Below are 55505 nucleotides of genomic sequence, written 5' to 3'. Positions count from 1 at the left end.
CGGCGCGACCCCCGGCGCGTGGGTGGCCCGGATGCGGCTCCAGCGCGCCCAGGAGCTGCTGGAGACCACGAGCATGTCGGTCGACGCGATCGCGGCCGAGGTCGGCTGGGGCACCGCGGCCGTGCTGCGGCACCACTTCGGCAAGCTCGGGACGACCCCGCTGGCCTACCGCCGCACCTTCGCCGGGCCGCCGGTGCGGGAGTCGGCATGAGGGACCTCCTCGCCGCGGCCTGGACGGCGCTCGGCGGCGGGCCGGTGCCCGCGGTGACGGTCCGGGGCAGCACCGGTCTGGCCGGGCCCCTGGCGGCGGAGGAGGCGGCGCTGGCGGCGGTGGCCGCGCAGCTGATCGCCGCCCGCGAGCTGGCCGGGGTCCCCGGCCCGGTCGAGCTCGACGCCCGGCACGTGGGGCTGGCCGTGCGCAGCGAGCGCTTCGTGCGCCGCGGCGACCGGCCGGTCGGGCCGGGGTTCGCGCCGATGTCCCGGTTCTGGCGCACCGCCGACGGCTGGGTGCGGCTGCACGCCAACTACCCGCACCACCGGGCCGCCGTCCTCGCCGTGCTCGGCGAGCGGGACCCGGACGCCGTCGCCGCCGGCATGGCCGCCGTCGAGCTGGAGGAGGCGGTGGTCGCCGCCGGCGGTGCCGCGGCCGCCGTCCGTACCGAGGCCGAGTGGACGGCGTCGCCGCCGGGCCGGGCGCTGGCCGGGCGCCCGCTGCTCTCCCTGGCCCGGGTCGGCGAGGCACCCGCTCGCGACGTCCGGCGGCCGCGGGTGCTGGCGCTGACCCGGGTGATCGCGGGGCCCGTGGCGGCCCGCACCCTGGCTGCGCACGGCGCCGACGTCCTCCGGCTCGAGAGCCCCCGGCTGCCCGAGGACCCCGGCACGCTCGCCGACACCGGCTCCGGCCAGCGGACGGCCGTGGTCGACCTCGCCGCCCGGCACGGCCGGGCGACCGCCGAGGAGCTGCTGGCCGGAGCGGACGTCGTCCTCCTCGGGTACCGGCCCGGCGCCCTGGAGGCCCTCGGGCTGGACCCGGCCGAGCTGGCGCGGGGGTATCCGCACCTGGTGGTGGTGCGGCTGTCGGCCTGGGGCACCGGCGGGCCGTGGGGACGGCGGCGCGGCTTCGACTCGCTCGTGCAGGCGGCCACCGGCATCGCGGCGGCGTGCGGCTCCCCCGACGCCCCGGGGGTCCTCCCGGCGCAGGTCCTCGACCACGCCACCGGGCACCTCGCGGCCGCCGCCGCGCTGCGGGCGCTGGCCCGTCGCCGCGACATGGGCGGCGTGTGGCACGCCGAGCTGGCCCTGGCGCGGACGGCGTCCTGGTTGCTGGCGGCCGGCCGGTGTCCCGGGCGCGGCGGTGACGAGCCCGATCCGGCGCCGTACCTGGTCGAGCTGCCCGCGGACGGCGGCCCGCTCACGGTCGTCGGACCGCCCGGCTGCCCGCCGTGGCGGCACGGCGCCGTGGGGTCCGAGCCGGCCTGGCTCAGCTGAGGCGGTCGGCTGCGATCCGCTCGCCGACGACCTCCAGCAGGTCCGCCGCGCGCCGCATGCTCGCCACCGGGTCCGGCTCGAGGTCGCGCAGCTCGTACACCGCGGCCAGCCCGGCCGCTGCGGGGTCGGCGAGGTCCGAGCGGCCGGCGACCGCGACCACCTCGGCGCCCGCGGCACGGGCGTCCGCGGCGACCCCGATCGGGCCCTTGCCGCGCAGGCTCTGCGCGTCGAGCCGGCCCTCCCCGACCACCACCAGGTCGGCGCCCCGGACCGCGTCCGCGAAGCCGGTCATCTCCAGCAGGTACCCGATGCCCTGCACGATCCGCGCGTCCAGCAGCGCCGCGGCGGCGAACCCGAGGCCGCCCGCCGCGCCGGCGCCGGGCACGTCCCGCAGGTCGCGCCCCGTGGCCGCCGCGACGGCGTCGGCCCACCGGGTCAGGGCACGGTCGAGGAGCGCCACGGTCTCCGGGCCCGCGCCCTTCTGCGGCCCGTAGACCGCGGCGGCCCCGGCCGGTCCGGTGAGCGGGTTGTCCACGTCGCAGGCCACGAGCAGCTCGGTGTCGTGCAGCCTCGGGTCGAGGCCCCCGAGGTCGAGCCGGTCGAGGTCCAGCAGCGCCGCGCCGCCAGGGGCGACCGCCGCTCCGCCGGCGTCCAGCAGCCGGGCCCCCAGCGCCGCCACTGCGCCCGCGCCGCCGTCGGTCGTCGCGCTGCCGCCGACGCCGAGCACGATCCGGCGCGCACCGGCGTCGAGCGCGGTGGCCAGCAGCGCCCCGACGCCGGCCGTCGAGGCGGCGCGGGCGGTGCCGTCGTCCGGGGGGCCGGGGAGCAGGCCGAGCCCCGCGGCCGTCGCCATCTCCACGACCGCGGTGTCCCCGCGGAGGGCGAACCGCGCCTCGACCGTCGTCCCCAGCGGTCCGGCCACCCGGGCGTCGACCGGCGCGAAGCCGTGCCGCAGGACCAGGTCCACGGTGCCCTCGCCGCCGTCGGCGATCGCGTGCTCGACGACCTCGGCGCCCGGCGCGCCGCGGCGCAGCCCCCGGGCGAGCGCCGCCGCGGCCGCGGCCGAGCCGAGCGATCCCTTGAACGAGTCCGGCGCGACGACCACCCGCGGCAGCGACATGCCCACAGCCTGCCCTGCCGCCCGACGGGCAGGATGACCGCGTGGACCTGGGACTGCGCGGACGGCGGGCGATCGTGACCGGAGCGAGCCGCGGCATCGGGCTGGCGGTGGCCGAGGCGCTGGCCGCGGAGGGCGCGTCGGTCGCCCTGGTGGCGCGCGAGGCGGCGGGCCTGGCGGCGGCCGCCGACCGGGTCGCCGTCCACGGGGGCCCGGTACTGCCGCTGTCGGCCGACACCACCGACGACGACGCCGTCCGGGCGATGGTCGACCGCGTGGTCACCGAGTGGGGCGGGGTCGACGTCCTCGTCAACTGCGCGGCCCGGCCCGCCTCCGCGAGGCCGACCGCGCCGCTGGCGGAGCTGACCGACGACGCCGTCCGCGTCGAGCTGGAGACCAAGGTGCTCGGCTACCTGCGCTGCGCGCGGGCGGTGGTGCCGCACATGACCGCGGCCGGGTGGGGCCGGATCGTGAACGTCAGCGGCCTCAACGCGCGGCGCACCGGCTCGCTGGTCGGCTCGGTCCGCAACGTGGCCGTGGCCGCGATGACGGCGAACCTCGCCGACGAGCTCGGCCCGGCCGGGATCACCGTCACCTGCGTGCACCCGGGGACGACGGTCACCGAGCGCACCGCCTCGGTCGTCGCGGACCGGGCGGCACGCGAGGGCGTCGACGAGGCGGAGGCCGCCCGGCGGATGGCCGCCGGCACCAGCATCGGCCGGCTGGTCACCGCCACCGAGGTGGCCGACGTCGTGGCCTTCCTCGCCTCACCGCGCAGCGCCGGCATCACCGGCGAGTCCATCGCCGTCGGCGGCGGCAGCCGCGGCGTCATCCACTACTAGCCGACCCGGGGTAGAGGAACAGCTCGGCGTCGTCGGCGGCGGCGACCAGCGCCCGGGCGGCGTCGAGGTCGCCGTCCCCGAACGCGTCCGGGGGCACGCAGCCGGAGTACCGCAGCGCGCCCCGGGCGCCGGGCCGGGCGGCCGCCAGCGCCTGGGCCGGCAGCACGCCGAGCGAGAAGCCGGCGTGGACGCAGGCCGTCGGGAGCTCCTCGACCGCTCGCCGCCCCCGCTCGACGAGCGTGTCGAACCCGATCTCCGCGGCGTGCGCGGCGCCGGCCGCCAGGTCGGCGAACTGCCGGCCCGCGAACAGGTCCGGCGTGTGCACGCTGTGGCCTGCGCCCCGGACGGTCTCGGCGAACCCGAGCAGGCCGGGCGTGCGGCCGTGCACGGAGTGGAAGACGACGACCTCGGCCACGCGGCACCCCCTCGCTGTCGTCTCCAGCATGCCGGTCCGGTTGAATCCTCACCTACCCGATCGAGGAGATGCCGATGCCGTCGCCGGGCACGCCGCTGCGGAAGCTGGGCTTCCTGACCATCGGGTCGTTCGACCCCGCCGACCCCGCCGCCGGGCACGAGACGACGCTGCGCGTGGTCGAGCTCGGCGAGCAGCTGGGCCTCGACAGCGCCTGGTTCCGGCACCGCCACCTGCAGTACGGCATCTCCTCACCGGTCGCGGTCATGGCGGCGGCCACCCAGCGGACCCGCCGGATCGAGCTGGGCACCGCGGTGACGCCGCTGGGCTGGGAGAACCCGCTGCGCCTGGCCGAGGACTGGGCGACGGTCGACGTCCTCTCCGGCGGGCGGCTCAACCCCGGCGTGAGCGTCGGCCCGCCCATGCACTGGGACGACGTCAAGGCCGCGCTCTACCCGGACACCGCCGACGTCGAGGACCTCTCCTACGAGCGGGTGCTCCGACTGCTGCGGTTCGTCGCCGGGGAGCCGGCCAGCAGCTTCTCCGGCAAGGAGGGTGTGGTCGAGGAGTTCTCCGACCGGGTGCAGCCGCACTCGCCCGGGCTGCGGGCCCGCATGTGGTACGGCGGCGCGGGGCTGCGCTCGGCGGTCTGGGCGGGCGAGAACGGGATGAACCTGCTGACCAGCAGCGTGGTGCGGTCGGAGGACGTCGAGGGCGTCGACCCCGCCGACTTCGCGGGCCTCCAGGCGGCGCACCTCCGGGCCTTCCGCGCCGCGCACCCGGCGGGGCGGGCCTCGCAGGGCCTCGTCGTGATCCCGACCGACAGCGCGACGGCGGAGCAGCGGGCGCGCTACGAGGCCTACGTCGAGGCCCGCACGCCCCGGACGACCGCCCCGCAGGGCCCGGGCCGGATGCTGTTCGCCCGCGACCTCATCGGGCCGGCGGAGTCGGTCGCCGAGCAGCTCTACGCCCACGCCGGCTTCCGCGAGGTGGACGAGGTGGTGTTCGCGCTGCCGTTCAGCTTCGCCGACGCCGACTACGTGCAGATCCTCACCGACATCGCGCAGCGGCTCGGTCCCGCGCTCGGCTGGCACCCGGCCGCCTGACCCGCGGGCCGGGCGTCACCCGATCGGGCAGCGGACCGGGCCGACGCGGCTGCAGCGGTACGTCCACCACCTCGACCACGTCGCCGGCGAGGCGTCCCCCGAGCCGGGCCAGGACCGCGAGGAGGCGCGCCTCGAGCTGACCATCACCGTGCGGTCGGACGACCTGCGCTGGGTGGGACCCCTACGACGTGCGCCGGTCCCCGGCGGTCCGAGCTCGCTCGCGCCGCTTCCGCCGCTCGTTGTCCAGCCCGAGCACCAGGCCGACCGCCAGCCGGCCGGCCGCGGACACGGCCCAGCCCCACAGGGGCGACCGGCGCGGCAGCAGGACGAGACCGGGCACCAGGGCCGTGGCGGCCGGCACCGCGGCGACGACGTAGGTCTCGGCGTCCACGCGCAACCGCGTCCAGCGGGACCGGCTCCGTGGCTCGCGCCGCACCGGACCGGGGTCCGGGTCGCGGTCGGGTCGGTTCGCCATCTCCAGCGCTGCGGCGACGGCGAGCAACGCCGTGACGGGCGGCCCCACGGAGACCCCGCGCCGACCCAGCGCCGTGCGAGCGACCGGGACGAGCCACTCGGCGGGCGTGGTGAGGGAGAAGACGACGACCACGACGAGCGCGCGGCCGAGCAGCTCCTGGACACGTGGCGGCGCCTCCCGCATGCGCTCCGCGAAGGTGGCCACCCGGGCAGAGTGCCCGATCCGGCTGAGCACCGCGCGGATCTCCGTCGACGCGGTCACCCGGACGGCGGATCATGCCCCCCGACGCGACGGGAGGACGACGATGACGGCACCACCGGAGGCACTCGTCCTCCGCCCGGGTCTCGCGGTCCGCTCCGTGGCCGGGCCGATGGCGGAAAGCGTCGTCCCACCCGACGCCGAGCACCGCGTCTACGTCAACGTCGGCCGGCCCTACCGGCTGGTCGAGACCCTCGGCGACGCCGAGCACCACACGCCCGGTCTCCCCGGGGACGTCGCCGTCGTCCCCGCCGGCATGCCGTTCGCCGTCCGCAGCCGCGACGGCGGCCTGCAGCCGGTGTCCTCGCTGGTGGTCGCCGTCGCCCCGGACCTGGTGGAGGAGGTCACCGCCGGCCGGCGCATCGAGCTGCTGCCGGCCGTCGGCGCCCGCTCCCCCACGGTCTCCCCGCTCGGCGGACTGCTGCACGCCGGCCTCGCCGACCGCAGCGACCTGGGCCGGCTCGCGCTCGAGGCACTGGCGACCGCCCTGGTCTCGGCGCTGGCGCGGGACCACACCTCCGCGTCGCCCACCATCCGGCCGCCGGCCGCTCTGTCCCGCGGTCAGCTGGCCCGCGTCACCCGACACGTCGAGGACCACCTCGACCTCCCGATGACCGTGGCCGAGCTCGCCGCGCTGGCGCACGTGAGCGAGTTCCACTTCAGCCGCCTGTTCCGCGCGGCCACCGGCGCCAGCCCGCACCAGTACGTGCTCGGCCGCCGGGTGGCCCGCGCCCGTGAGCTGTTGACCGGGACCGACCTGCCGGTGTCGGCGGTCGCCGCCCGCTGCGGCTTCGCCGACGCCAGCCACCTGACCCGCCACGTCCGCCGTGCGCTCGGCGCGACCCCCGCCGCCCTCCGCGGACGCTGACCGCAGGGACGTCCTCCCCGACCGCAGGAACGTCCACGCGGGCGCACCGCCGCCCGCGCGAGCCTGGTCTCCCCGATCCGACGAGGAGGAGCAGCGATGGAGCAGGCGCAGCAGGACCTGGCGGTGGTGCGGGAGGTGTACGACGCGTTCGCGCGCGCCGACGTGCCCCGGATCATGGCGCTGTTCGACGCGACCGGGACGGTCGTCCAGTCCCCGGTGCTGCCGTGGGGCGGCATCCACACGGGCCACGAGGGGTTGGGCACCTTCCTCGGCACGCTGACCAGCCACCTGGACTCGCACCCGGTGACCGAGCGGCTGTTCGCCGACGCCGCCGGCCACGTGGTCCAGGTCGGCCGCACCCGCGGCGTGGTGCGCGCGACCGGAGCACCGTTCGACCTCCCCGAGGTGCACGTCTTCACGCTCGCCGACGGCCGGGTCACCCGGTTCGAGGCCTATCTGGACACGGCCGCGCTGCTGACGGCCCTGGCGGCGCCGGCCGGGGTGGCACGGTGAGCGCGATCGAGCTGACCGCGGCCGTGGAGGTCGACCGGCCCGCCGACGAGGTGTGGCGGCTCGTCGCCGACTACGCCCGCGACCCCGAGTGGCGGACCGGCGTCGTGACCATGGCGCCCAGCACCGCGGGGCCGGTCGTCGAGGGCACCACCACCGCCGAGGAGCTGCACATGGCGGGCCGGACGTGGCGAAACACCGGGGTCGTCACCTCGGTGGAGCCCGGCCGCCGGTTCTCCTGGCGGACGACGAGCGGGGTGGAGGCCTCCGGCAGCCGCGACGTCGTCCCGCTGAGCGGCGGACGGAGCCGGCTCGAGCTCCGGTTGCGGGTGTCCCCCACGGGCGCCCAGCGACTGCTCCGGCCACTGCTCACGCGCATGCTGCGCCGCGGCCTCGCCGCCGACGCGGATCGCCTGCGGCAGGTCTCCGAGCGCGAGCCGGTCAGGGGCTGATGCGCGCGGGCGGATCGGGTGACCGGGTCGGCGTCGGACTTCGGGGAGTCGCCCGGCACCACCGGCAGGGCCTCCAGGCGGGGGGTCGGCGAGGACCCTCGGGCTCTGCCCACGATGGTGGGCAGAGCCCGAGCGGCCGGGGAGCCACGGTCAGAGGCTGACCGCGACCGTCGCCGCGAGCTCCCGGACCGCCTCGAGGTCGGCCGGTCCGGGAGCCCCGGTCAGGCTCAGCGGAGCGGCGACCTGTTTCCAGCGCAGGGCCCCGGTCACCGTGGCGATGCTCTTCAGCGCACCGGCGGTGTCGTCGTTGCCGTGCACGTACACGCCGAACGGCAGGCCCACGGTCGCGTCGAGGCACGGGTAGTAGACGGTGTCGAAGAAGTGCTTGAGCGCTCCCGACATGTAGCCGATGTTGGCCGGCGTCCCGAGCAGGACGCCGTCCGCCGCGAGCAGGTCGGCCGCGCCGGCGGACAGCGCCGGGCGCACGGTCGGCTCGACCTCCTCCACCATCGCGACGCCCTCCCGGACCGCCTCCAGCACGGCCTGGAGCGCCGGTGACGGGGTGTGGTGGACGACGAGGAGGCGCGGCACGCGACCATCCTCCTCACACATCGCCCGCCTGCTCCGTCAGGGAGACGAGAGGCCCTGAGGAGGAGGAACCCCATGACCGCACCGCACGCCCCCGACGTCCACCGCGTCGTCGTCGTCGGCGCCGGCTACGCCGGCCTGATCGCCACCAACCGCCTGCTCGGCTCGCTCACGGCCGACGAGCGCCCGCGCGTCTCCGTCACCGTGGTGAACGCCCGGCCCGACCTCGTCGAGCGGGTGCGGCTGCACCAGCTGGCGGCCGGCTCGCGCGCGAGCGTCACGCGCCCCCTGGCCGAGCTGCTGCACCCCGACGCCGTCCTGGTGGTCGGCAGCGCCGAGCGCATCGATCCCGCCGCCGGCATCGTGCGCGTCGCCACGGCCGCCGGCGTCCGCGAACTGGCGGCCGACACCGTCGTGTACGCGGTCGGCAGCACCGCCGCGATCCCGTTCCCCGGCGCGCGCGAGCACGGGTTCGCCCTGGCCGACCTGGAGGGCGCCCGCGCCGCCGCCGAGGCGATCGCCGCGACCGGCGATGGCGTCCGGGTGACCGTCGTCGGCGGCGGGTTCACCGGCGTCGAGGCCGCCGCCGAGGTCGCCGAGCAGCACCCCGACGCGCGGGTGACCCTGCTCTGCGCCGGGCCGCTCGTCCCGGCCTTGCGGCCCGCGGCCCGCCGGTCGCTGCTCCGCTCGCTGCGCCGCCTGCGCGTCGACGTCCGCGAGCAGACCCCGGTCGCGGCGCTGGAGGAGGGCAAGGCGGTGCTCGCCGACGGCTCGGTCGAGGCCTTCGACGTCTGCCTGCTGGCCACCTCGTTCGCCGTCCCCCCGCTGGCGCGCGACAGCGGGCTGCCCGTCGACGAGGCCGGCCGGCTGCGCGTCGACGCGTCCCTCACCTGCACCGGCGACCTCCGCGTGATCGGCGCCGGGGACGCCGTCGTGGTGGACGACCCCGCCGGGGCGCACCTGCGGATGAGCTGCGCGGCCGCGCTGCCGCTCGGTGCGACCGCCGCCGCCACGGTGCTCGCCCGGCTGCGCGGCCGGGCCGCGGCGCCGGTGTCGATCGGCTTCGCCGCGCAGTGCCTGAGCCTCGGCCGCCGCCGGGCCTACCTGCAGGTCGTGCGGGCCGACGACCGCCCGCGGCGGCTGCACCTCGGGGGCCGCCCCGCCGCCCTCGTCAAGGAGCAGATCCTCCGGCTGGTGGTCAGCGGGCCCGCGGCCGAGCGGACGCGACCCGGCGCCTACCGGTGGCCGCGCGGACCGCGCACCGGGACGGCGGCGTGACCGCCGCGCCGGAGGTCACCGCCGCCGACCAGGACCGGCTCCGGGGCATCGCCTACCGGATGCTCGGCTCCACGCACGACGCGGAGGACGTCGTCGCCGAGGCCGTGCTGCGCTGGCACCGGCTCCCGGAGGCCGAGCGCGCGGCGGTCCGCGAGCCCCTCGCCTGGCTGACGACGGTGGTCAGCCGGCTCTGCCTGGACCAGTTGCGCTCGGCCCGGGCCCGCCGGGAGCAGACCGCCGGTGTCTGGCTGCCCGAGCCCCGGCTGTCCGATCCCCTGGCACCCGCCGGCCCGCCCGACCCGGCCGACGTCGTCACCCTCGACGACACGGTCAGCTTCGCCTTCCTCGTCGCGCTGGAGCGGCTGTCCCCGGCGGAGCGGGTCAGCTTCCTGCTGCACGACGTCTTCGGCGTGTCCTTCGCCGAGATCGCCGAGGTCGTCGGCCGGACGCCGGCGGCCTGCCGCCAGCTGGCGACGTCGGCCCGGCGGCACGTGCGGGAGGAGCGGCGCTACGACGTGGCGGACGCCGAGCGGGACCGGGTGGTCCGCGCCTTCCTCGACGCCTGCCGCGGCGGCGACCTCGACCGCCTGGTGGGTCTGCTCGACCCGGACGTCACCTCCGTCGCCGACGGCGGCGTGCACGTGCGGGTCGCCCGCCGGCCGGTGGTCGGTGCCGCGACCGTGGCCCGCTACCTGCTCGGCGTCATGACCACCCAGCGCCGGCTCCTCGGCGTCGACCCGGAGGCCACCGTCGAGCCGGTGAACGGGCGCAGCGGCATCGTCATCCGCCTCGGCGACACGGTGCTGAGCACGATCGACCTCGCCGTCCGGGACGGGCTGGTGACGCGGCTCTACCTGCAGGTCGACCCGGAGAAGCTGGCGCCCTAGGCCGGCGACCCGAACCGGCCGGCCTCGGCGACGAGCTCGTCGAGCACCCGCCGCACCACCACGCGCTCGGCGACGTCGGCCCGCAGCAGCGCCTCCACCCGCCGGCCGGCCCGCACTCCCCGCACCGGGAGCAGTCGCACCCCGGGATGCGTGCCGCCGGTGTGGCGGGGCAGCAGCGAGACGCCGTGGCCGGCCGCGACCAGTGCCTCCACCACGGAGAAGTCGTTGATCCGCTGGGTGATCCGCGGCGGGGACCCCGAGGCCGCGGCGACGGCGTCCAGCACCGCGGCGACCGGGAACCCCTGGCGGACGGCGATCCACTCCTCGCCGACCAGGTCCTCCGGCCGGACGGCGTCCCGGTCGGCCAGCTGGTGGTCGGCGGCGACCGCGAGGTCCAGCGGCTCGCGCAGCAGCGGGACGACGCGCAGCCGTGATCCCTCCCCCGGCCACCCCGCGCCGCCGTCGGGCCGGTGGGCGACGACCACGTCCACCCGGTCGGTCAGCCCGGCGAACTCGGACTGGGCGACGTCCTCGTCCGAGCACTCCAGGGTGATGCCGCCGAGCGCGGCGACCCGCGTGAGCAGGCCCGGGAGCAGCAGCTGCGCGCCGCTCTGGAACGCAGACACCGACACGGTGCCCTCCGGCCGGTCGAGGAACACCGCGCACGCCGCCCGCGCCCGCTCCACCGCCACCGCGACGTCGACCGCCGCATCGGCCAGCGCCTCCCCCGCGGCGGTCAGCCGCAGCCCGCGGCCGATCCGCTCGGTGAGCGGCACCCCGGCGTCGCGGCTCAGCGCGGCCAGCTGCTGCGACACCGCCGAGGGCGTCAGGTGCAGCACGGTCGCCGCGGCGCTGACCCCGCCCTGGGTGCGCACCGCACGCAGCGTCTCGAGCGCCCGGAGATCCATGAAGCGACGCTACAACGACATGTCACCTCAATTCGCTGGTGCTGCACGGACAGGGCTCGCACGCTCGACCCGTGCCGATCCGCGACCGTCTCCTCGCGCTGCTCGTGGCCGTCGTCTGGGGGCTGAACTTCCCGGCGATCCACCTGTCGCTGGAGCACTTCCCGCCCTTCTTCCTCGTCGCCCTACGGTTCGCCGTCATCGCCGTCCCGACCGTGCTGCTCGTGCCCCGTCCCGAGGTGCCGCTGCGCTGGCTGATCGGCTACGGCGTCGGCTTCGGCGTGCTGCAGTTCGTCTTCCTCTACGCCGCCATGGACGTCGGCATGCCGACCGGCCTCGCCTCGCTCGTGCTGCAGTCCTCGGCGCCGTTCACCGTCGTCCTCGCCGGGCTCCTGCTGCACGAGCGGCTGAGCGCCCGCCGGCTCGCCGGCATCGCCGTCGCGGTGGCCGGCCTGGGCGGCATCGCCGTCCACCGCGCAGGGCTGGACGGCGGGGCGACGCTGCTGCCGGTCCTCCTCACGCTCTGCGGCGGCCTCGGCTGGGCGCTGGGCAACCTGTGCAACCGGCAGGCCCGCCCGGCCCGGCCGTTCCGGCTGATGCTCTGGATGACGACCGTCCCGCCGCTGCCGATGCTCGCGGTCGCGCTGCTCGTCGAGGGTCCGGGCCGTGTCGGGGACTCGCTGACCGGGCTGGGTTCCCGCGAGGGCCTGCTCGCCCTCGCCGGCCTGGCGTTCACCGTCGTCGTCGCCACCATCGGCGGCTCCGGCATCTGGACGGCGCTGATGAGCCGGCACCCCTCGGGCGTGGTCGCGCCCTTCTCGATGCTGGTGCCGGTGGTCGGGACGAGCTCGGCGTGGCTGCTGTTCGGCGAGGCGACCCCGCCGATCGAGCTGGCCTGCGGCGTGCTCGTCGTCGCCGGGGTGCTGGTCGGCTCGCAGCCCCCGAGGCCCGCCGCCCCGCCTCCCCGGAACCCGGAGGACGCGCCCGCCGCGCGCACGGCAGGATCACCGGTGTGACGCACTCGCCGACCGACTCCGACACCGGCCAGACGCAGCGCCCGACGCCGCCCGCGGCGATCTCCTTCGCGCGGGGCGCCCCCTCCACCGACATCGTGGACGTCGAGGGCCTCAAGCAGGCCGCCGTCGCCGCCTTCGACAACGACCCCGCGGGCGTCACCGGCTACGGCACGGCGATCGGCTACGTGCCGCTGCGCCGCTGGATCGCCCAGAAGCACCAGGTGCCCGAGGACCACGTGCTGGTCACCAACGGCTCGATGCAGGCCGATGCGTTCCTCTTCGACGAGTACGTGAAGCCGGGCACCGCCGTGATCACCGAGCGGCCCACCTACGACCGCACCCTGCTCGGCCTGCGCCAGCGGGGCGGCGAGGTGCACCTGGTGACGCTGCAGGAGGACGGCATCGACGTCGACGAGGTCGAGGCCCTCCTGGCCGGCGGCCTGCGCCCGGCGCTCGCGCACGTCATCCCGAACTTCCAGAACCCGGCCGGGTACACGCTGTCGCTGGCCAAGCGGGAGCGGCTGCTGGCCCTGGCCCACGAGTACGACTTCCTGCTGTTCGAGGACGACCCGTACGTCGACGTCCGCTTCACCGGCGAGCCGCTGCCGCGGATGCTCGAGCTCGACGGCGGCGCCGACAGCCGGCGGGTCGTCTACGCCTGCTCGTTCTCCAAGACCGTCTGCCCGGGCATCCGCGTCGGGTACCTGGTCGGCCCGCCCGAGGTCATCGACCGCATCCGCGTGCGGGCGACCAACACCTACATCGCGCCGAACATGGTCGCCCAGGGCACCGTCTACCAGTACGTGACCGGCGACCGGTTCCCCGCGGCGCTGGAGCGCGTGAAGACGGCGCTGGCCGAGCGGGTCGGCGTCCTCGACGAGGCGCTGCGCCGGCACCTGCCGCAGGCGACGTTCCGCCGTCCCGAGGGCGGCTACTTCCTGTGGGTCAGCCTGCCGGAGGACGAGGGCCACGACGTCGCGGCGATCGTGCGCGAGGCCACGGCCCGCGGGGTGACGATCGTGCCGGGCACGGACTTCCTCCTCGAGGGCGGCGAGAACGCCTTCCGGCTCGCCTACTCGGGCGTGACCGCCGACGTGGTCGACGAGGGCGTGCGCCGGCTCGCCGAGGCGATCGCCGCCGCGAGGGGCTAGCCCCGCAGAGCCGCGTACCAGCGGGCGAGGTCGGGCAGCTGGTGGTGGGCGTTGAGCCCGCTCGGGTTCGGCACCACCCAGGTGTCGGCCCCGCCGAGCGGCTGGGGCTGGCGGCCGAGCGACGCCCTCGGGCGGCCGGTCGCCAGCCGCCAGGCGGTGACACCGAGGACGGCGAGGACCCGCGGCCGGTACTCGCCCACCAGGTCGGCGAGCGCACCCAGCCCCGCCCGCAGCTCCTCGGTCGACAGCTCGGCCGCGGTGCGAGTCGGGCGGTCCACGATGTTGGTCGACCCCAGCCCGTAGCGGAGCAGCTCGCCGTCCTCGTCCGGGCTGAGCCGGCGCGGGGTCAGCCCCGCGAGGTGGATCGCCGGCCAGAACCGGTTCCCGGGCCGGGCGAAGTGGTGACCCACCTCGGCCGAGCGCAGCGACGGGTTGATCCCGCAGAACAGCACGTCGAGGCCCGGTGCCACCACGTCGGGCAGCGGCTTGTGGTGCGGCACGGCCCGAGTCTGCCCGGCGGGCTAGCGTCGGCCGGGTGAGCGAGCGCTGGTTCGAGGACTACCCGGTCGGGACGACGGGCGAGTACGGCCCTCTCACGGTCGCCGAGGACGACGTCGTCGACTTCGGTCGACGGTTCGACCCGCAGCCCTTCCACGTCGACGCCGAGGCCGCGGCGGCGAGCCCGTTCGGCGGCCTGATCGCCAGCGGCTGGCACACCTGCGCGCTGATGATGCGCCTGCTCGCCACCGAGTACCTGTCGCCGGTCTCCAGCCTGGGCTCGCCCGGGGTGGACGAGCTGCGCTGGCTGGCGCCGGTGCGCCCCGGCGACGAGCTGACGCTGCGCACCACCGTCACCGAGGCCCGTGTCTCCCGCAGCAAGCCCAACCGGGGGCTGCTGCGCACCCGCATCCAGCTGGTCGACGGCGCCGGGACGGTGGTGCTGTCCATGGTCGCGATGAACCTCGTCCGGACCCGCCCGACCGGCTGAGGACGGGCCCGCCGTCGACGGGGTTGCACCGACCTGGCACCGTCGTTCCCGGGTGCACCCGGCCGCGGGCCGGGGTAGGACACCCGTGAGGTCAGTCGGAGAGCAGGAGCGCAGGGATGCCGCAGGGCACGGTCACGTGGTTCAACGCCGAGAAGGGCTTCGGGTTCATCGCGCCCGAGGACGGTGGGGACGACGTGTTCGTCCACTTCTCGGCCATCGAGGCGTCGGGCGGCTTCCGCAGCCTCGACGAGGGCGAGCGGGTGGAGTACGAGGCCAGCCAGGGCCAGCGCGGCCCGCAGGCCGACCGGGTCCGCTCGCTCGGCGGCGGGGGCGGTGGCGGCGGCCGCCAGGAGCGCGGCGGCGAGCGCCGTGACCGCAACGACCGCGGCGGGCGCGACGAGCGTGGTCCCGGCCGGAGCGCCGGCGGCCGGTCGCAGGGCACCGTGGCCCGGTTCAACGCCGAGAAGGGCTTCGGGTTCATCGAGCCCGACGACGGCGGCGACGACGTCTTCGTGCACTACTCGGCGATCGACGAGGCCGGCTACCGCGAGCTGCAGGAGGGCCAGCGCGTCGAGTTCGACGCCGTCCGGGGCCAGCGCGGCATGCAGGCCGAGGGCGTGCGCGTCGTCGGCGGCGGAGGTGGCGGGTCCCGCGGCGGACGCCCCGAGCGGGGCGGCCAGCAGGGCGGCGGCCGCGGCGGCTACGGCGGGGGCGGCCGGGTGCAGGGCACCGTGGCGCGCTTCGACGCCGACAAGGGCTTCGGCTTCATCGCCCCCGACGACGGCGGCGACGACGTCTTCGTGCACTTCTCCGCCATCGACTCCGGCGGCTTCCGCTCCCTCGAGGAGGGCCAGCGGGTCGAGTACGAGCCGGTCCGCGGCCAGCGAGGCATGCAGGCCGACGCCGTCCAGGTGGTCGGCGGCGGGGGCGGCGGCCGGGGCGGGCGTCCCGAGCGGGGCGGCCCCGCACGCGGCGGTCGCGACGAGCGGCCCGCGCGGCGCAGCGGCGGCGGGGGCGGCAACCGCGGCCAGGGCACGGTGAACTGGTTCAACGCCGAGAAGGGCTTCGGGTTCATCACCCCCGACGACGGCGGCGACGACGTGTTCGTGCACTTCTCCGCGATCCCCGACCGCGGCGGCTACCGCGAGCTGCAGGAGGGCCAGCGCGTCGAGTTCGAGGCCAGTCGCGGCCAGCGGGGGATGCAGGCCGACTCGGTCGACCCGCTCTGAGCCCGCGATGACCACGGAGCAGGCGACGGGCTGCCCGGTCCACGGCGGGCGTGACGACCGCAAGTCCGCGTCCCTGGCCGCGGCCAACGTCCGGCCGCAGCCGGGGGCGACGGTCGTCCGCTCGTTCGAGCAGGCCCGCGCGGTGCTGCGCAGCTCCGCGATGCGCCAGGCCGGTGCGGGCTTCGACGAGGCCCGCAACGACCTCACGCAGAGCTCGGTGTTCTTCCTCGAGGGCGAGACGCACCGCCGCCGGCGCACCGCGATCGCCCGCTACTTCACGCCGAAGGTGATCGCGACCCGGCACCGCGCCGTCATGGAGCGGACCGCCGACGAGCTCATGGCGGAGCTGCGGGCGGCCGGGGGCGGGGCGCTGGACGCGGTGAGCTTCCGGATGACCGTGGCCGTCGCGGCCGAGATCGTCGGCCTGACCGACAGCGACCAGCAGGGCATGGCGAAGCGGATCAAGCGGAGCCTGCTCGGTACCCGGCTGGGCGAGTACACCGGCCTGCGGCGGACCCTCGTGCAGGGCGTCGTCGCGGCGCACGCGGTGAACTTCCTCGTCCGCGACGTCCTGCCCGCCGTCCGTGCCCGGCGCACGGAGCGCCGCGAGGACGTCATCTCGCACCTGCTGGACGAGGAGTACTCGATCCAGCAGATCCTCGTGGAGTGCATGACCTACGCCGTGGCCGGCATGGTCACCACCCGCGAGTTCATCGTGATGGCGGCGTGGCACCTGTTCGACGACGACGCGCTGCGCGCCCGGTTCGTCGCCGGGGACGAGGCGGACCAGCTGGCGGTCCTCGAGGAGATCCTCCGCATCGAGCCGGTCGCCGCGATGCTGCACCGCAAGGCCACCGAGGACGTCGAGCTCCCCCTCGGCGCGGCGTCGAAGGGCGAGGTGCTGGCGCTGAGCATCCGCGACGCCAACGTCGACGAGGCCACCGTCGGCGACTGCCCCTTCGCCCTCGACCCCGACCGCGCGGAGCGGGTCCGGATGGTGGGCGCCTACATGAGCTTCGGCGACGGCAGCCACCGCTGCCCGGGGGCTCAGGTGGCCATGCACGAGAGCCGGGTCTTCCTCGACCGGCTCTTCGCGCTGCCCGGCCTCCGCCTGGTCCAGCCGCCGACGATGACCTGGAACGACGGCATCGAGAGCTACGAGCTGCGCGAGGCCCTCGTGAGCTGCGACCCCTGAGCACGTCAGCGCCCGGCGGGCTCCTCGTCACCCTGCACCTGTGGGGCGTCTCCGGCGCGGGCGTCCCCCGGGCGCTGGCGCACATGGCCGCCGACCGGCCGCGGATCCGCCGCGCCCCCGGCCTGCGGTTCGCCAAGCTCCTGGGTACCGGCAGCGGGCGCAGCTTCACGGTGCGCGACGCCGACCCGCGGCGCTGGGGCCTGCTCGCGGTGTGGGACGACGAGGCGGCGGCGGCCTCCGTCCCCGTGGTCGACGGCTGGCGGCGGTTCGCCGACGAGGAGTGGTCGGCCCGGCTGCGGCCGCTCACCGCCCGCGGTCTGTGGTCCCGCCGCGAGCCGTTCGGCCGGCCGACGCCCACCCGGTGGGACGGGCCCGTCGCCGCGGTCACCCGGGCCCGGCTGGTGACCCGCAAGGCGGTGCGCTTCTGGTCCGCGGTGCCCCCGGTCTCGGCCGACCTGCACCGCTCCCCCGGTCTTCGGATGGCGCTGGGCATCGGCGAGGCCCCGCTCGGGCTCCAGGGGACCTTCAGCGTCTGGGAGTCCGGCGCGGCGCTCAACGCCTTCGCCTACGACCGGGCGCCGCACGCCGCCGTCGTCACCCGGACCGCGACGGAGGGCTGGTACGCCGAGGAGCTGTTCGCCCGCCTCGCAGTCCTCTCCACCGCCGGCACGGTCGACGGCGTCGACCCCCTCATCCGCTGAAGGTGAGCACCTCGGCGACGGGACGGCGGTTGGTCGACGGCGTGCGGTCGCTGCTCGGGTAGCCCAGCCGCAGCAGCATCTGCGGGTGCCCGATCAGGGACAGCCGGCCGCGCAGCTGCGCGCGGGTGGCCGGCCAGTCCAGCGCCTGGGTGAGCGGCGAGGCGGCGAGCCCCGCGACGGTGGCCCGCAGCAGCACCTGGCCCAGCGCCCGCCCGGCGGTGAGCCAGGCCATGGTGTCGTCGTTGTCGGTGCCCATCAGCACGACGGCCGGCCGCTCGACCTCCGGCGGCGGCGCGTCGGGGTCGGCCGGGTTGTGGAACGGGGACCGGCCGGCCGGCCGGGAGCCGACGACGAAGTCGCGGACCAGCCAGTTCGAGGGACGGGCCGCCGGGTCGTCCTCGGGGACGGCGGCCACCGGGATCCCGTCGACCGCGGCCGGGTCGGTGCGCAGCCACTGCTGGAGCTCGGCCACGTAGTCCGGCTCGCCCTGCTCCATCTCCTCGGCCCGGGAGACGAGGAAGGCGGTCGCGACCTCCTCGTCGGTCCCGCTGACCGGCTTCAGCCACACGGAGAAGGTGGCCGCCGCACGCTGCAGGTCGTCGAGCACCTCGGCCGGCACCGCCTCCGGCCGGAACGGCGCCCGCTCGGTGTGCCGGCTGGCGATCGCCGCGCCCAGGGCCCGGTCCTCGTCGGTGGGGTCGGCGGACCCGGTGACGGTCATCGTGGCCAGGAGGTCGCCGTCGGCCGGGTCGGGCAGCAGCTCGACCGCCACCTCGGCGCCGGCGGCGCGCAGCGCGACGAGCGCGAACTCCACCGCGACGCCGCAGCTGATCACCCGCTGGCGACCGCTGCGGTCGAGGGCGTGCAGCGCCCGCGAGGGGTCGGTGCGGACGTCGAGGCGGTCCCCGGCCACGGTGAACGACCACGGCTGCGTGTTGTGGATCGACGGCGCGCGCGTCGCGGCCTCCACCACACGGCTCCACTGCTCCCGGTCCACCGGCCACCTCCTGTCCGGCCCCGAGCGGGGCACGCTGCTGCCGTGTCCTGCCTACCCCATGCCGGCAGTCCCGACAGCACGCGGGCTCAGGGGCCGAAGAACAGCCGGACCGTCGTGCCCGACGGGCCGGTGACGAGGGCGGCGTCGTCGGCCAGCCTCCAGGCCAGCCACATCCCGTGCGGCCCGTCGCCCGGGCCGGGCGGGACGTAGCCGAGCGTCTCGTCGGCGAGGCCGGGGCCGGAGTCGGCCACCTCCACGACGAAGGTGTCGCCGTCGGTCCAGGTCGCCAGCTCGGCGAACGCGGCCACCGCGAGCGCGTTCTGCACGACCTCGTGACCGGCGAGGACGACGTCGCCGACCCGTGCCCGCCGGTCGTCGGGCACCGCCGCGCAGATGGTGCGGCGGGCCTCCCACGGGCTGGTCACCAGGTGCACCGCGGCGTCCGCCGGGCGGGGCCCCCACGCCGGCTGGGCCGACCGGAGGAAGGCCACCGGGTCCTCGTAGCCGGCCTGCTCGACCGGGGCCCCGGCCCCCCAGGTCAGCGGGTGGGTCCGGGCCACGGCGTCCAGGACCGGCTCCGGGAGCCGGCGCCGGTCGTGCAGGCAGAGGCTGTAGTACGGCATGTCGTCGTAGCAGCGGTTGGCCACCGCCTCGAAGCGGCTCCACTCCCGACCCTGGTCCTCGGCGAGCCACACCGGCTCGGCCGCCAGCCGCCAGCTCGCCGCCGACGCGCGCAGCGCCCGGAGGTCGGTGTCGTAGGCCTCCAGCGTGCCGTGCCCGCCCCGCCACCAGGTCTCCGCGGCGGCGAAGACGTCGAGCCGGCCGAGGTCGGCGCCCAGGTGGGCGGCCAGCAGGCTGCGCACCCGCTCACCGGCCACGACCAGCACCGGCTCACCGCGGGAGAACCCCTCCAGGACGAAGGGGACGACCCGGTGGACCAGCTCGTGGTCGGTGCCGAACACGAAGCCCTCGTGCGCGAGCCGGGTGCCGTCCCAGGCGCCGGTCGGCCGGACCCTGCTCACGCCGGCTCGGCGTTCAGTCCGAACAGGGCCAGGCACCGGGCCGGCGACCGCTGCGCCCCGACCAGCCGCACGACCACCCCGCGCCCGGCCAGCTCCGCCACCGTGCGGGCCAGGGCCCGGGCACCGGCGACGTCGAGGAAGGTCAGGTCGGTCAGGTCGAGGTCCAGGACGCCCGGACGGGAACCGGCCACGTCGAGCAGCGCCCGGGCCACGTGCGCGGCCTCGGTGAGGTCCACCTCGCCCCGGAGGGCCAGTGAGCGACCGCGGCCGGAGAGGTGGGCGAGCGGCGGACGCCTCCCGTGGTGCTGGTCCGGGTGCAGGACGACGACCGGACCGAGGACGTCGACGCCGAGCGAGGCGTCGTACAGGCACAGCGCCGTCATGGGCACCTCGCCCATGAGGACGTCGGCCGCCTGCTCGTAGGCGTACAGGTGGTGCAGGTCCTGGCGCGCCAGCGGGCTCACGTCCGCGGCGACCCGCAGACCGGTGCGCCCGCGGTCCACGGCCGCCCGGGTGAGCTCGCGGTAGTGCTCCACCTGCTCGGCCGGCGAGAACGCGGTGTCGGTGGCGTAGCCCTCCGCCGTCGTCCGCACCTCGAGCTGGCCGCTCTCCAGCAGCCGGTCCCGGTCGGGCAGCCCGGCGAGCGCCTCGACCAGCACCGCCCGGGACTCCCCGACCAGCAGCAGCTGCTCGCCGCGACGTCGTCCCTCGTCGAGGTAGGGCAGCACCGCGGCCGCGAGCTCGGCGGGGTCGGCGTACGTCCAGCAGGCGTGGTCCCCCGGCCGCAGGCCGGTCGGGGAGCCGAGGTGCCGGGGCGCGCTCACCCGGCCGACGCTACGCGCGCGCGGCCCCTTCCGGGAGGGTTCGGGGCGGTCGTGTTCCGGAGTCGGCCGGTCGTCAACCGAGAGCGACGTACAGCAACCCGGCCAGGCCGACGAGCGCCACGAACCCGGCGAGCAGCGCCGCCGGGAGTCCCGGCCCGGGGACCCCGCCCCCGTCGGCCGCGGCCAGCGCACCGGTCGCGTCGCGGTAGCGCCGCCGGGCGACCCGCCAGAGCAGCGCGCCGACCGCTCCGCCGGCGGCCAGGAGCACGGCGGCGACCGGCCCGCCCGACGGCGCCGCGAGCCGGGCGGCGACCACCGCGCCGGCGGCTGCGCCCAGCGCCGTCCGCTGCCAGGCCAGCGCGGTGCGCTCCGCCTGCGCCGCCGCCTCCAGCGCGGGCACCGGGCGGCCCGGCGCCGTCACGCCGTCGCCAGGCCGATCAGCACCAGGGAGCCCGGAGACGGAGACGCCGACCGCCACCACCGGGCCCAGCAGGGACGCCGGCAACGGCTGCCGCAGCCGCAGCGCCCGCTCGACCGCCGCCCAGCGGAACCAGGCGAGCACCGGCGTCCCCGCGCCCAGGGTGGTGAGGAGCACCGCGGCGGACAGCCGGAGCCCCCCGGCGACCGGGAGGTCCAGGGCCTCGAGCGCCACGCCGCCGGCCGCCAGCGCCAGGGCGGTGCGGATCCAGGCGAGGAAGGTGCGCTCGTTCGCCAGACTGGCACGCGGGTCGGGCTCGGCGCCCACTCCGGAGACCGAGCGGGGGAAGCGGCCGGTCACGGGGTGTGGGTCTCCACCACCGTCGCGAGGCGGTCGGCGGGCACGCCGCGGCCGTCGTCCGGGCGCGGCCAGTGCACGGCGACCTCGTCGATGCCGGCCTCGGCCAGCCGGCCCACCGTGTCCCGGTAGCGCTCGGCGCTCTCGAACGGCCAGGTCACCTCGACCCCGACGAGGACGACGCGTCGCAGCGCCGACGCCGTGCGCCCCTCCTCGGCGAGCGTCGCGGTCAGCCGCCGGCTCTGCGCGGCGACCGCGGCCAGCCACTCCTCCGCGGGGACGTCGGGCCCGAAGGGGCCGTAGGTGACCCAGCCGGAGCCGTACCGCGCGGCCAGCCGCAGCGCCCGCGGGCCGGTCGCCGCGACCGTGAACGGCACCCGCGGCGACTGCACGCAGCCGGGGATCTGGTGGGCGTCGACGGCGGCGTACTCCCCCGCCGCAGCGGTCGTCACCGGTTCGCGCAGCAGCCGGTCCAGCAGGTCGAGCCAGTCGGCGAACCGGGCCGTCCGCTCCGCGCGGCTGCGCGGTGGCTCGCCGAGCACCCGGGCGTCCGGGCCCTCGGTGCCGACGCCGACACCCAGCTCGAGCCGGCCGCCGGAGAGCTGGTCGAGCGTCATCAGCTCCTTGGCGAACGGTACCGGGTGGCGGAAGTTCGGCGAGGCGACCAGCGTGCCCAGCCGCACCCGCTCCGTGGTGGCGGCCGCCGCGGCCAGCAGCGGCACCGCGCCGTACCAGGGGTTCTGCCGCAGCAGGGGCCAGGAGAGGTGGTCGTAGGTCCACACGGTGCGGACGCCGGCGGCCTCGGCGGCACGGACGTCGTCCAGGAAGGTGGACACCGGGTGCCGGTCGGGCAGGACGACGGCGGAGAGCTGGGGGGTCACCGCGTCAGTATCGGACCGGCCCTGTCGGGACCGGGATCACAGGGGCACCAACGGTTGGGGCACCAACGGAGGGCGTACCGTCGGTGGCATGACGTCGACACCGGGTCCCGGGCCCGCCGACGACCCCCTGGCCCTGGAGCGGCAGGTGTGCTTCGCGCTCTCGGTCGCGGCGCGGACCGTGGTCTCGGTCTACCGCCCGTGGCTCGAGCCGATGGGCCTCACCCACCCGCAGTACCTCGTGATGCTGGCGCTGTGGCAGCACGGGCCCCTGGCGCTCAAGGACCTGAGCCGGCTGCTGCAGCTGGACCCCGGGACGCTCTCCCCGCTGGTCAAGCGGCTGGAGGCGGCCGGCTACGTGCGCCGGGACCGGGACCCCCGCGACGAGCGGAACCTGGCCATCGCCCTCACCGACACCGGACGGGCGCTGCGCGAGCGGGCCGAGCGGATCCCGGCCGGGATCGTCGCCTCCCTGGGGCTGCCGGTCGAGGACCTGCTCGCGCTGCAGCGGGCGCTGACCCGCGTCAACGCCGCCGCCGTGGACGCCCTCGCCCGCCCGCTGCCCGAGGTGGCCTCGTGACCCGGCCCGCCGAGGCGCCGGTGCCCGCCGAGCCGGTCGTGCGGCCGAACCCGCTGCGCTGGCTGGGCTACGCCCTCGGCACCGGCCTCCCCGCGCGGCACAGCAGCTGGGTCCTGTTCGACGTCACCACGGGCACGTGGGTGCTGCGGCACGCCGCCCGGACGCTGGTGCAGCTGGCGGTGCCGGTCCTGCTGATCGTGGTCTTCGTCCCCGGTCCGCTCGGGCTGCGGCTGGGCATGTCGCTGATCGGCGTCATCCTCGGGATGGCGTTCTCGCTGGCGTACATGACCGAGACGGTGGAGAACCGGGTCCGCAAGGCCGGCTACCCGATCGGCAGCGCGCAGGCCGGCCGCGACCGGTTGTCCGCCGAGCGTGAGGTGGTCGCCTCGCAGCGCCGGCGGGAGGCCGCGGCCAGGCGGGCGGAGCGCTACCGGTCCCGCCAGGGCCGCTGAGGGAGGATCCCCGGGTCCCCCGCGCCGTCCCCCGAGGAGCCCGTGTGCCCGTCCGCCCGACCGGTGAGCAGTTCGTCCTGACCTCCGGCCCCGCCGAGGTGACGGTGGTCGAGGTGGGTGCGGGGCTGCGGTCCTACCGGCACGCGGGCCGGGAGCTGCTCGACGGCTACGCCGAGACCGAGATCCCCCGCTACAGCCGCGGGGAGGTGCTCGCCCCGTGGCCGAACCGCATCGCCGACGGCCGCTGGTCGTGGGACGGCGTCGAGCACCAGCTGGCCCTCACCGAGCCCGACCGGGCCACCGCCATCCACGGGCTGGTGAACCACGTGCCCTGGACGGTCCTCGACCGCGGTCCCGACCGCCTGGAGCTCGGGTACCTGCTGCACCCCCAACCGGGCTACCCGTTCGCGCTGCGCCTGCGGATCGCCTACGAGCTGACGGGCGAGGGCCTGCGGATCACGCCGACGGCGACGAACGAGGGCGACGTCCCGCTGCCCTACGGCGAGGGTCACCACCCCTACCTCGCCGCCGGGGCCGACCTGCACGTCGACGACTGCACGCTCGTCAGCCCCGCCGCCACCCGGCTGACGACCGACGAGCGGCTGATCCCGACCGGCCGGGAGCCGGTGGCCGGCACCCCCGCCGACCTGCGGCGCGGGCGGCGGCTGGGCGACCTGCGGCTGGACGACTGCTTCACCGACCTGGAGCGCGGCGCCGACGGACGGGCGGTCGTGCGGCTGACCCGACCCGACGGCACCGGCGCCGGCGTCTGGATGGACGGCACCTACGGCTACCTGCAGCTGTTCACCGGCGACACGATCCCCGGGGACGGACGCCGCCGCGGCGTGGCGGTCGAGCCGATGACCTGCCCGCCGAACGCCTTCGTCACCGGCGAGGCCGTGCTGCGGCTGGCCCCCGGCGAGTCCGTCAGCGGGAGCTGGGGGCTGTTCCCGATCGGCTGAGCGGAGTCGCTCGAGTGCGGAAACCGCTCTCGAGCGACTCCGTTTCAGACTCTGCTGAGCGTCAGGTCGCGGGCCTCGGCGTAGCGGGCGCGGACGCCGGGCTGCGGATCGGCCTCGTGCACCTCCGTGCCGGGCAGCGGCCACTCGGGCGGGGTGTCCCCACCGGCGAGCACCCACGCAGCCTGCCGCGCGGCGCCGTCGGCGACGTACTCCCCCGGCGGCGGCACCAGCACCGGTACCCCGAGAACCGCCGGCGCGAGGGCCCGCACCGCGGCCGACCGGGCCCCGCCGCCGACCAGCAGGACCCGGCGGACCGGTGTCCCGCCCGCGGCCACGGCGTCCAGGCCGTCGGCCAGCCCGCACAGCAGGCCCTCGACCGCGGCCCGCGCCAGGTGCGCCGGCTCCGCGGTGCCGAGGGTGAGCCCGTGCAGCGCACCGGTCGACGCCGGCCGGTCCGGCGTGCGCTCGCCCTCCAGGTACGGCACCAGCACCAGCCCGCCCGCGCCGGCCGGCGCCGACAGCGCCAACCGGGACAGCTCGTCGTGGTCGACGCCGACCAGCCGGGCGGTCGCGTCCAGCACCCGGGCGGCGTTGAGCGTGGCGATCAGCGGCAGGAAGTGGCCCGTAGCGTCGGCGAACCCGGCCACCGTGCCCGAGGGGTCGGCGACCGGCGTCGAGGACACCATGGAGACCACGCCCGACGTCCCGATCGAGACGACGACGTCACCCGGCTCCGCGGCCAGGCCCAGGGCTGCGGCCGCGTTGTCCCCGGTGCCGGGACCGAGGACCGCGCCGGAGGGTGTGGACCCGGCGGCCTCGGCCGGGCCCAGGACCCGCGGGACGACGGGTGTGCTGCCGAGAGCGCGCTGCAGCAGGTCGGGCCGGTACTCCCCCGTCGCCGCCGACCAGTACCCGGTGCCGCTGGCGTCGCCGCGGTCGGTCACCAGCGCCCCGAGACCCGGCTCCCCGGCGAGCACCCACGACAGCCAGTCGTGCGGCAGGCAGACGGCGGCGGTCCGTTCGGCGTTCGCCGGCTCGTGCTCGGCCAGCCAGCGCAGCTTGGTGACGGTGAACGACGCGACCGGCACCAGCCCGACGGCCTCGGCCCACGCCCGCCGGCCCGCCTCGCCCCCGCCGAGCTCCTCGATCAGGTCGGTGGCCGCACCCGCGGAGCGGGTGTCGTTCCACAGCAGCGCCGGGCGCACCACCGCGCCGTCGGCGTCCAGGCAGACCATGCCGTGCTGCTGGCCGCCCACGGCGACCGCGGCGACGTCGTCCAGCCCGCCGGCCCGGGCGACGGCGACGTCCAGCGCCGCCGCCCAGGCCGCGGGGTCGACCTCGGTGCCGTCGGGGTGCGGGGCGCGGCCCTCGCGGACCAGGCGGCCCGTGCCGGCGTCCCGGACCACGACCTTGCAGGCCTGGGTCGACGTGTCGACCCCCGCGACGAGCGCCACCGGGTCAGCGGGCGCCGAGGGCGTGCTCGACCGCGAGCTGCGAGAGCCGGACCGCGCCGGCACCGCGCGCCGCGGCGGCCTCGACGTCGAACTCCTCGAACGCCGACCGGTCGGCCAGCAGCTGCTCGTACGTCTCGCCCTCGCCGAGGGTCGGCCGCGCGAGCTCGGGCACGCGGGCGGCGGCCAGCGCCTCCTGCACCTCCGGGTCCGCGCGGAAGGCGAGCGCGCGCTCCTTGAGCAGCAGGTAGGTGCGCATGTTGGCCGCGGCCGAGCGCCAGACGCCGTCCATGTCCTCGGTGCGCAGCGGCTTGTAGTCGAAGTGCCGCGGGCCCTCGTAGCGCGGGCCGCCGGAGGGGAAGCCGTTCTCGAGCAGGTCGACGGTGGCGAACGCGCTCAGCAGGTCGCCGTGGCCGAACACGAGGTCCTGGTCGAACTTCGGCCCGTGCTGGCCGTTGAGGTCGAGGTGGAAGAGCTTGCCCTGCCACAGCGCCTGCGCGATGCCGTGCGTGTAGTTGAGGTTGGCCATCTGCTCGTGCCCGACCTCGGGGTTGAGCCCCACCAGGTCGGCGTGCTGCAAGGTGGAGATGAAGCCCAGCGCGTGCCCGATGGTGGGCAGGAAGATGTCGCCGCGCGGCTCGTTGGGCTTGGGCTCGAGGGCGAAGCGCAGACCGTAGCCGCGGTCGATCGAGTACTGGGCGAGGGTGTCGATGCCCTCGCGGTAGCGGTCCAGCGCCGCGCCCAGGTCCTTGGCGACGTCGACCTCGGTGCCCTCGCGGCCGCCCCACAGCACGTACGTCTGCGCGCCGAGCTCCGCGGCCAGGTCCATGTTCCGCATGACCTTGCGCAGCGCGTACCGGCGGACGTCGCGGTCGTTGGCGGTGAGCGCGCCCTCCTTGAACACCGGGTGGGTGAACAGGTTGGTGGTCACCATCGGCACGACCAGGCCGGTCTCCTCCAGCGCCGCCCGGAACCGCTTGACGTGCTGCTCGCGGCCGGCGTCGTCGCTGCCGAACGGGATCAGGTCGTCGTCGTGGAACGTCACGCCGTACGCGCCCATCTCCGCCAGCCGGTGCACCGACTCGACCGGGTCGACCGCCTCCCGCGTGGCGTCGCCGAACGGGTCGCGGGCCTGCCAGCCCACGGTCCAGAGGCCGAACGTGAACTTGTCCTCGCGGGTGGGCTGCGTCGCGCTCATCGGTGGTCCCCTCGGGTGATGCGGTTTTGTCGCACCATAGAACAAAACCGATGGGCCCACTAGCCTGGCGGCATGGCGGACGGCGAGGCGGTGCAGCTCGGCGCGCGCCAGTCGACGCTGCGCGCCAGCAACCTCGGCCTCGTCCTCCGGACCGTCTGCGCGGCCGACGCGCCGCCGTCGCGCGCCGACGTGGCCGCCCGCACCGGCATGACCCGCGCGACCGCCGCCCGGCTGGTCGACGGGCTCGTCGCCGGTGGTCTCCTCGTCGAGGGCGAGCGGGACCCGCTCCCGCGCCGGGGGCGGCCGGGCACCCCGCTGCTGCCGGGCGGGCGGGTGGCCGCGCTCGGGCTGCAGGTCGACGCCGGCCTGCTCGCCGCCCGCGTGCTGGACCTCCGGGGCCGGGTGGTCGCCGAGCGGCTGGTGGACGGCGACTGGGTGGGCAGCGACCCGGGGCCGACGCTGGAGCGCCTGGGCCGGCTGGCCGCCGATGTGCTGCGCGACCTCGCGGGCCGGGTGCGCCTGGCCGGCGCGGGCCTGGCGCTGCCCGGGATCGTCGACGCCGACCGCGGGGTGCTGCTCCGCGCGCCGAACCTGGGCTGGCACGACCTGCGCCCGGCCGACGTCCTCGCGCCGCACCTGCCCGACGGTCTCGACCCGGTGCTCGGGAACGAGGCCGACCTCGCCGCGCGCACCGTCGCCGAGACCGCTCCCGGCCGCCCCGGGCCCCATCCCGACTTCCTCTACGTCTCCGGGCAGATCGGCGTCGGCGGGGCGGTCGTCCTCGACGGGCGGGTGATGCGCGGCAGCGCCGGATGGGCCGGCGAGGTCGGGCACGTGTGCGTCGACCCCGACGGGCCGCCCTGCCGGTGCGGGTCCACCGGGTGCCTGGAGCAGTACGCCGGCCGGCACGCCCTCCTGGCCGCCGCGGGCCTCCCGCGCGACGCCTCGCCGGGCCAGTTGCTCGACAACGCCGCCACCGGGGACCCGTCCGCCCGGGCCGCGCTCGACGGGGCACGACGGGCGCTGGCGATCGCGCTGGCCGGTGTCCTCAACGTGCTGGACATCCCGACCGTCGTCCTCGGCGGGCACCTGGGCGGGCTCGCCGCCGAACTGGGGCCGGGGCTGGAGGACGGGCTGGCCGCGCGGGTGCTGTCGGCACGGTGGCGCAGGCCGCGGCTCGAGGCCGCCGCGCCCGACGCGGCACCCGCGGCCACCGGCGCCGCCCTGCGCGCCCTCGCCGACGTGCTCGCCGACCCGGTCCGCTGGCTGGACTGACCGGCCCCTCGCGTGACACCGGTCGATGCCACTTCCGCCCCGGTGGCCTGGCCGGGGCGCGCCGTGGATACCGCAGGGTGGACGGGTGCCGCTCCGCCCCCTCCCCGCCAGGCTCCCCCGCCGGCTGGCGAACCTGTACCTCGGCCTGATCACCTACGGCGTCTCGATGGCCCTGCTGATCCGCTCGTCGCTGGGCAACATGCCGTGGGACGTCCTGCACCAGGGCCTCGCGGAGCGGGTGCCGCTGTCGCTGGGCACCGTCACCGTCGTCGTCGGCGTCCTGGTGCTGCTGGCCTGGGTGCCGCTGCGCCAGCGGCCCGGGCTCGGCACGGTGAGCAACGTCGTCGTCATCGGGGTGGTCGTCGACGCCGGCCTCGCCGTCCTGCCCGAGCCCTCGGCCATGGCGTGGCGGATCGCCTTCGCGGCCGCCGGCATCGGGCTCAACGCGGTGGGCACCGCGCTGTACATCGGCGCGCGTCTGGGCCCCGGTCCACGCGACGGGTTGATGACCGGAATCTGCGCGCGCACCGGATGGCCGGTCCGCTGGGTGCGGACCTCCATCGAGGTCGGCGTCGTGCTCACCGGCTGGGCCCTGGGCGGCACCCTGGGGCCGGCGACCGTCGCCTACGCGCTGCTGGTCGGCCCGCTGGTCCACCCGCTACTGCCGCGCCTCACCGTGCGGGACCCTGCGGAGGTCGCCGCGCCGGCGGCATGATGCGCTGACCGACCGACTGAGCGGGAGGTGTCCCCATGAGGGTGGCCCTGTTCGCGACCTGCCTGGTGGACACCCTGGTCCCGCAGGTGGCGACCGCGACGGCGACGCTGCTGCAGCGGCTCGGCCACGAGGTCGTCGTCCCGTCGGGGCAGTCCTGCTGCGGGCAGATGCACGTCAACACCGGCTACCGGCGCGAGGCGGTGCCCATCGTCGCCAACCACGTGCGGGCGTTCTCCGGCGGCGGCATCGACGCGGTCGTGGCGCCGTCCGGATCGTGCGTCGCCTCGATCCACCACCAGCAGGCGATGGTCGCCCGCCGGGCCGGGGAGGACGGTCTCGCCGACGACGCCGAGGCGCTGGCCGGGCGCACGTACGAGCTGTCGCAGTTCCTCGTCGACGTCCTCGGCGTGACCGACGTCGGCGCCTACTACCCGCACCGCGTCACCTACCACCCGACCTGCCACTCGCTGCGCCTTCTGCGGGTCGGCGACCGGCCGCTGCGACTGCTGCGGGCGGTCCGCGGCCTGGAGCTGGTGGAGCTGCCGGGCGCGGAGTCCTGCTGCGGCTTCGGCGGAACCTTCGCGGTCAAGAACGCCGACACCTCGACGGCGATGCTGACGGACAAGCTGGCGAACGTGCTGAGCACCGACGCCGAGGTGTGCTCCGCCGGCGACAGCTCCTGCCTGATGCACATCGGCGGCGGTCTCTCCCGGCTGCGGTCGGGCACCCGCACCGTGCACCTCGCCGAGATCCTGGCCTCGACGGAGCAGTCCACCCGCCCCACCACCCCGACGGAGGCCGCATGACCGCCGTCTTCCTCGGCATCCCCACGGCTCCCCCCGGCGTCGGCAACCTGCGCGGCGACCGTTCCTTCCCCGACGCCGCCCGCGACGCGCTGCGCGACGGGCAGCTGCGCGCCAACCTGGGCCACGCGACGACGACGATCCGCGGCAAGCGCGCCGGCGTCGTCGCCGAGGTGCCCGACTGGGCGGAGCTGCGGGAGGCCGGCCGGGCGATCAAGGCCGCGACCATGGCCCGCCTCGACGACCACCTCGAGGAGCTCGAGCGCCAGGTCACCGCCCGCGGCGGCACGGTGCACTGGGCGCGCGACGCCACCGAGGCCAACGAGATCGTGACGCGGCTGGTCCGGGCGACCGGCGCCGACGAGGTGGTCAAGGTCAAGTCGATGGCCACCCAGGAGATCGGCCTCAACGAGGCGCTGGAGGCCGCCGGCATCGAGGCGCTGGAGACCGACCTGGCCGAGCTCATCGTGCAGCTGGGCGAGGACAAGCCCAGCCACATCCTCGTGCCGGCGATCCACAAGAACCGGGCCGAGATCCGCGAGATCTTCGCCCGCGCCATTCCCGGCGTCGACCCAGACCTCACCGACGAGCCGCGCCGGCTCGCCATGGCCGCCCGGGAGCACCTGCGCCAGCGGTTCCTCCGCGCCCGCGTCGCGATCAGCGGGGCCAACTTCGCCGTCGCCGAGACCGGCACCCTCGCGGTGGTGGAGAGCGAGGGCAACGGCCGGATGTGCCTGACCCTGCCGCAGACGCTGATCACCGTCATGGGCATCGAGAAGCTGGTGCCGACCTGGCGCGACCTCGAGGTCTTCCTCCAGCTGCTCCCCCGCAGCTCGACCGGCGAGCGGATGAACCCCTACACCTCGCTGTGGGCCGGCGTGACCCCCGGCGACGGGCCGCAGGAGTTCCACCTGGTGCTGCTGGACAACGGGCGGACGGCGGTGCTGGCCGACGAGGACGGCCGCGAGGCGCTGCACTGCATCCGCTGCTCGGCCTGCCTCAACGTCTGCCCGGTCTACGAGCGCACCGGCGGCCACGCGTACGGGTCGGTGTACCCCGGCCCCATCGGCGCGGTGCTGAGCCCCCAGCTCACCGGGGTGGAGGACAACGCCTCGCTCCCGTACGCGTCGTCGCTGTGCGGCGCCTGCTACGACGTCTGCCCGGTGGCGATCGACATCCCCTCGATCCTCGTGCACCTGCGCGCCGAGCACGTCGAGGCGCAGGAGCGGCCCACCGCCGAGGCGCTCGCGTTCCGCGGGTTGGCGCGGGTCATGGCGCACCCGCGGCTGTGGCGCCTCGCCCAGCGGGCCGCCGGCCTCGGCCGGTTCCTCGCCCGCGGCCGGCCGACCCTGCCCGCCACCCTGCCCCCGCCGGCGAGCGCCTGGACGCGGACCCGTGACCTCCCCACGCCGCCGCGGGAGACCTTCACCCAGGCCTGGGCCCGGGAGCACGGCCGATGAGCGCCCGGGACGAGGTCCTCGGCCGGATCCGCACCGCCCTCGGCGACCGGGGCCCCCTCCCCGAGGTGACCCGCGGCTACCGCACCACCGACGACCGGCCGCTGCCCGAGCTGCTCGACGTCCTCACCGACCGCATCGAGGACTACCGCGCCACCGTGCTGCGCTGCACGCCGGACGCGATCGGCGAGACCGTCGCGGCGGCCCTGGCCGACGTCTCCGGCGACGTCGTCGTCGCCCCCGGGGTCCCCCAGGCGTGGCGGCCGGCGGGCGCGGTCGAGGACGACGGCCGCCCCGCCGTCGGGCTCACGGCCTTCGCCGCCACGCTCACCGGCGTCACCGCCGCCATCGCCGAGACCGGCACGCTGGTGCTGGACGCCTCCCCGGTGTGCGGACGACGGGCGCTGTCGCTGCTGCCCGACGTCCTGGTCTGCGTGGTGACCGCCGACCAGGTCGTCGGCGGGGTCCCCGAGGCCCTGGCCCGGCTCGACCCGCTGCGCCCGCTCACGATGATCAGCGGCCCGTCGGCGACCAGCGACATCGAGCTGCAGCGCGTCGAGGGCGTGCACGGGCCGCGGACCCTCCTCGTGGTGCTCGCGAGCGACCAGCTGGAGCCGCCGTGAGCGGACCGGGCCCCTTCGCCGAGCGGCTGCGCCGGCTGCGCGAGGCCGCGGCGCTCACCCAGGAGGAGCTCGCCGACCGCGCCGGGCTCACCGCCAAGGCGATCGGCGCGCTGGAGCGGGGCGAGCGCCGGCGGCCCTACCCGCACACCGTCCGGGCGCTGGCCGACGCGCTGGCCCTCGACGAGGCGGCGCGGGCGGCTCTGAGCGGGGCCGTCCGGCCGGTGGAGGACGCGCCCGCGGCGCCTCTCCCCCGCCCCCCGGTCGCCCTGGTCGGCCGCGAGACCGAACGCGCCGAGGTCGTCGACCTGCTCCGCGACGGCGGCACCCGGCTGCTGACGCTCACCGGGCCCGGCGGCGTCGGCAAGACGAGCCTCGCCCTCGACGTCGCGCACACGCTGGCCCCCGACCTCCCCGACGGCGTCGTCCTCGTGGAGCTCGCACCGGTGCGCGAGGCGGGGCTGGTGCTGCCGACCATCGCCCGGGCCGTCGGCGGCCAGCAGCCCACCGGTCCCGCGCTCGACGCGCTGGCCACCGTGCTCGGCGGCCGCCGGCTGCTCCTGGTCCTCGACAACCTCGAGCACGTGCTGGCCGCCGCGGCCGACGTCGCCGAGCTGCTCGCCCGCTGCCCCGGGCTGGTGGTGCTGGCCACCAGCCGGGCCGCGCTGCGGGTACGTGCGGAGGTCGAGCGGCCGCTGGAACCGCTGCCCCTCCCCACCGGACCGGCGGTCGCCGCGGTCGCCGCCTCGCCCGCCGCGCGGGTCTTCCTCGACCGGGCGCAGGCCGCCGGTCGCCCGGTGCCGTTGACCGAGCGGACCGCGGCCGACGTCGCCGCGATCTGCCGCCGCCTCGACGGGCTGCCGCTGGCCCTGGAGCTGGCCGCCGCGCACGCCCGCTTCCTCCCGCCCGACGCGCTGCTGGCCCGCCTCGACACCGCCCTCGGCACACCGGGCTCCCGTGACCTCCCGGAACGGCAGCGCACGGTGCGGGCCACGCTGGACTGGAGCCACGACCTGCTCACCGACGCCGAGCAGCGGCTGCTGCGCCGGCTGTCGGTCTTCGCCGGCAGCTTCTCCCTCGACGCGGCGCAGGAGGTGGCCGGTGACGGCGACGTGCTGCCCGTCCTATCCGCGCTCGTCGAGCAGTCGCTAGTGGTGCCCGTCCCGGACGCCGGCGCCCGCTACCGGCTGCTCGAGCCGGTGCGGCAGTACGCCGCCGCCCGGCTGAGCGCGGCCGGAGAGGACGACGAGGTGGCCGACCGCGCCGCCGACCTCTGCCTGCGGCTCGGCGAGCGGGTCCGCACCGCCCTGCTGGGCGCCGACCAGGCCGAGTGGCTCGACGTCCTCGAGCGCGAGCACGGCAACCTCGCCGGCGCCTTCGCCCGGCTGATCGCCACCGGAAGGCTCGCCGCGGCCGCCGAGCTCGGCGCCGACACCTGGCTGTACTGGGCGCTGCGCGGCAACGCCGTCGAGGGCCTCGGCTGGCTGGAGCGGGTCGCCGCCGCGGGAGGCGACCGGCTCGACGACAGGGCCCGGTCGGCGCTGCACCTCGCCCTGGCCGGGCTGCGCTACGCGACCGGCGACGTGCTGGGGACGGCGCGGGACGCCGAGGTGGCCGCCGAGGCCGGCCGGGCCGCCGGGTGCGACGACCGCCGGGTCCAGGCGCTGCTGCTGGCGCCGATGGCGGAGGTCTTCGTCGGGGACCTGGACCGGGCCGCGGCCCGGCTCGACGAGAGCGAGGCGCTCGCCGCGGCGATCGGCCACGAGTGGGCCCGGGCGCACAGCGGCATCGCGCGGGCACAGCTGCTGTTCCGCGCCGGGGACCTCGCCGCGAGCGGGGCGGTGCTGGACGCGGCGGAACGGGACGCCCGCTCGCTGGGCGCCCCGTTCACCCTCGCCGTCGTCCTCAACATGCAGGCGAGCCTCGCGCTGGCCGCCGGGGACCCGGCCGGCGCGCTCGACCCGCTGGCCGAGGCCGCCGACCTGGCGGCCGCGGTCGAGACGACGTGGACGCTGGCCTACACGCTGCCCTCGCTCGCGGTCTGCGCCGCCCAGGGCGGTCGGCACGAGCTGGCCGCCGAGCTGTTCGCGGCCGGCTCGGCCACCGCCGAGGCGGCGTCGGTGGCGGTGTCGTTCCCGCCGGACCTGGAGGCGGCGCGGGGCTGGCTGCCCGTCGTCCGGGAGGCGCTGGGCGAGGAGGCCTTCGACGCCGCCTGGCGCCGGGGGCGGACGCTGCGGCCGGCCGACGTCCCGGCGCTGGCGGCGCGGATCGACCGGCCGGCTCAGCCGCGGACCCGCCGGACGTAGCGCCGGTACTGCCAGGCGAACAGCGTCCGGGCGAGGAGGCGGATCGGCGGCGGCAGGACACCCAGCATCCGGGCGCGCTCCTCGGCGTCGCACTCCTCCAGCACCATCCCGAACATGATCGGCAGCTGCGAGCGCTGCATGTGCGCCATGCCGTGCTGCCCGACGGCCTCCCACTCGGCCTCGGACAGGTGCCGGGCGGCCAGCGGGAGGATCTCGCGCTCCTCGTCGTCCAGGTGCGGCAGGACCGCCGCGGCCAGGGCCTCGACCCCGGCGGCGACCTCCTCGGTGACGGCCGGCCGGGCCTCGGCCTCCCAGCGGCCGAGCGCCGCGCGGAGGACCTCGAGGCGCTCGTGCACCCGCTCGTGGTCGGCCTCCATCCGGTGGACGACCTCGGCCGAGGGCGTGGCCCGCTCCAGCAGCGGCGGCCACAGCATCGCGTCCTCGCCGGTGTGGTGGAGGTGCAGCCCGTCGAGGCACAGCCGCAGGTGGGCGGTGAGGACGGCGGCGCGGGCGGTGTCGCCGGCGGGCACGGCGCGCACCAGGCCGGGCAGGAGCCGGAACTCGCGGCGGAAGGCGCGGTGCACCACGACCATGTCGTGGACGTCGATGAGGCTGGGAGAGGTCGTCTGCGTCATGGGACGAGCCTGTCGGCGGGCGCCGGCACACCCCACCCACAGCGGCCCCACACTCCCCCCACGGCCGCTAGATGCGGTCGCGGCGCTGCAGCACCGTGAACGCCACCCACCCCAGGGGCGCCGGTAGCCAGAAGGTCGCGGCGCGGAAGGCGAGCACCGCGGTGAGCGCCGCGGCCAGCGGCACGCCGGTGGCGGTGAGTCCGCCGACCAGCGCCGCCTCGACGGCGCCCAGGCCGCCCGGGGTGGGCGCCGCCGAGCCGACGGTGGAGGCGACCAGGTAGACGACCACGAGCGCGGGCAGGTCCAGCGACGTCCCGAAGGCGCGCAGCGACGCGTCGAGCGCGAGCACGTAGCCCGCGTTCTGCAGGACGACGCCGAACAGCGCCGTGCCCAGGCGGCGCGGATCGGTCAGGGCGGCGAGCAGCTGCGGGATCGTGCGGCGCAGCAGCGGCTCGACCCGCGCGCGCAGCGCCCGGCGGGTGCCCGGCACGGCGAGGGCGACGGCGAGGATGCCCGCCGCCACCAGCAGCACGGCGAGGACGTTCCCGCTGGGCAGCAGCGAGGGCTGCGACGGCGACACACCGCTGAGCCAGCCGGCCACCACCAGCAGGAGCAGGGTGCCGCCGACGGTGACCACCTGGCCGACCCCGACGGTCGCCGCGGCGGACGCGGTCGGGATCCCCGCGCGCTGCAGGTAGCGGATGTTCAGCCCGACGTGGCCGACCGTCGGCGGGGTCACCAGGGTCACGAAGGACGAGGCCAGCTGCACCAGGCACGTCCGCACGAGCGGCAGCCGCGCCGGGACGAAGGCGGCCAGCGCCAGCCCCGCGCCGACGTAGGTGAGCGCCGAGCCCAGCAGCGCCACGGCCAGCCACCCGGGCCGCGCCTGCCGCAGCGCGTCCCCGAGCGGGACCTCGGAGAGCTGGGAGGCGAGCACGATCGCCGCGACCGTGCCGCCGGCGACGCTCACGAGGGTCCGCAGCCGCACCCGCTCCAGCCGCTGGACCGGCGCGGCCCGGCCGCGGTCGGGCGCGGTCACGGCCGCGCGCAGGTCCTCCAGGACGGCCGTGCCCGCCACCGTCCGCCGGACCGGCCGGACGAGCGCCAGTGGCTGCAGCAGGCCGACGAGGCGGTGCTCGTCCACCGGCCGCGGGGTGTAACCGGCGCGGAGGGCCGCGACCGCCCGCGGCACCCCCATCCGCGCCGCCACCGTGACCACGAGGGCGACGACGTCGAGGTCGCGCTGCAGCTCGCCGGCGGCCGGCTGGGCGTACTGCAGCTCCCCCAGGCCGACCCCGCCGTCGGGCAGCAGGACGACGGCGCGCTCGGTGAGGGCGCCGTGCGCGATGCCGGCGTCGTGCAGCCGGCGCAGCGCGGCGAACGCCCCCTCGAGCGAGGAGTCCGGCGCGTCCGTCGCCGACAGCAGCGGCGTCCCGCCCAGCGGCCGCTCCACGAGCACCAGCGCGGGTCCGGCCGCCAGCAGCGCCTGGACGCGGGGCACGGCCACGCCGGCCGTCCCGGCGAGGCTGCTGACGAGGGCCTGCCGTTCGAGGACGCCGCGCAGGCTGAGCGCGGGCCGGCCGACCGCCGGCGTGCGGAAGCGGAGCACCCGCCACAGGCGGCGGGCGACCGTGACGCCGCGCCGGTCGGGGTCCACCACGGTGACCAGCACGTCGCCGGCGGTGTCGCGCGCGGCGTACCGGGCGCGGCCGGCGGCGACCTGCAGCGTCCGGATCGCGTCGACGGCGACACCGGCCCGCGCGAGGACGGCGAGGACCTCCTCCTCGGCCGGCCGGGCGGGCACCACCCCCGCGGCCACGCGGACGCCGAAGCCGGCCCCGGCACCGATGAGGACCGCGGCGACCGCCCCGGCCACGGTCAGGCTGCCGAGCGCGAGCGCGCAGACCGTCATCGTCGCCAGCGCCGAGAAGGCCAGCAGCGTCAGGCGGACGCTGCGCGACCGGTCCGTGCCGACCACCACCGCCAGCCCGGTCGCCACCGGGATGACCGCCGGCTCGCCCGCCGGGCCGAGGGCGGCGATCCACCCCGCCTCCCCGGCGCGCTGCGCGGCGACGGCCAGCGCGGCGCCGAGCAGGCCGGCCAGGCCCGCCGAGCTGAGCGCGAACCGGCGGGAGCGCAGCGCGTCCACCGCCAGGCCGAGGAGGGCGGCCAGCGCGCTCAGCGACGCGACGGCGTTGACGACCCCGACGACGCCGCGGGGCAGGCCGCGCAGGCCGGGTGGGACGACGGCGTCGGTGGCGCCGGGCACGACCACCGACAGCAGCACCAGGACGAGCAGGCCACCGGCGTACCAGCAGAGCCGGCCGACGTCGGCGGGGCGGCGGACCCTCCCGGAGGGCCAGAACGACCCCGCTGCCCGCTCAGCCACGGGCTGCAGTATCCAGGGAGGGTCCGACCGGTCCGGTCAGCCGACGGGCTCGATGCCCGCGGCGTGCCGGCGGGCCAGCTCCTGGTAGTGCCGGCCGTTGTCGGTGACCCAGTGGCGGGTGCCCTCGGTGAGCGGGCCGCGGACCTTGGCCGGCGAGCCGATCGCGACGACCTCGTCGGGGATCTCGGCCCCGGGCGCCACCAGGCTGCCGGCGCCGATCAGCGTGTGGTGCCCGATCCGGGCGCCGTCCTGGACCGTCGAGTTGTTGCCGACGAGCGAGCCCTCGCCGATCTGCGCGCCGTGCACCACGCAGCCGTGGGCGACGCTGGCGCCCGGCCCGATGATCGTGGGCTCGCCGCCGTGCAGCACCGAGCCGTCCTGCACGTTCGCGCCCTCGCGCACGATGATCCGGCCGAAGTCGGCGCGGAGCACCGCCCCGTACCAGATCGACGCCCCGGCCTCGACGACGACGTCGCCGACCAGGGTCGCGGTGGGCGCCACGAAGGCGTCGGGGTGGACCTGCGGGGATCGGCCCTCGAATGCGTACAGCGGCATACCGACATCCCTACCGTACGACCGCCCCGCGGGACGGGAGCGGGTCAGCCGTGCCAGGCGGTGGCGCCGTGGAACTCCCGCTCGGCGCCCGCGCCCGGGGTGCGTGGCCGGTCGGCCGCGGCGTCGTCGCGCCGGTCCCGCCGCCGGTCGACGACGGCCAGCGCCAGGGCGGCGAGCGTGGTGAGCAGCGCGACCGCCAGCCCGGCGGCGGCCGCGACGGCGTAGTCCCCGCCGGCCGAGGAGAGCACGACGTAGAACAGGCCGGGCAGCGCGGCGGTGCCGATGGCGGCGCCGAAGCGCTGGGCGGTCTGCAGCGCGCCGCCGGCGGCGCCGGCCATCTCCACCGGCACGTTGCGCAGGGTCATCGTGATGTTGGGCGAGATGACGAACCCGCCGCCCAGGCCGCCGAGGAGCAGCGCGAGCGGGAGCGCCCAGCCGAGGGCGTGCGTGGGCACCAGCAGCAGGACCAGCGCCGCGGCGGCCAGGCCGGTGGCCACGCCGGCGAGGCCGAGCACCGTGAGCGTGCGGCCGTACCGCTCGACCAGCCGGCCGGCGAGGACGGCGGTGCAGGCGGAGCCGAGCGCGAACGGCGTGACCGCGAGGCCGGACTGCAGCGGCGTGTAGTCCAGCCCGGTCTGGAAGAACAGCGCGAGCACCAGCCAGATGCCGCTGAAGCCGAGGAAGTAGACGGTGCCCAGCCCGGCGCCGGAGGCGTAGCCGCGGGTCCGGGTGACCAGGCGCGGGTCCAGGACCGGCTGGCCGCCGCGGTGCACGACCCGCTGCTCCCACCACGCGAAGGTCGCGAGCAGGACCAGGCCGACGGGGAACAGCCACCACAGCCGGGACAGCCCGCCGGACTCGGCCTCCACCAGCGGGAAGAGGAGGGCGAGCGCGCCGCCGGCCAGCAGCGCGACGCCGACGACGTCGATGTGCCCGCGGTCGCCGCTGCCGCCGCGGGGCAGCAACCGGAGGGCCAGCACGAACGCCAGCGCACCGATCGGCACGTTGACGTAGAAGACCCACCGCCACCCGTCGGCGTCCCCGGCCAGCGCCAGGATGAGGCCGCCGACGACCGGCCCGGCCGCCGTCGAGACGCCGATGGTGGCGCCGAACAGGCCGAAGGCCCGACCGCGCTCCGCGCCGCGGAACAGCTGCTGGATCAGCGCCGAGTTCTGCGGCGCCAGGCAACCGGCCGCCAGGCCCTGCACCAGCCGGGCGGCGACGAGCAGCTCGACCGTGGGGGCGGCTCCGGCGGCGGCGCTGGCGAGGACGAACCCGGCCAGCCCGATCAGGAACAGCCGTCGGCGGCCGTAGGCGTCGCCCAGCCGGCCGGCCGGGACCAGCATCAGGCCGAAGGTGAGCGCGTACCCGGAGACGACCCACTGGATGGTGGCCGGCGTCGCCGAGAGCCCCTCGGTCATCGAGGGCAGCGCCACCGACACGATGCTGACGTCGAGCAGGCTCATGAAGCCGGCGACCAGCGTGACCGACAGCGCCTGCCAGCGGCGGGGGTCCGGCTCGTACCCCCCGTCGGCTGCGGCGGTGCGGGCGTCGGGGGCGGAGCGGGTCACGACGTCCGATCCTCCGCCTGATCCGGCGCCCGCGCCGCCCGGGGTCAGCGGGACGGCGGCGGGTCGGGGAACGTCGCGCGGACGGCGGCCATGTCCAGCTCGCGGACCGTGGCGATCAGCAGGTCGACCGAGTCGCCGGGCAGCCAACCGGGCTCGGCGAACACGAGGACGCCGTCCCGGAAGACCATCAGCGTCGGCGCGGTGCGGACGCCGACCTCGGTGGCCAGCTCCTCCTCGGCCTCGGTGTCGACCGCGGCGAAGAGCAGGTCGGGATGGCGGGTCCCGGCGGTGTCGAAGACGGCCGCGAAGGCCCGGCTGGAGCCCGAGGACGCGGCGCGGAAGTCCACCAGGACGATGCCCTCCCCGGCCACCGCGGCCGCGAAGTCCGCCCGGCTCAGGGTCACGGTGCCCACGAGCGGGAGTGTGCGCCGTGGGCGGCGGGAGGGCGAGAGCTCAGCCGGTGAACGCGCGCGTCTCGGCGAGCCGGGCGGGCGGGACGGTCTTGAGCCGGGCGACGGCGCGGGCCAGCGGCACCAGCTCGATGTCGGTGCCGCGGAGGGCGACCATCTGGCCGTGGTGGCCCTCGTGGGCGGCGATCGCGGCGTGGAGGCCGAAGCGGGTGGCCAGGACGCGGTCGAACGAGGTCGGCGTCCCGCCCCGCTGGACGTGGCCGAGCACGGTCGCCCGCACCTCCTTGCCGGTGCGCCGCTCGAGCTCCTCGCCGAGCTGCTGCGCGACGCCGGTGAAGCGGCGGTGGCCGAACTCGTCGACCCCGCCGATGCGGAAGTCCATCTGGCCGGGCAGCGGATGGGCGCCCTCGGCGACGACGCCGATGACGTGGGAGTCCCCGCGGTCGAACCGCTCGCAGACCAGCCGGACGACGTCGTCGACGTCGAAGGGCTCCTCCGGCACCAGCGTCAGGTGGGCGCCCGCCGCGAGGCCGGCGTGCAGGGCGATCCAGCCGGCGTGCCGGCCCATCACCTCGACCAGGAGCACCCGCTGGTGGGACTCGGCGGTGGTGTGCAGCCGGTCGATGAGCTCGGTGGCGATGCTGACGGCGGTGTCGAACCCGAAGGTGAGGTCGGTGCCGTCGATGTCGTTGTCGATCGTCTTCGGGACGCCGACCACCGGCACGCCGGCCTCCGACAGCAGGTGGGCCGCGGTCAGCGTGCCCTCCCCGCCGATCGGGATGAGGACGTCGATGCCGTGCTGGTCCAGCGTGCCGCGCATCTCGTCGATCCCGGCGTGCAGCTTCTCCGGGGCGACGCGGGCCGAGCCGAGCGTGGTCCCGCCGCGGGTGAGCAGGCCGTCGACGGCGGCCACGTCGAGTGGGGTCGAGCGGTCCTCCAGGAGGCCTCGCCACCCGTCGCGGAACCCGATCACCTGGCTGCCGTAGTGGCTGGTCGCGGTCCGGACCACCGAGCGGATCACGGCGTTCAGACCCGGGCAGTCACCTCCGCCGGTGAGGACTCCGATGCGCACCTGCCCGACCATACGTCATGACGTCTTGACGACATGCCGACGCCAGTGGGCCTCTCGCGCGCGAAAGGCCGTGGGCTTTCGCGCGCGAGAGGCTCTCAGCTGCGGCCGCGCAGCTGCCGGTAGGTGCGCACCAGCTCGACGGTCGAGCCGTCCTGGTCGAGGTCCGGCGCGTCCTCGCCGGTCAGCGCCGGCGCCAGCTGGCGGGCCATGACCTTGCCGAGCTCGACGCCCCACTGGTCGAAGGAGTCGATCTGCCAGATGACGCCCTCGACCAGCACGGTGTGCTCGTAGAAGGCGACGAGCTGGCCCAGCGTCGAGGGCGTCAGCTGCGGGGCCAGGATCGTCGTGCTGGGGCGGTTGCCCGGCATGACCTTGTGCGGGACCAGCTCGGCCGGCGTCCCGTCGGCGGCGACCTCCTCGGCCGTCCGCCCGAAGGCGAGCACCGCGGACTGGGCGAACATGTTGGCCATCAGGAGGTCGTGCATCTCGCCGATGTCGTGGGTGGGCCGGCCGAAGCCGATGAAGTCGGCCGGCACGAGCGACGTGCCCTGGTGCAGCAGCTGGTGGAAGGCGTGCTGGCCGTTGGTGCCGGGCTCGCCCCAGTAGACCTCGCCGGTCGCCGTCGTGACGGCCGCGCCATCCCACCGGACCGACTTGCCGTTGCTCTCCATCGTGAGCTGCTGCAGGTAGGCCGGCAGCCGGGAGAGGTACTGGCTGTAGGGCAGGACGGCGTGGGTCTGGGCGCCGAAGAAGTCCGTGTACCAGACGTTGATCAGCCCCTGGAGGACCGGCAGGTTCTCCGCGAGCGGGGCGGTGCGCACGTGCTCGTCGACGGCGTGCGCCCCGGCCAGCATCTCGCGGTAGGCCTCGGGCCCGATCGCGACCATGAGCGACAGGCCGATCGCCGACATGAAGGAGTAGCGGCCGCCGACCCAGTCCCAGAAGCCGAACATGTTCTCGGGGTCGATGCCGAACTCGCGGACCGCGTCGGTGTTCGTGGAGACGGCGACGAAGTGCTTGGCGACGGCGCTCTGGTCGCCCCCGAGGCCGGCGAGCAGCCAGTCGCGGGCCACCGAGGCGTTGGTGAGCGTCTCCAGCGTGGTGAAGGTCTTGGAGGAGACGACGAACAGCGTCTCGGCAGGGTCGAGGTCGCGGGTGGCCTCGGCGAAGTCGGTGGGGTCGATGTTGGAGACGAAGCGCGCCGTGATGCCGCGGTCGGAGAAGGCGCGCAGGGCGGTGTAGGCCATGGCCGGGCCGAGGTCGGAGCCGCCGATGCCGATGTTGACCACCGCGCGGATCGGCCTGCCGGTGTGCCCGCGCCACTCCCCCGAGCGGACGCGGTCGGCGAAGGCGGCCATCCGGTCGAGCACCTCGTGCACGTCGGCGGGGACGTCCTGCCCGTCGACGACGAGCCCGGTGGACGCCGGGGCGCGCAGGGCGACGTGCAGGACGGCGCGGTCCTCGGTGACGTTGACGTGCTCGCCGCGGAACATCGCCTGGACGTGACCGGGGAGCCCGGCGCGCTCGGCGAGGGCGAGCAGGAGCTCGAGCGTCTCGTCGGTGACGCGGTGCTTGGAGTGGTCGACCACCAGGTCGGCGACCCGGCGGGTCATCCGCCGGGCGCGGTCGGGGTCCTCGGCGAACAGCTCGCGGAGCGTGCGGTCGCGCAGCCGGGCGTGGTGGTCGGTCAGCGCCTGCCACTCCGGCGTCGCGGTGATGTCGATGGCCGTGGTGAGGGGCGCAGCGTCCATGCGCACACCCTGCCCGAACCGGCCGCCGTCCGAACCCCCGGGCAGGCTGGCCCCATGACCGACGCCTTCCCCCCGCTCGCCGACCTCGCCGCCGAGGAGGCGGAGCTGCAGTTCGGCTCGTTCACCAACGACGACGCCTGGGAGCTCGGCGCGGCGCTGGTGGCCACCGGCCGCCGGGCCGCCGCCCCGATCGCCGTGGAGATCCGCCGCAACGGCTCGCGGCTGTTCTCCGCCGCGCTGACCGGCGCGACACCGGACAACGCGCACTGGATCGAGCGCAAGGTCCGGGTCGTCGAGCGGTTCGGGCACAGCAGCCTCTTCGTCGGCCAGCAGTTCCGCGAGCGCGGCACCACGTTCGAGGAGGGCGCCGGCCTCGATCCGCAGCTGTATGCCGCCCACGGCGGCGGCTTCCCCGTCCTCGTGCGCGCCGTCGGCCCCGTGGGCGTCGTCGTGGTCTCCGGCCTGCCCCAGGTCGAGGACCACCGGATGGTCGTGACGGCGATCCGGGCCCACCTCGGCCGCTAGCCGGCGAGTCCCCCCGCCGCCGCGGCGGCCGTGGTCAGGACGGCGGAGAAGCGGCGGGCCATCAGGTCGGCGTCGAACTCGCGGACGGCGCGCTCCCGGGCGCGCTGCCCGAGGGCCGCCCGCCGGCCGGGGTCGGCCAGCAGGTCGCGGAGCGCCGTGGCCAGCGCCTCGGGGTCCTCGACGGGGACGACGACGGCGTCGTCCCCCACCGCCGTCCGCACATCGCCGACGGCGGTGCTGACGCAGGGCAGACCGGCCGCCATCGCCTCGAGCAGCACCAGCGGCAGCGCCTCGCGCCGTGACGACAGGCAGAAGACGTCGAGCTGCCGCAGGAACGCGTAGGCGTCGTCGACGAAGCCCGGGAAGGTGACCGGCAGGCCCGCGGCGGCCGCGCGCAGCGACGCCTCCTCGCGGCCGGCTCCCCCGATCACCACGTCCAGCTCGACGCCCTCGTCGACCAGCTCCCGGATGGCGGTCAGCAGCAGGTCGAAGCCCTTCTGCGGAGTCAGCCGGCCGAAGGTCCCGACCCGGGGCACCGGGTTGCCGGCCGGGCCGGCGGCGACGGCCGGGACGTCGACGCCGTTGGGGACGACGTGCACCCGGTCGGCCGGCACCCGGAGGTCGGTGACGATCTGGTCGCGGATCTCGGTGGCCGGGGTGAGCAGCAGCGCGAACCCGGCGTAGAGGGCGACCAGCTCCTCCCGGCGCGGCCCGGTGCCGGTGTCCCCGACCAGGTGCAGCACGCCGACCGTCGGCGCGACGGACTGCGCGGCGGTGACGGCGGCGGCGTTGGACCCGGGGTCGACCAGGTTGACCAGAACGACGTCCGGCGCGGTCGCCCCGATCGCCGCGCGCATCGCGGGCGCCTCGGCGGTGTGCCGGGCGAGCGGGACCACGAGCGGGTCGTGCGCGGCGTGCTCCGCGGCCAGCGGCTCGGCGCAGACCAGCCGCACCGACCAGCCCAGCGCCGGCAGCCGGCGCAGCAGCGCGGTGAGGTGGACGTCCGCGCCGCCCCAGGTCTCGGTGTCGCTGACCAGGGTGATCCGGGGGCTCACGCGGCCTGCCCGGCCAGCTCGCGGGCGGCGGCGAGCACGGCCTCGGGGCGGACCGACGCCGCGCAGCGGAAGTCGATCGGGCAGACCAGGTGCGGGCACGGCGCGCAGGGGACGTCGGCGACCACCGCCCGGTGCCGCGGACCGGCGTGGGCCCAGCGCACCGGGTCGCCGGGGAGGAACACCGTGACGCTGCGGCCGCCCACCGCGGCGGCCAGGTGCGCCGATCCGGTGTCGTTGCCCACGAGGACGGCCGCGTCGCGCAGCAGGGCGGCCAGCCCGCCGAGCGTCGTCGCCCCGGTCAGGTCCACCGCCGGCGCGCGCATGGCGGCGACGACGCGCGCGGCGATCTCCTTCTCGTCGGGGACGCCGGTGACCACCACGGTCAGCCCGTCCCGCGCCAGGGCGTCGCCCACCTCCGCATACCGGGCGACGGGCCACTGGCGGGTGGCGGCCGAGGCGCCGGGGTGCAGCACCGCGTAGCCACGGGGGGTCAGCCCGTGTGCCGCCATCGTGGCGGCGTGCTCGTCGAGGTCGGCCGGCCGCAGGTCGAAGCCCATGTCGACCGGCCCGCCGGGCGGCAGACCGAGGTGCTCGAACAGCCGGACGTGCCGCTGCGCCTCGTGCAGGTCCAGCGGGTAGCGCAGGTGCAGCGCCTCCGACGCCGGCGGCACGGTCCAGCCGGTCGGCGCGAAGCCGCCGGTCAGCCGGGCGCCGAGGGCCGCGGTGACCGCGTTGGCGGCCGGCCGGTCGCCGTAGTCCTGCAGCGCGAGGTCGAAGGTGCGCCCGGCGGCGGTGAACGCCGCCCAGCCGTCCGGGTCGACCGGGCCGTCGGGGATGCCCTCGGCCCCGGGGAACGGCAGCAGCTCGTCGACCAGGGGCCGGCCGTCCAGCGAGCCGAGCCGCTCCACCACCGGCGCCATGCGCGGCCACGTGGTCAGGGCGACGTGCAGGTCGGGCCGGGCGGCGCGCAGCCGGCGCAGCGACGGGAGGGAGCAGAGCAGGTCCCCCAGGCCCACGCGCATCCGGACGAGCAGCACCCGGCGGACGGCGGGGTCGGCGAGCGGTGGCAGCACGGTCCCCTCCTCCCCCGGCTCCGGGCGACCCAACCCCGGCAGGGTGCACGATCTCGTGGTGCACTACGGATCCGCCCCGATCGGAGGTCCGAGTGCCCCAGCCCGTCGTCGCCGACGCGCCCCACGTCCTGCGCCTGTGCAGCGTCTTCGAGCCCGATCCCGCCGGCCGGACCGGGCCCGAGCTGGACGGCCGGGCAGCCCGCTTCGACCCCATCGGGGGCATGCAGAACCACACCGCGACGCTGACCCGCTGCCTCGACGCGCAGGGCCACCGGCAGACGGTGGTCACCTCGCGGCTGGCTGCCCCGGCCGGCAGCACCCGGATCGGGACGGCGGCGGTGGTGTACCGGACCGGGGTCCCGATCGCGCGGCTGCGCCAGCTGTGGGCGCTCGCGGCGCTGCCCGTGGTGCTGCGGCGGTCCGAGCGCCCGGTCGACGTCGTCCACGCCCACCAGGGCGAGGACCTGGCGGTGCTCCCCCTGGCCCGGCTCGCCGCGCGGCGGCACCGCGCCCCGCTGGTGGTCACGCTGCACTGCAGCGTGGGGCACACCCTGACCGGCGGCTCGCCCCGGGCCCGTCTGCTGCGGGCGGTCGGTGGCTGGGTCGAGCGCCGGACGCTGCGGCGCGCCGACGCGGTCGTCGTCCTCACCGAGCGGACGGCCGCGGCCGTGCGGGCCGACGGCGTCCCCGCCGAGCGGGTGCACACCATCCCGTCCGGCTTCGACCCCGCGCTGTTCGCGGGGACCGACGGCGACGTGCTCGCCGGGACGGGGCGGCCGCGGATCGGCTACGTCGGCCGGCTGGCCCCGCAGAAGCGCCCCGACGTGCTCGTCCAGGCGTTCGGGCTGATGCAGGAGCGGTCGGAGCTGGTCGTGGTCGGCGACGGGCCGGACCGGGAGCTGGTGGAGCGCGCGGCCGCGGAGAGCCCGGCGCGCGAGCGGATCACCCTGCGCGGGTTCGTCGCGCACGACGCGGTGCCCGGTGTGCTGGCGTCGCTCGACGTGCTGGTGCTGCCCTCGGCGTACGAGGAGATGGGCTCGGTGCTCACCGAGGCGATGGCGGCGGGGCTGCCGGTGGTGGCCAGCGACGTCGGCGGGATCCCGACGGTGGTGGACGACGGGGTGACCGGCCTGCTGGTGCCGCCGCTGGACCCCCCGGCGCTGGCCGCCGCCCTGGACCGCGTGGTCGGTGACGCCGACCTGCGGACGCGGCTGGCCGCCGGGGCCCGGGAGCGCGCCGGCGACTACGGGTGGCCGCGGCTGGCCGGGCGCGTGGCGACGGTCTACGCCGGGGTCCGTGCGCAGGTCGGGGCGCGGGTGCGAGCGCGGGTCCGTGGCCGGGTGCGGGAGACCGTCCCGGCGTGAAGGGTGGTGGGGTGGCCGTCGCCGTCCTGGTCCCCGTGCACGACTCGCCGCTGTCCCCGGGAGCCGCCTTCCTGCCCCGGGCGCTGGAGTCACTGCGGGCGCAGACCGCCGGCGGGTGGGAGGCCGTGGTGCTGGACGACGGCTCACCGGACCCCGGTCCCGTCGCCGCCGCGGTGGCGGCGGCGGGTGATCCGCGGATCCGGCTGGTCCGGCTCGAGCGCAACCGCGGCCTGGGCGCGGCCCTCAACGCCGGCCTGGACGCCACGACCGCCCCGGTCGTCGCCTACCTGCCCGCCGATGACGTGTGGACGCCGGACCACCTGTCGGCGCTGCTGGGCTGCCTCGCCGACCCCGCCGTCGTCCGGGTGCGGTCGGGCCTCACCGAGCCGCCGGGCACCGCGTACGACCAGCTCGTGCAGGTGGCGCACCGGCGGACCGGCGACCGGTGGACCGAGCGCGAGGAACTGGAGACCGACGACCTCGACCGGCTGATGTGGCAGCGGGTCGATGCCGGCGGCGCGGTCGCCGAGACCGGGGCGGTCACGTGCTCGTGGACCGTGCACCCCGGCCAGCGCTCGCGGGCGATCCGCAGCGCCTTCGACGGCGGGCTCAACGTCTTCCGCGCCCGCTACGGCGTGGACCGGCCGCTGCGGTTCTCCTCCACCGACGGGGCGGACGTCGACGAGGTGGGCCGCTACGCGCGGTTCCGGTCCCGGAGGTACGAGCCGGCGGCCGACGGCCTGACGGTGCTGGTCGTCGGCGAGCTGGCCTTCAACCCCGAGCGGGTCCTGGCGCTGGCCGCGCGAGGTCACTCCCTCGCCGGGCTCTGGACGGCGACCGGGCTGGGCGACTCCACCGTCGGGCCGCTGCCGTTCGGGGACGTGGACGATCTCGGCGTCGTGGACCCCGCGGCGCTCGCCGACCCGGGCGCGGCGTGGCGGCGGGCGGTGCGGGAGCTGGCGCCGGACGTGGTGTGGGCGCAGCTCAACTGGCGGGCGGTACCGCTGGCGCACGCCGTCCGCACCGCCTTCCCCGACATCCCGTTCGTGTTCACCTTCAAGGAGGCGCCGCAGCGCAGCGTCGTCCGCGGGGAGTGGCCGGTGCTGGCCGACCTGGTGACCGGGGCTGACGCGTGCCTGTTCTGCTCGGCGGAGGAGCGGGACTGGTTCGCCCTCGCGCTCGCCGGCCGGGTGGACCCGTCGCGTCTGGGGGTCCTCGACGGCGACCTGCCGCTGGGCGAGTGGCTGGACGCGCCGCTGACGCCGAAGCTGTCGGACGCCGACGGGGAGCCGCACGCGGTCGTCGTCGGGCGGCCGTCGGGGCTGGACCTGGACTGGGTGATGGAGCTCGCCGGCCGGGGCGTGCACACCCACCTCTACGGCCAGCAGCGGGCGCCCGGCACGACGGGCTCGTGGCAGTCATGGCTGGACGAGGCGCTGGCCCGGGCGCCGGGGTACGTGCACCTGCACCCCCCGATCGGTCCCGACGCGTGGGTGCCGGAGCTGTCCCGGTACGACGCCGGCTGGCTGCACCGCTTCTCCAGCGCGAACGGCGGCGACCTGCGCCTGGCCACCTGGGACGACCTCAACTCCCCGGCCCGGCTCCCCGTCTGCCTCGCGGCCGGCCTGCCCCTGCTGCAGCAGGCCAACCCGGGGTCGCTGGTCTCGGTGGAGCGGGTGCTGCGCGCGGAGGGCACCGGCCTCCTCTACCGCTCGGCGGACGACGTCGCGGACCTGCTCGCCGAGGAGGTGCGCACCCGGACCGGGGCCGCCGCCGCGATGGCCGCCCGGGAGCGGCACACCTTCGACGCCCACGCCGACCGCCTCGTGGACCTGTTCCGCTCCCTCGCTCACTGAGGGGTCCGATCCGCGGCGACACGTCGACATGGGGACGTGTCGCTTCGTCCCCATGTCGGCCTGTCTGCTCATCGGTTCGAGCGTCAGAAGGGCCACGGCTCGCCCTCCGGTTCCGGGAGCGGGGGCCTGTCGCGGCCGACGCGTGATCTCCGGATGAGGCCACGGATCCCCGATGACCGTGCTGGTGAGCGGGTTTGGCCTTCGGCGTCCGGCAGTTCCGGCGGCGGCTCGGGTGGTGGCCGGACGCCGGGTGGTCGGGTGGTGCGGGTGACGCCGGAGGGGGTGGTCACGGTGAGCACCCCGGCGGCATCCATGACGAACCGCCAGCCGGGAGCGAAGGTCTTGAGCCGGTGGTGGCTGCGACACAGGCAGCACAGGTTGCCGCAGTCGGTGTCCCCGCCGCAGGCGTGCGGGATCACGTGGTCGGCGTCGGCCCACCCGACCCGCTGGCCGCAATTCGGAAAGCGGCAGGTGCGGTCGGGGGTGTGCACAAACCGCTGCTGCGCCGCCGACGGCCGATACCGGTCCACCGCCGCCGGCCGCCCCAGCACCGCACACCCGCAGTCGGAGTCCGTGTGGTCCGGGCACCCGCGGCGGGCGAGCGCCTCCAGCTGAGCGGGGGTGGCGGTGCCCAGCAGGACACCGTCGTCATCGGTGACCGCGACGGTCACCGACCCGCCCTGCGGCGCCCGCACACCGCAGCCGTCCAACCGGCGCACCAGCTCCCGCACGTGCGCCGCGGTGACCGCCAGCCCGCTCACCTCACCTGCCTCGGCCGACGTCCCGGCCAGCGAGCCCAGGGACGCGGACACCTGCAGGTGCGCGGTCACCGCAGGACGCGTCGTGTCCCACGGGCGCAGCACCAGGTCGGCGAACATCCGCGTCCGCAACTGCCCGACCGGCCGCTGGTCGCCACCGGCCTTCACCATCCCCGCGTACCGGGTCAGCGCGTCGTGCACCGCCGCGGCCTCGTCGGCGGGCAGGTCCACCGTCACGGTGGCCATCCCCTCCCTCGTCGAGGGGTAGATCCGTACATCCGCGGTCTTCTGCGCCTGCGCCCGGCGCTCGTCCACCCCGCCCGGATCGACCGCGACCAGCAGCGCCTGCGCTCGCGTGCGCAGCTTCCCGACCGAGAGCTCGGTCGCCTGGTCCAGCAGCTGCGCCTCCACCCGCCGCGCCACCTGCGGGTCGGCGTGCTCGACCACCTCGGCCAGCACCTTCGCCCGCGGCTCGTCCAACGCCCCCGACCCCAGCAACGCGAAGGTGCCCGGCAACTTCGCCCGCCAGACGAACGCCCGCCCGGTCAGGTTCGACGCCGTCCCCCGCCCGCAGTTCAGCACCACCGCCAGCTCCGCGGGGAAGAACTCCGACACCCCCACCGGCCGCGACTGCGCACCCCACGAACCCCGCGAACCCCGGGTGCCTGCGGGCGGGTCATCGGCATCGGGCGACTCGTCGGCCATCGCCAGTACCAGCTCCGCCTCGTAGGCGGCCAGCCGGGCGCGTTCGGCCACGACGGCCTCCAGCGCCACCGCCTTTTCCGACCGGGACAGCAGCCCCGGCGCCACCCGCGGGACCTCCTCCCGGCAGCCGATCAGCGCACGGACCAGCGCGGCCTCCACGGCCGACTCCCGGTCCACCACCTGCGCCATGACCCGAACATACGTTCGGGGTCTGACAGTTCCAGCACGTCAGGACCGGTGGGCGACGATGTTCAGCACGTTCCCGTCGGGCGACCGACCTGTCCGAGTCTGCTGTGCTCGGCGGAGGCGGGGTCGACGTCCCCTGCCTTCACCGACGCCACCGGTACGGCCGCCCGACGGCCGAGGTATCACGCCCGGTGGGCGACGATGTTCAGCACGTTCCCGTCCGGCGCCCGGACGAGGAAACGGCGCACGCCCCACTCCTCCGTGGTGAGCGGGTGGACGATCTCGTAGCCGAGCTGCTGCGCCTCGGCGTAGGCGGCGTCGACGTCCTCGGCGTGCACCGACACGACCGGCACGACCGGCGCGGTCGCGTCCGCCGACACCAGCTGCACGTGCGCTCCGGTGTCCGGTGACGTGCACCGCGCCACCCACCCCAGGTCGAACTCCTCCGTGCTCAGCCCGAGGAAGCCGGTGTAGAAGGCCTTGGCCGCCGCGACGTCGGCCACCTGCAGGTTCGGCGTGATCCGGATGCTGCGCATCGGCCCATCGTGGCGCGGGGGACGACGGCGAGCGAGAGGTCAGGCGCAGATCCCCGCGCAGGTCATCCGCGCCAGCCACCGGCCGACGGCCGCCGGGTCCTCGGAGTCGACCGACTGCAGCGGTGCCAGCGACGTCGCCTGGACGACGGCGAGGGCGATCCACTCCTCTGCCTCCCCGGCCGAGACGCCGTGGCGCAGCTCGCCGGACTCCGCGGCGCGGGCAACGTGGGGGCGGATCAGCGCCGCGGCCCGTTCCCGCTCCCTGCCCGAGCGCAGCGCCATGTAGCTCGCCAGGCTCTCGTCACCGGCGGCCACGTGGGCGCCCACGCGGTACCGGGCCGAGGTGGCGGCCAGCACCTCGCCGAGCGCCGCGACGGCATCGGCCAGTGTCCGCGCCCCCGCCGCCCGCTGCTCGAACTCGGCGAGGTCCCGCTCGTGCTCGTACTCGCGGATGCCGGAGAACAGCGCCCCGCGGTCGGCGAAGTAGCGGTAGAGCGTCGCCCGGGAGACCCCGGCGGCGAGGGCGACGTCCTGCATCGTCGTCTTGGCCCGGCCGAACTGGGCCGTGCAGCGCATGCCCGCCTGCAGGATGCGGTCCCGCGTCTCGTCCCGGACGTCGGAGTCGATCCCCCGAGCCGGGTCGGCACTGGTCACGCCGTCCAGTCCAGCACAACCGGACCCGGGCACCCAGCCACCTCCCCCTCAGGGGTCGAACCGGAACCCGCTCACCCAGAGGCCGGGCAGCACCTCGCGGTCGCCGGTCGGCACGAAGCCCAGCCGCAGGTAGAGGGCCGTGGCCGGGATGTTGTCCCGCCCCGTCGAGACCACGGTGGGCCGGCCGGCGGCCAGCACCGACCGCACCAGCGCCGTCCCGGTCCCCTGCCGAGCCGCGGACGGCGCCACCACCAGCCGGTGGACGTCGACGCCGCCGTCCTCGGAGCTCCACGCCACCGCCCCCACCAGCCGGTCGCCGGTGAAGGCCCCGGTCCACGACAGCGGCGCGGCCCGCAGGTCGGACAGGGTCTCGTGCAGCGGCGGGATCCGGTCGTCGCCGATCAGCGCGGCCTCGACCGCGTACGCCTCGTGCTGGAGCCGCAGCAGGGCGGCAGCGAGGGCGGCGTCCCCCGCGACGTCCAGCGGGGCCAGGTTCACCGGGCGGCCGGCTCCTCCAGCGGGAGCCGCACCTGGAACCGGGTGTCGCCGGGCCGCGACTGCACCCGCAGGTCCCCGCCGTGCCGGGTGACGACGATCCGCCACGAGACGTCCAGCCCCAGCCCGGTGCCCTGCCCGACCGGCTTGGTGGTGAAGAACGGCTCGAACACGCGCCGGCGCAGCTCCTCGGGGATCCCGGGCCCGGTGTCCCCGATCTCCACGAGCGCACGATCGCCGTCCAGCGCCGTCCGCAGGGTGAGCGTCCCCGTGCCGCCCATCGCGTCGAGCGCGTTGTGGATGAGGTTGGGCCACACCTGGTTGAGCTCGCCGGCGTAGGCCGGCACCGCCGGCAGCGACCGGTCGTACTCCTTGACCACGGTGACGCCCGGGCCGATCTTGCCGCTCATCATGGTCAGCGTGGCGTCGAGTCCCACGTGCAGCTCGGCGGCCTGGTGCGGCGTGCGGTCTATCTGCGAGTACTGCTTCGCCGCGTCGACCAGCGCCGAGATCCGCGCGGTGCTCTCGCCGATCTCGGCCACCAGCGTCTCGGTCTCGACGGTGTAGGAGAGCCACTGCAGCGCCGCCGGCAGGGAGGACGGCGTCACGGCCGCGGCGACCCGCTCGAGGTCGTCGGGGCCCAGCCCGGCGGCGACGAACACCCCCGCGAGGTCCCACGCGCGATCGACGTCGTGGTCCTCCAGCCACTCGCCCAGCTCGTCCTCGCGGTCGGCGCGCTCCAGCGCGCCGAGCTCGGGAGCCGGCCCGATCCGGGCGACGAAGTCCTCCTGCAGTGCGGTCAGCGCGGTGAGCATCCCCGCGGGGACGTGCCCGTCCGACAGCTTCGCGAGCTTGGTGCGCATGCCCGCGATCCGCTCCCGCAGCGCCGCCGTGGCCCGGGCGGCCGCGGCCGCGGGGTTGTTCAGCTCGTGGGTCAGCCCGGCGGTCAGCTTGCCCAGGGCCAGCAGCCGCTCCCGCTGGCCGAGGACCTCGTTCGTGTTCTTGGTGCCGACGAACAACCCCTCCAGCAGGTGCACCGCCATCGGGTACCACCGCTGGAAGACCTCGGCGAACGGCCCGGCCGGCAGCGCGAGGAACCGGCAGTCGGTCACCGCGCGGACCGTCGCCGGGTACACCTGCCTGATCCGGTCCTGCATGTAGAACTGCACCGCGCCGGAGTAGACGCCGCGGGAGTCGGTCCGCACGGTCTCGACGTCGCTCCCGCCGACCCGCCGGGACATCGTCATGGTGCCCTCGAGCAGCACGAAGAAGCACTCCGCGGGCTGCCCCTCGACCGACACCTCGGTGCCGGCGGCGCAGTCGACGACGTCGCCGTTGGCCGACACCCAGGCCAGCTGGTCGGCGTCGAGGTCCTCGAACAGGAACAGCTCGCGCAGCACGTCCGGACCCAGCCGGGTCGGCGTGCTCACCGCTCCCCCAGGTACCGGTGCACCAGCGTCACGGCCAGCGCGCCCTCGCCGACGGCGGAGGCGACCCGCTTCACCGAGTCGGCCCGCACGTCGCCGGCCACGAAGACGCCGGGCACGCTGGACTCCAGCAGCCAGGGATCGCGGTCCAGCGCCCATCCCCGCGGCCGAGCACCCTCGGCGAGCAGCTCGGGGCCGGTCGGGATGAACCCGCGCTCGTCGCGGGCCACCACGCCGTCCAGCCAGGCCGTGCGCGGGGCACCGCCGATGAAGACGAACAGGTGGCTGGCCGGGACGGTCTCCCGCTCGCCGGTCTGCACGTCCTGGAGGGTGAGCGACTCGAGGTGGTCCGAGCCGTGGGTCGCGACGACGGTCGTGCAGGTGCGCACGGAGATCTCGGGGGTGTCCGCGATCTGCGCGATCAGGTAGTGCGACATCGACGCCTCCAGCGACGGGCCGCGCACCAGCATCGTCACCGACCGCGCGTGCCGGGCAAAGAACATCGCGGCCTGCCCGGCGGAGTTGGCTCCGCCGACGACGTAGACGTCGCGCCCCTTGCACGCGGCCGCCTCGGTCAGCGCCGAGCCGTAGAACACCCCGCGGCCGGTCAGGTCGTCGGCGCCGTCCACCCCGAGGCTGCGGTAGGAGACGCCGGTCGCCAGGACGACGGCGTGCGCGGCGATGGCACCGCCGTCGGCGAAGCGCACCACCCGCTTGGGCCCGTGTGCCTCCAGGGCCACGACGTCGCGGGTGAGCAGCAGCTCCGCGCCGAACTTGCCGGCCTGGCGGCGTGCCCGGTCGGCGAGCTGGCCGCCGGAGACGCCGTCCGGGAAGCCGAGGTAGTTCTCGATCCGGCTGCTCTGACCGGCCTGCCCGCCGGTCGCCTCCCGCTCGACCAGCACCGTGCGCAGGCCCTCCGACGCCCCGTAGACCGCGGCGCCCAGCCCGGCCGGGCCGCCGCCGACGACCACGAGGTCGTAGAACTCCTCGCGGGCGTCCACGGTGAGCCCGACGACGGCGGCGAGCTCGGCGTCGGCCGGCGACCGCATCACCTGCCCGTCCGGGGTGACCACGACCGGGACGTCGTCCGCGGTGGCCCCCGCCGCCTCCAGCAGCCGCTGGCCCTCGGGTTCCTCGACGCTGTACCAGCGGTAGGGGACGGCGTTGCGGGCCAGCAGGTCGCGGGCGCGGAACGACGCCGGGGACCACCGGTGGCCGACCAGCTTCACGTCCTCGACCGCCGCCGCGGGGCTGGCCCTCCACGCGTCGAGCATCGTGTCGACGACGGGGTAGAGCTTCTCCTCCGGCGGGTCCCACGGCTTGAGCAGGTAGGCGTCGACGTCGACCAGGTTGATGGCCGCGATGGCGGCGTCGGTGTCGGCGTAGGCGGTGAGCAGCGCCCGCCGCGCCCGCGGGAACAGGTCCATCGCCTGCTCGAGGAACTCGATGCCGTCCATCTGCGGCATGCGGTAGTCGGCGAGCAGGACGGCGACCGGCTCGCCGCGGAGCTTGAGCTCGCGCAGCGCCTCGAGCGCCTCGGCGCCGGAGGAGGCCCGCACGATCCGGCAGTCCTCGCCGAAGCGGCGGCGCAGGTCGCGGGCGACGGCGCGGGAGACCTGGGGGTCGTCGTCGACGGTGAGCAGGACCGGGCGGCTCATGGGCGGCCTCCTCCGAGGTGCAGGTGCGAAGGCGCCCGGCGACGTCGGCGGGCGGCCCACGCTAGCTCCCCGCCCACCTCGGAGGACACCCTGTCGCCGGGTCGCCGCCGTGCCTACGGTGGCCCCGTGAGCACGCCAGGCATCGACCCGTCCGTCCCGCCCAGCGGCTCCGGCTGCGTGGAGTGCGAGGCCTCCGGCGGGTGGTGGTTCCACCTGCGCCGGTGCGCGCAGTGCGGGCACGTCGGCTGCTGCGACTCCTCGCCGTCCCAGCACGCCCGCGGGCACGCCGCGGAGACCGGGCACCCGGTCATCCGCAGCTTCGAGCCCGGCGAGGACTGGTTCTGGGACTTCCCGGCCGACCGCCCCGTGCGCGGCGCCGAGCTCGCCGGACCCCAGCACCACCCGCTCGACCAGCCCGCGCCCGGCCCGCGCGGGCGGGTGCCCGCCGACTGGCAGCGCCACCTGCACTGAACGGCCGCCCGGCGGGTACGCACCGCCCATGACCGTCACCGCGCAGATGCTCGCCACCCACCCGCACGCCCAGAGCGGCCCCGACGCCGATCTGCTCGCCGCCTGCATCGACGCCTGCCTCCAGTGCGCCGAGGCGTGCACCGCGTGCGCCGACGCCTGCCTGGCCGAGGAGATGGTGGCCGACCTGCGGCACTGCATACGCACCGATCTGGACTGCTCCGACGTCTGCGCGGCCACCGCCCGGGTGCTCACCCGCCGGGCGGGCCACGACTCCACCGTGGCCCGCGCCGTCCTCGAGGCCTGCGCCACCGCCTGCCGCTCGTGCGGTGACGAGTGCGCGCAGCACGCGGAGATGCACGAGCACTGCCGCGTCTGCGCCGAGGCCTGCCGCCGGTGCGAGCAGGCCTGCCGCGACCTGCTGGCCGCGCTGGGCTGACCGCCCGCGGCGACCGGCTAGTGGTCCTGCCTGTTAGTTCGGCGGTGTATGCGGCTGCCGCCAGATGGTGGGGTCGCTGAGGTAGAGGCCGCAGGCGCAGTCGAGGGCTTCCTCGGGGCTGCCGGTGGTGTCTCCGGTGGGC

Annotated in this window: 57 protein-coding genes and 3 pseudogenes (1 of these 60 running past the window's edge); 32 read left to right on the top strand and 28 right to left on the bottom strand. The window is 76.5% G+C overall.

Annotated elements, in window-relative coordinates; translation table 11 throughout:
• A protein-coding gene (locus tag DQ240_RS16630; protein ID WP_233498777.1) for a GlxA family transcriptional regulator crosses the window boundary here: on the top strand, nt 1-211 show its end. The gene continues 767 nt to the left of window position 1, outside the view; 211 of the gene's 978 nt are visible here — the last part of the coding sequence; its start codon lies off the left edge, out of view; its stop codon occupies nt 209-211.
• Entirely contained in the window at nt 208-1488 is a 1281-nt protein-coding gene (locus tag DQ240_RS16625; RefSeq protein WP_113840734.1) for a CoA transferase, read from the top strand. Before DQ240_RS16630 ends, DQ240_RS16625 begins: the two co-directional genes overlap by 4 nt.
• On the opposite strand, the gene DQ240_RS16620 is transcribed toward DQ240_RS16625, so the two are convergent.
• Nucleotides 1481-2608, bottom strand: a complete 1128-nt coding sequence (locus DQ240_RS16620; RefSeq protein ID WP_113840799.1) for a glycerate kinase — start codon at nt 2606-2608, stop codon at nt 1481-1483. The genes DQ240_RS16625 and DQ240_RS16620 overlap by 8 nt on opposite strands.
• A 41-nt stretch (nt 2609-2649) precedes the next feature.
• Between DQ240_RS16620 and DQ240_RS16615 the strand changes: the two genes are divergently transcribed.
• Nucleotides 2650-3447: an SDR family NAD(P)-dependent oxidoreductase gene (locus DQ240_RS16615; protein WP_113840733.1), complete on the top strand. Its 798-nt coding sequence runs from the start codon at nt 2650-2652 to the stop codon at nt 3445-3447.
• On the opposite strand, the gene DQ240_RS16610 is transcribed toward DQ240_RS16615, so the two are convergent.
• Nucleotides 3434-3862 (bottom strand): dienelactone hydrolase, encoded by a 429-nt coding sequence (locus DQ240_RS16610; RefSeq protein ID WP_113840732.1) that lies wholly within the window; start codon nt 3860-3862, stop codon nt 3434-3436. The two genes, DQ240_RS16615 and DQ240_RS16610, sit on opposite strands and share 14 nt — an antisense overlap.
• A 74-nt stretch (nt 3863-3936) precedes the next feature.
• Between DQ240_RS16610 and DQ240_RS16605 the strand changes: the two genes are divergently transcribed.
• On the top strand, nt 3937-4965 hold the full coding sequence (locus DQ240_RS16605) for an LLM class flavin-dependent oxidoreductase (RefSeq protein WP_113840731.1): 1029 nt from the start codon (nt 3937-3939) through the stop codon (nt 4963-4965).
• Nucleotides 4966-5146: 181 nt separating this feature from the next.
• Here the strand turns inward: DQ240_RS16605 and DQ240_RS16600 are convergent, their stop codons facing one another.
• Nucleotides 5147-5701 (bottom strand): hypothetical protein, encoded by a 555-nt coding sequence (locus DQ240_RS16600; protein WP_113840730.1) that lies wholly within the window; start codon nt 5699-5701, stop codon nt 5147-5149.
• A 43-nt stretch (nt 5702-5744) separates the two neighbouring features.
• Here DQ240_RS16600 and DQ240_RS16595 point away from each other — a divergent pair, with 43 nt between their 5' ends.
• The 3 genes from DQ240_RS16595 to DQ240_RS16585 all read left to right on the top strand — a co-directional run bounded on the left by DQ240_RS16595 (nt 5745) and on the right by DQ240_RS16585 (nt 7528).
• Nucleotides 5745-6566, top strand: coding sequence for a helix-turn-helix domain-containing protein (locus tag DQ240_RS16595; RefSeq protein WP_113840729.1), 822 nt, complete (start codon nt 5745-5747; stop codon nt 6564-6566).
• 96 nt (nt 6567-6662) lie between these two features.
• A complete protein-coding gene (locus tag DQ240_RS16590; protein ID WP_113840728.1) occupies nt 6663-7079 on the top strand; it encodes a nuclear transport factor 2 family protein in 417 nt (138 codons plus the stop codon).
• Complete coding sequence (locus DQ240_RS16585; RefSeq protein WP_113840727.1) at nt 7076-7528, top strand: SRPBCC family protein; 453 nt, start codon at nt 7076-7078, stop codon at nt 7526-7528. The genes DQ240_RS16590 and DQ240_RS16585 overlap by 4 nt, the downstream gene beginning before the upstream one ends.
• Before the next feature lie 150 nt (nt 7529-7678).
• Here the strand turns inward: DQ240_RS16585 and DQ240_RS16580 are convergent, their stop codons facing one another.
• The gene (locus DQ240_RS16580) at nt 7679-8119 is read right to left on the bottom strand and encodes an NAD(P)H-dependent oxidoreductase (protein ID WP_113840726.1); all 441 of its coding nucleotides are present in this window, start codon (nt 8117-8119) and stop codon (nt 7679-7681) included.
• 72 nt (nt 8120-8191) lie between these two features.
• On the opposite strand from DQ240_RS16580, the gene DQ240_RS16575 reads away from it, so the two are divergent.
• Nucleotides 8192-9394, top strand: a complete 1203-nt coding sequence (locus DQ240_RS16575; RefSeq protein ID WP_113840725.1) for an NAD(P)/FAD-dependent oxidoreductase — start codon at nt 8192-8194, stop codon at nt 9392-9394.
• Nucleotides 9391-10281, top strand: a complete 891-nt coding sequence (gene sigJ, locus DQ240_RS16570; RefSeq protein WP_199589355.1) for an RNA polymerase sigma factor SigJ — start codon at nt 9391-9393, stop codon at nt 10279-10281. Before DQ240_RS16575 ends, sigJ begins: the two co-directional genes overlap by 4 nt.
• Here sigJ and DQ240_RS16565 read toward each other — a convergent pair.
• Nucleotides 10278-11189, bottom strand: coding sequence for a LysR family transcriptional regulator (locus tag DQ240_RS16565; protein ID WP_113840724.1), 912 nt, complete (start codon nt 11187-11189; stop codon nt 10278-10280). The two genes, sigJ and DQ240_RS16565, sit on opposite strands and share 4 nt — an antisense overlap.
• A 71-nt stretch (nt 11190-11260) precedes the next feature.
• Here DQ240_RS16565 and DQ240_RS16560 point away from each other — a divergent pair, with 71 nt between their 5' ends.
• Together DQ240_RS16560 and DQ240_RS16555 are read left to right on the top strand one after the other, a co-directional pair.
• Complete coding sequence (locus DQ240_RS16560; RefSeq protein ID WP_113840723.1) at nt 11261-12202, top strand: EamA family transporter; 942 nt, start codon at nt 11261-11263, stop codon at nt 12200-12202.
• Entirely contained in the window at nt 12199-13353 is a 1155-nt protein-coding gene (locus DQ240_RS16555; RefSeq protein ID WP_199589354.1) for a PLP-dependent aminotransferase family protein, read from the top strand. The genes DQ240_RS16560 and DQ240_RS16555 overlap by 4 nt, the downstream gene beginning before the upstream one ends.
• Here the strand turns inward: DQ240_RS16555 and mug are convergent.
• On the bottom strand, nt 13350-13853 hold the full coding sequence (gene mug / locus DQ240_RS16550; protein WP_113840722.1) for a G/U mismatch-specific DNA glycosylase: 504 nt from the start codon (nt 13851-13853) through the stop codon (nt 13350-13352). The genes DQ240_RS16555 and mug overlap by 4 nt on opposite strands.
• Before the next feature lie 35 nt (nt 13854-13888).
• Between mug and DQ240_RS16545 the strand changes: the two genes are divergently transcribed.
• From DQ240_RS16545 to DQ240_RS16530, 7 genes and pseudogenes are all read left to right on the top strand, one after another.
• Nucleotides 13889-14341 (top strand): MaoC family dehydratase, encoded by a 453-nt coding sequence (locus DQ240_RS16545; protein WP_113840721.1) that lies wholly within the window; start codon nt 13889-13891, stop codon nt 14339-14341.
• A gap of 116 nt (nt 14342-14457) precedes the next feature.
• Nucleotides 14458-14661: pseudogene (locus DQ240_RS23685) on the top strand (cold-shock protein); the annotation flags it as partial.
• Between the two features lie 123 nt (nt 14662-14784).
• A pseudogene (locus tag DQ240_RS23680) lies at nt 14785-14961 on the top strand (cold-shock protein); the annotation flags it as partial.
• A gap of 99 nt (nt 14962-15060) precedes the next feature.
• Nucleotides 15061-15255 (top strand): annotated as a pseudogene (locus tag DQ240_RS24065) (cold-shock protein); the annotation flags it as partial.
• Between the two features lie 123 nt (nt 15256-15378).
• A complete protein-coding gene (locus DQ240_RS24060) occupies nt 15379-15570 on the top strand; it encodes a cold-shock protein (protein ID WP_231502777.1) in 192 nt (63 codons plus the stop codon).
• Between the two features lie 7 nt (nt 15571-15577).
• Entirely contained in the window at nt 15578-16765 is a 1188-nt protein-coding gene (locus DQ240_RS16535) for a cytochrome P450 (RefSeq protein WP_113840719.1), read from the top strand.
• An 83-nt stretch (nt 16766-16848) separates the two neighbouring features.
• On the top strand, nt 16849-17466 hold the full coding sequence (locus DQ240_RS16530; protein WP_233498776.1) for a monooxygenase: 618 nt from the start codon (nt 16849-16851) through the stop codon (nt 17464-17466).
• Here DQ240_RS16530 and DQ240_RS16525 read toward each other — a convergent pair.
• The 5 genes from DQ240_RS16525 to DQ240_RS16500 form a co-directional block, all read right to left on the bottom strand.
• Nucleotides 17456-18463: a nitroreductase family protein gene (locus tag DQ240_RS16525; protein WP_158548746.1), complete on the bottom strand. Its 1008-nt coding sequence runs from the start codon at nt 18461-18463 to the stop codon at nt 17456-17458. The two genes, DQ240_RS16530 and DQ240_RS16525, sit on opposite strands and share 11 nt — an antisense overlap.
• 86 nt (nt 18464-18549) lie before the next feature.
• On the bottom strand, nt 18550-19485 hold the full coding sequence (locus DQ240_RS16520; protein WP_113840717.1) for an MEDS domain-containing protein: 936 nt from the start codon (nt 19483-19485) through the stop codon (nt 18550-18552).
• Nucleotides 19482-20309, bottom strand: coding sequence for an MEDS domain-containing protein (locus DQ240_RS16515; protein WP_113840716.1), 828 nt, complete (start codon nt 20307-20309; stop codon nt 19482-19484). The genes DQ240_RS16520 and DQ240_RS16515 overlap by 4 nt, the downstream gene beginning before the upstream one ends.
• A gap of 73 nt (nt 20310-20382) precedes the next feature.
• Entirely contained in the window at nt 20383-21087 is a 705-nt protein-coding gene (locus DQ240_RS23665; protein ID WP_199589353.1) for a YidH family protein, read from the bottom strand.
• Complete coding sequence (locus tag DQ240_RS16500; RefSeq protein WP_113840714.1) at nt 21084-21965, bottom strand: LLM class flavin-dependent oxidoreductase; 882 nt, start codon at nt 21963-21965, stop codon at nt 21084-21086. Before DQ240_RS16500 ends, DQ240_RS23665 begins: the two co-directional genes overlap by 4 nt.
• An 88-nt stretch (nt 21966-22053) precedes the next feature.
• Between DQ240_RS16500 and DQ240_RS16495 the strand changes: the two genes are divergently transcribed.
• From DQ240_RS16495 to DQ240_RS16485, 3 genes are read left to right on the top strand one after another with little or no spacing between them, the layout of a single operon-like run.
• On the top strand, nt 22054-22542 hold the full coding sequence (locus DQ240_RS16495) for a MarR family winged helix-turn-helix transcriptional regulator (RefSeq protein ID WP_113840713.1): 489 nt from the start codon (nt 22054-22056) through the stop codon (nt 22540-22542).
• On the top strand, nt 22539-22994 hold the full coding sequence (locus DQ240_RS16490; RefSeq protein WP_113840712.1) for a DUF5313 family protein: 456 nt from the start codon (nt 22539-22541) through the stop codon (nt 22992-22994). Before DQ240_RS16495 ends, DQ240_RS16490 begins: the two co-directional genes overlap by 4 nt.
• 44 nt (nt 22995-23038) lie before the next feature.
• Nucleotides 23039-23956, top strand: a complete 918-nt coding sequence (locus tag DQ240_RS16485; protein ID WP_113840711.1) for an aldose 1-epimerase family protein — start codon at nt 23039-23041, stop codon at nt 23954-23956.
• 44 nt (nt 23957-24000) lie between these two features.
• Here DQ240_RS16485 and DQ240_RS16480 read toward each other — a convergent pair whose 3' ends face one another.
• Both DQ240_RS16480 and xylA read right to left on the bottom strand, forming a co-directional pair.
• Nucleotides 24001-25410, bottom strand: a complete 1410-nt coding sequence (locus DQ240_RS16480) for a xylulokinase (protein WP_113840795.1) — start codon at nt 25408-25410, stop codon at nt 24001-24003.
• Between the two features lie 4 nt (nt 25411-25414).
• Nucleotides 25415-26605 carry a xylose isomerase gene (gene xylA, locus DQ240_RS16475; RefSeq protein WP_113840710.1) on the bottom strand — a complete coding sequence of 397 codons (1191 nt, stop codon included), beginning with the start codon at nt 26603-26605 and terminating at the stop codon, nt 25415-25417.
• A gap of 72 nt (nt 26606-26677) precedes the next feature.
• Between xylA and DQ240_RS16470 the strand changes: the two genes are divergently transcribed.
• The 6 genes from DQ240_RS16470 to DQ240_RS16445 all read left to right on the top strand — a co-directional run bounded on the left by DQ240_RS16470 (nt 26678) and on the right by DQ240_RS16445 (nt 33781).
• Nucleotides 26678-27880 carry an ROK family transcriptional regulator gene (locus DQ240_RS16470; RefSeq protein WP_113840709.1) on the top strand — a complete coding sequence of 401 codons (1203 nt, stop codon included), beginning with the start codon at nt 26678-26680 and terminating at the stop codon, nt 27878-27880.
• Nucleotides 27881-27965: 85 nt separating this feature from the next.
• Complete coding sequence (locus DQ240_RS16465; protein WP_113840708.1) at nt 27966-28595, top strand: YitT family protein; 630 nt, start codon at nt 27966-27968, stop codon at nt 28593-28595.
• A gap of 35 nt (nt 28596-28630) precedes the next feature.
• Entirely contained in the window at nt 28631-29401 is a 771-nt protein-coding gene (locus DQ240_RS16460) for a (Fe-S)-binding protein (protein WP_113840707.1), read from the top strand.
• A complete protein-coding gene (locus DQ240_RS16455) occupies nt 29398-30858 on the top strand; it encodes a LutB/LldF family L-lactate oxidation iron-sulfur protein (protein ID WP_113840706.1) in 1461 nt (486 codons plus the stop codon). The genes DQ240_RS16460 and DQ240_RS16455 overlap by 4 nt, the downstream gene beginning before the upstream one ends.
• Nucleotides 30855-31478 (top strand): LUD domain-containing protein, encoded by a 624-nt coding sequence (locus tag DQ240_RS16450; RefSeq protein WP_113840705.1) that lies wholly within the window; start codon nt 30855-30857, stop codon nt 31476-31478. The genes DQ240_RS16455 and DQ240_RS16450 overlap by 4 nt, the downstream gene beginning before the upstream one ends.
• On the top strand, nt 31475-33781 hold the full coding sequence (locus DQ240_RS16445) for a helix-turn-helix domain-containing protein (protein WP_113840704.1): 2307 nt from the start codon (nt 31475-31477) through the stop codon (nt 33779-33781). Before DQ240_RS16450 ends, DQ240_RS16445 begins: the two co-directional genes overlap by 4 nt.
• On the opposite strand, the gene DQ240_RS16440 is transcribed toward DQ240_RS16445, so the two are convergent.
• The 7 genes from DQ240_RS16440 to pgi form a co-directional block, all read right to left on the bottom strand.
• Nucleotides 33757-34416 (bottom strand): hemerythrin domain-containing protein, encoded by a 660-nt coding sequence (locus tag DQ240_RS16440; protein ID WP_113840703.1) that lies wholly within the window; start codon nt 34414-34416, stop codon nt 33757-33759. The genes DQ240_RS16445 and DQ240_RS16440 overlap by 25 nt on opposite strands.
• A gap of 67 nt (nt 34417-34483) precedes the next feature.
• A complete protein-coding gene (locus DQ240_RS24440) occupies nt 34484-36805 on the bottom strand; it encodes a lysylphosphatidylglycerol synthase transmembrane domain-containing protein (protein ID WP_113840702.1) in 2322 nt (773 codons plus the stop codon).
• A 36-nt stretch (nt 36806-36841) separates the two neighbouring features.
• A complete protein-coding gene (locus tag DQ240_RS16430; protein WP_113840701.1) occupies nt 36842-37360 on the bottom strand; it encodes a gamma carbonic anhydrase family protein in 519 nt (172 codons plus the stop codon).
• Between the two features lie 44 nt (nt 37361-37404).
• Nucleotides 37405-38931, bottom strand: a complete 1527-nt coding sequence (locus DQ240_RS16425) for an MFS transporter (protein WP_233498775.1) — start codon at nt 38929-38931, stop codon at nt 37405-37407.
• 44 nt (nt 38932-38975) lie between these two features.
• Entirely contained in the window at nt 38976-39344 is a 369-nt protein-coding gene (locus DQ240_RS16420; protein WP_113840700.1) for a co-chaperone YbbN, read from the bottom strand.
• Between the two features lie 40 nt (nt 39345-39384).
• Entirely contained in the window at nt 39385-40413 is a 1029-nt protein-coding gene (locus DQ240_RS16415; protein WP_113840793.1) for an ATP-dependent 6-phosphofructokinase, read from the bottom strand.
• A gap of 95 nt (nt 40414-40508) precedes the next feature.
• A complete protein-coding gene (gene pgi / locus DQ240_RS16410; RefSeq protein WP_113840699.1) occupies nt 40509-42164 on the bottom strand; it encodes a glucose-6-phosphate isomerase in 1656 nt (551 codons plus the stop codon).
• A gap of 54 nt (nt 42165-42218) precedes the next feature.
• Here pgi and DQ240_RS16405 point away from each other — a divergent pair, with 54 nt between their 5' ends.
• Nucleotides 42219-42689: a heme-degrading domain-containing protein gene (locus DQ240_RS16405; protein WP_113840698.1), complete on the top strand. Its 471-nt coding sequence runs from the start codon at nt 42219-42221 to the stop codon at nt 42687-42689.
• On the opposite strand, the gene DQ240_RS16400 is transcribed toward DQ240_RS16405, so the two are convergent.
• Complete coding sequence (locus tag DQ240_RS16400) at nt 42686-43744, bottom strand: glycosyltransferase family 4 protein (RefSeq protein WP_113840697.1); 1059 nt, start codon at nt 43742-43744, stop codon at nt 42686-42688. The genes DQ240_RS16405 and DQ240_RS16400 overlap by 4 nt on opposite strands.
• Nucleotides 43741-44817: a glycosyltransferase family 9 protein gene (locus DQ240_RS16395; RefSeq protein WP_233498774.1), complete on the bottom strand. Its 1077-nt coding sequence runs from the start codon at nt 44815-44817 to the stop codon at nt 43741-43743. Before DQ240_RS16395 ends, DQ240_RS16400 begins: the two co-directional genes overlap by 4 nt.
• Nucleotides 44818-44909: 92 nt before the next feature.
• Between DQ240_RS16395 and DQ240_RS16390 the strand changes: the two genes are divergently transcribed.
• The gene (locus tag DQ240_RS16390) at nt 44910-46181 is read left to right on the top strand and encodes a glycosyltransferase family 4 protein (protein WP_113840696.1); all 1272 of its coding nucleotides are present in this window, start codon (nt 44910-44912) and stop codon (nt 46179-46181) included.
• A complete protein-coding gene (locus tag DQ240_RS16385; protein WP_233498773.1) occupies nt 46178-48037 on the top strand; it encodes a glycosyltransferase in 1860 nt (619 codons plus the stop codon). The genes DQ240_RS16390 and DQ240_RS16385 overlap by 4 nt, the downstream gene beginning before the upstream one ends.
• Nucleotides 48038-48120: 83 nt before the next feature.
• Here DQ240_RS16385 and DQ240_RS16380 read toward each other — a convergent pair whose 3' ends face one another.
• From DQ240_RS16380 to DQ240_RS16355, 6 genes are all read right to left on the bottom strand, one after another.
• Entirely contained in the window at nt 48121-49689 is a 1569-nt protein-coding gene (locus DQ240_RS16380) for an HNH endonuclease signature motif containing protein (RefSeq protein ID WP_113840694.1), read from the bottom strand.
• Between the two features lie 179 nt (nt 49690-49868).
• Nucleotides 49869-50222, bottom strand: a complete 354-nt coding sequence (locus DQ240_RS16375) for a VOC family protein (protein ID WP_113840693.1) — start codon at nt 50220-50222, stop codon at nt 49869-49871.
• A 39-nt stretch (nt 50223-50261) separates the two neighbouring features.
• Entirely contained in the window at nt 50262-50876 is a 615-nt protein-coding gene (locus DQ240_RS16370; protein ID WP_113840692.1) for a TetR/AcrR family transcriptional regulator, read from the bottom strand.
• Nucleotides 50877-50924: 48 nt separating this feature from the next.
• Complete coding sequence (locus DQ240_RS16365) at nt 50925-51374, bottom strand: N-acetyltransferase (protein ID WP_199589352.1); 450 nt, start codon at nt 51372-51374, stop codon at nt 50925-50927.
• The gene (locus tag DQ240_RS16360; RefSeq protein WP_113840691.1) at nt 51371-52801 is read right to left on the bottom strand and encodes an ATP-binding protein; all 1431 of its coding nucleotides are present in this window, start codon (nt 52799-52801) and stop codon (nt 51371-51373) included. The genes DQ240_RS16365 and DQ240_RS16360 overlap by 4 nt, the downstream gene beginning before the upstream one ends.
• Entirely contained in the window at nt 52798-54456 is a 1659-nt protein-coding gene (locus DQ240_RS16355) for an FAD-dependent oxidoreductase (RefSeq protein WP_113840690.1), read from the bottom strand. The genes DQ240_RS16360 and DQ240_RS16355 overlap by 4 nt, the downstream gene beginning before the upstream one ends.
• Before the next feature lie 126 nt (nt 54457-54582).
• Here DQ240_RS16355 and DQ240_RS16350 point away from each other — a divergent pair, with 126 nt between their 5' ends.
• Both DQ240_RS16350 and DQ240_RS16345 read left to right on the top strand, forming a co-directional pair.
• A complete protein-coding gene (locus DQ240_RS16350; RefSeq protein WP_113840689.1) occupies nt 54583-54927 on the top strand; it encodes a UBP-type zinc finger domain-containing protein in 345 nt (114 codons plus the stop codon).
• Between the two features lie 28 nt (nt 54928-54955).
• The gene (locus DQ240_RS16345) at nt 54956-55363 is read left to right on the top strand and encodes a four-helix bundle copper-binding protein (protein ID WP_113840688.1); all 408 of its coding nucleotides are present in this window, start codon (nt 54956-54958) and stop codon (nt 55361-55363) included.
• Nucleotides 55364-55505: the final 142 nt, after the last annotated feature.

This window comes from Blastococcus sp. TF02A-26 (genome assembly GCF_003319125.1).
In the GTDB taxonomy this organism is placed as follows: Bacteria; Actinomycetota; Actinomycetes; order Mycobacteriales; family Geodermatophilaceae; genus Trujillonella.
The sequence above is the reverse complement of the archived record's forward strand: the minus strand, read 5'-3'. Positions and strand labels throughout refer to the sequence as shown.

Excerpts from the sequence above, each read along its gene's own strand:
- DQ240_RS16595 (WP_113840729.1), top strand. The coding sequence starts at position 5,745 with ATGACGGCACCACCGGAGGCACTCGTCCTCCGCCCGGGTCTCGCGGTC.
- DQ240_RS16590 (WP_113840728.1), top strand. The coding sequence starts at position 6,663 with ATGGAGCAGGCGCAGCAGGACCTGGCGGTGGTGCGGGAGGTGTACGAC.
- DQ240_RS16470 (WP_113840709.1), top strand. The coding sequence starts at position 26,678 with ATGGCGGACGGCGAGGCGGTGCAGCTCGGCGCGCGCCAGTCGACGCTG.
- DQ240_RS16565 (WP_113840724.1), bottom strand. The coding sequence starts at position 11,189 with ATGGATCTCCGGGCGCTCGAGACGCTGCGTGCGGTGCGCACCCAGGGC.
- DQ240_RS16375 (WP_113840693.1), bottom strand. The coding sequence starts at position 50,222 with ATGCGCAGCATCCGGATCACGCCGAACCTGCAGGTGGCCGACGTCGCG.
- pgi (WP_113840699.1), bottom strand. The coding sequence starts at position 42,164 with ATGGACGCTGCGCCCCTCACCACGGCCATCGACATCACCGCGACGCCG.
- DQ240_RS16450 (WP_113840705.1), top strand. The coding sequence starts at position 30,855 with ATGAGCGCCCGGGACGAGGTCCTCGGCCGGATCCGCACCGCCCTCGGC.
- DQ240_RS16345 (WP_113840688.1), top strand. The coding sequence starts at position 54,956 with ATGACCGTCACCGCGCAGATGCTCGCCACCCACCCGCACGCCCAGAGC.
- DQ240_RS16625 (WP_113840734.1), top strand. The coding sequence starts at position 208 with ATGAGGGACCTCCTCGCCGCGGCCTGGACGGCGCTCGGCGGCGGGCCG.
- DQ240_RS16575 (WP_113840725.1), top strand. The coding sequence starts at position 8,192 with ATGACCGCACCGCACGCCCCCGACGTCCACCGCGTCGTCGTCGTCGGC.
- DQ240_RS16460 (WP_113840707.1), top strand. The coding sequence starts at position 28,631 with ATGAGGGTGGCCCTGTTCGCGACCTGCCTGGTGGACACCCTGGTCCCG.
- DQ240_RS16530 (WP_233498776.1), top strand. The coding sequence starts at position 16,849 with ATGGCCGCCGACCGGCCGCGGATCCGCCGCGCCCCCGGCCTGCGGTTC.
- DQ240_RS16380 (WP_113840694.1), bottom strand. The coding sequence starts at position 49,689 with ATGGCGCAGGTGGTGGACCGGGAGTCGGCCGTGGAGGCCGCGCTGGTC.
- DQ240_RS16405 (WP_113840698.1), top strand. The coding sequence starts at position 42,219 with ATGACCGACGCCTTCCCCCCGCTCGCCGACCTCGCCGCCGAGGAGGCG.
- DQ240_RS16535 (WP_113840719.1), top strand. The coding sequence starts at position 15,578 with ATGACCACGGAGCAGGCGACGGGCTGCCCGGTCCACGGCGGGCGTGAC.
- DQ240_RS16355 (WP_113840690.1), bottom strand. The coding sequence starts at position 54,456 with ATGAGCCGCCCGGTCCTGCTCACCGTCGACGACGACCCCCAGGTCTCC.
- DQ240_RS16620 (WP_113840799.1), bottom strand. The coding sequence starts at position 2,608 with ATGTCGCTGCCGCGGGTGGTCGTCGCGCCGGACTCGTTCAAGGGATCG.
- DQ240_RS16605 (WP_113840731.1), top strand. The coding sequence starts at position 3,937 with ATGCCGTCGCCGGGCACGCCGCTGCGGAAGCTGGGCTTCCTGACCATC.
- DQ240_RS16495 (WP_113840713.1), top strand. The coding sequence starts at position 22,054 with ATGACGTCGACACCGGGTCCCGGGCCCGCCGACGACCCCCTGGCCCTG.
- DQ240_RS16440 (WP_113840703.1), bottom strand. The coding sequence starts at position 34,416 with ATGACGCAGACGACCTCTCCCAGCCTCATCGACGTCCACGACATGGTC.
- xylA (WP_113840710.1), bottom strand. The coding sequence starts at position 26,605 with ATGAGCGCGACGCAGCCCACCCGCGAGGACAAGTTCACGTTCGGCCTC.
- DQ240_RS16430 (WP_113840701.1), bottom strand. The coding sequence starts at position 37,360 with ATGCCGCTGTACGCATTCGAGGGCCGATCCCCGCAGGTCCACCCCGAC.
- DQ240_RS16455 (WP_113840706.1), top strand. The coding sequence starts at position 29,398 with ATGACCGCCGTCTTCCTCGGCATCCCCACGGCTCCCCCCGGCGTCGGC.